Here is a 57,671-nt window from a genome sequence, read left to right as displayed (position 1 = left end):
TGAAGTAAGTAAATTTAAATTATTGAGTGAATAAGAAACTCAGTAATTAAACAAATGAAAAACGCTCGTTTAATTTAACGAGCGTTTTATTTTGCAATTAGAATGTTTTTAAGAAATCAGGAATCTTGAAATCCATGGCTGACGGATTGCTTTCATTTGATGATTTTTCCTTATTTGAAGAAGAGGCAGCTGCCTGGGAAATTTCTTCTGCAATGTCAAAACCTGTGGCAACTACTGTGATTTTTATTTCATCTCCAAGAGACTCATCTATGTTTGCACCGAATATTATATTTACCTCTGGATCTGAAGCTTCTTCTATGAGCTTTGCAGCTTCGTTTATTTCATGAATTCCCATGCTCAAACCGCCGGTGATGTTTAAAATTACTCCTCTTGCTCCATTTATGGATGTTTCAAGAAGAGGGCTTTGAATAGCCTGTTTTACAGCAGTGAGAGCCTTGTGTTCGCCGCTTGCCTGTCCTATGCCCATATGTGCCAGACCCTGATCAGACATGATTGTCTTTACATCGGCAAAGTCAAGATTCACAATTGCCGGTATTGCTATAAGGTCTGAAATTCCCTGAATACCTTGTCTTAAAACGTCATCTGCCAGAGAAAAGGCCTCCAGCATGGTTGTTTTCTTGTCTGTTGTTTCCAAAAGCTTGTCGTTTGGAATAACTACAAGGGTATCTATGTTTTCTTTAAGTTTTTTCAAACCCTGTTCTGCGTTTTTCATTCTTTTTCTGCCTTCAAACATAAAAGGCTTTGTTACGACTGCAACTGTAAGTATTCCTTGTTCTTTTGCTATCTTTGCAATGCATGGAGCTGCACCTGTTCCGGTTCCGCCGCCCATGCCGGCTGTTATGAACAGCATGTCTGCACCTGCAACTAATTTTGCTATTTCCTTTTCATTTTCCAGAGCTGATTTTTCACCGATTTCCGGTTTTGCTCCTGCACCCAGACCACTTGTCAGATTTTTTCCTATTTGAAATTTTATATCTGCTTTTGAGTTGGCCAATGCCTGCTTGTCCGTGTTTACGCTTACAAAAGTGACACCTTTGACACCTGCTTCTATCATTCTGTTTACGGCGTTGTTTCCGCCGCCGCCAACTCCAATTATTTTAATGTTCGCAAGTTTTTCTGATGTATCTTCAAATTCAAACATAAGTCCTCCTGTAGAGATTTCTCTCTATGCCAAAAATATTAATGTATTATTACTATGGTATTTTACAATGCTTTTTAAAATTTTGCACGCTTTATCTTATAATATCGTCAAATATTATAAAAAAGTTATATTGAACAATATAACTTTTTAAAATTAAGCAAAAAAAATAAACCAACAGAAAATGAATTGGCTTTGTTATATTGACTTTTAGAAATTCACATGTTATATTATTGGTTGATATAAAAATATACAATTATAACAAGATAACATAAATATAGCACAAAATCATCGTTTTGTCAATAGTTTTTTAAAAAATTTTTAGGGGTGTTTTATGGAATTTAATGTTGCAGCGCTTTCATCTTCAATAGTACAAAAACAAGCAATCAACGAAATAATCATGTGCAATGATTTTACAGTGGAGTACGGTCTTGTGCTTACATTGGAACAGGCAGCCGAGCTTGTGGAAACTCGTTTCACATCATTGTCTGCAAACGGACGAATTGAATTGGGAGGAGGCGTTATAGATAAAATTATAAAAGAATTTTGCGATTCACCGTATATCACTGGGTATAACTATGCTGAAACTCTGCAAGAACTGCTTAAACTGTTTTATTTTTATAAAAATGAAACTCTGGACTTATTAAGTGATGATGATCTTATTAAGTTTATGAAAGATTCATTCAATAATACCTGTTGTGGATCAATTGAGCTGCTTGCAGGACGTGAAATGAATAAAATGGCCAACAACCTTAGATATGGCTATGCTCCATCTTATTCGGAGCATACATGTGAAGCTTATGAGGAGGACGAAGATGAACAATATTGAAAAACTAATTCATATAAACAGACAAAAATTAAATGAAGAATTTTATTTCAGGTCATTGATTGAAGAAGCAGCAAGTCTAGGGATGATTGATGAAGAAGATGTAGAGAACGTTCAGTATCAATGTTTAGAACTCTTAAAACACAGGATTGAAAAATTAAATCAAGGGGAAAGCAGTTCTGTAAGGGTTGAAATTGCAGAAAAAATTATGACATCTAATTTATATACTGTCGGCATATGGCTTAAGACAATGGACAATGCAGATGAAGCAATAAAAGAAATAAAAAAAACAAACATATCACTCATTTATGAAAAAGGAAGAAAAAGGATTCATACTAAGCTTAATTCAGCCCGTCACATTCACATGATGGTTCTTAAAAACCTTCTTAAGACTGATAATTACACATATAATGCCACACTCAACGATGGAATAAATGGATTTTTTAAAATATACAATCCTGATTATGAAGCTCATGAAATACGCATAACAGCAGATTATCCACTATCAATTCCTGTCAACAATCTGGCAGGAATCGAGTTTGTGCTTAAGTATCTGGAAAATATATATTATGAAAATATGTTTTGTGCTTGTTTTTCAGCTGAAGATATAGAGCATGTTATGTTTGGATATTCTGAGGACTACAAACATTTAGTGATTAACATATACGAAATTGTACTAATTGTTGCAATAGGTTGTAAAATTGCAGGAAAAAAGGCTTTTGACTTAAATATAATGCCGGTTCACAGAAAAATTACAGCAGATAAATTGTTCTTAAAATCAGAAGAAGAAATAGAGAAAATTGTTATAAATGCAAGTGAAGAACTTGAAGAGGAACTTAACATAAACAACATTTACATGAAACAATATATAAAGAACAGTCTTCCTAAAGTAATATCTTCTATAATCAATACAGTAAAACTAAGCACTTATGAACATGTGTTTATATCAAAAAAATTTCAGGAATTGAACAGAAAATTCAAATTTGACTATGGAATTAAAATGGAGGATGAGTTGTACAGGAGTACGGTTCAAGAAATTACCCAGTGTCGTTACTCAAGTGATAAATTGCTTATTATAAAAAGAAAAATTAAATCAATGGCCGATATGGAAGATTTGCTGCTGGAAGATGAGCTGTCCGAAAATGAAATAAATGCTGTGTTACAAGGGCTTGACATGATTGAAACCGCAGCTTTGGCAAGGCGTCATGATTTTAGAGAGGAGAACAAATCTGATTTTAGCATTGAAGAATTGAAATTAAGGAATTGTCTGGAAAACTATATAACCATGCAGGAAGAAAATCAAAAAAGACTCTTATTGAAAACTATGGATCTCATGGAAGATTAGCAAAAGTTTACATAAATCTACAATTTATGATTAAATTGTTTGAAAAAGGGTAAATAAATTCAAAACAATAAAATAAATAATGTGTCAAAAAATAAAGTTTTATATTGAAAGGAGAGGAACGAATGTCTGTTATAAAGAAAAGTATTGTTATTGATCGCCCTGCTGAAAAAGTTTACAAACTTGGTACAGATCCGACTAAATGGCATGAGTGGTATGTCGGACTTTCGAAACCGGAGGAAATGCTGGGAAATGGTGAAACAGGGACTAAAATGACTCTAAAATACAAAATTCTTGGCGTTGATCTTCCCATATCTTGCGAAATAGTTGAAAATACTGAAAAAGGTGATTGTTATGTGTGGAAGGGAATAATTAAGGGCGCAATTAATTCCACACAGATTTGGACATATGTTCCTGAAGAAGAAAGCACTGAGGTAATGATAGATATTGAATATGAAGTTCCTGGTAATATACTGGGGAAATTAGCAGATATTCTTGTTGTAGAAAAAATTCAGGACAGCGCAATGGAAGAAACATTGAAACAACTTAAGGCAATTTGCGAAGCTTAATTACCAATTGTATGATAAAATAATAAACCAGTACGTCATTTTTTATAAACTTTTATAGAAGATGACGTTTTTTTGTCAATAAAAGTAACCAAGCTGCCTGAAGTGAATATTATGTTATCAGAAACCGTATAGGGTTTACTATTAGAGGAGTATGATTAATATGGCAATTATTTTGCAACAGCAACAATGTGAAAATACAGCGGATTATTCCGGAACCAATATACCTGTGACAGTTGAACTTTCTGATAATTCAGTACTGGAACCTGAAGAGGGCCAACTTCAGAGATTTTGTTATATAGTGACACAAGTAGATGAACCAATCGGTTTAAGCCACTGGGTTCTTGGTATATGTCCGACAATCACTGAAGAAGAAATTGTTGATGTAACGGTTACTATTAATGGAGAAGATCAAGATATTGATGATAATGTAGAAATTACCGATAATGATCCAACAACCGGCTGTGCAGGTCTTAAATTTGATTTTGGACTGGAAGAAGCCGGAGATGTAATGGAAGTTTGTTTTTCACTGACAACACCATATCCTGTTGGGCCAAATGTTGTATGTATTAAAGGCGGAGCTGATCCGGAAGATTTTGAAAATTCACTTACTATTTGCGGTCCTGTATGCCAGGAAGCTGAAGTATGCGACACCACAGTATTTCAGACCATAGAAGTATGCGTTCCTGTTACTGTTACACCGGACGCAAACGTTGGACCAATTAATGTGACATGCTGCGGACCGGCAACTGTGTCTGATGAAGAATGCCCTGCCGGCGAACCATCATGTACTTTCTATGTAACTCAAAACTTATGTGTTGAAGTTCCTGTTATATTCAGTGCTACCGGAGATCCGGGAACATCGACTGTTCTGGCATGCGGCGAACCTAACCAGGATGGCTGCGACTGCGGTACCGTAGGTGCTGCCGAGAAGGCTAAGGTATCTGCACAAAATGTATCCAAAAAATTATGTATTAGAAAAAAGAACAAAAAATAGTTTGTTAAATAGCTAATATTCAAATTATTAATACGTCATTGGCAAAAATGGAGTATGTGAGGCATACTCATAAAACTGATGACAACTAACATAAATGGACTGCCAGAAAAGACAGCCATTTATGTTTTTTATTTACACATGTAACCAAGCCTGTTAAATGGCCATATTATAATGTAAAATAAATTTTAAGGAGCATTTATATGTTTGAAAAAAATATTCCAAAGTGCGCAAACAACTTGAATCCTCAATGCGGTGATAATGGCTGTGATGTAACTGCATTTCAGGAAATGGACGTTTGCGTGCCTGTTACTATTGAACCATACGTTAACATAGGTGAAACTACAGTTGAATGCATTGATGACCCTTACCTGACTCCTGTTCCGTGCGGTACATGGAATAAAAACGGCACATGCAAATTTACACTGGTACAAAAACTTTGTGTAATGGTTCCTGTGGAGTTCAGAGCAGCTGCAAGAAGCGGTCCTACATCTGTAATATGCGGAAATGCTTCAGATGAAGACTGTCCGACTTATGTCTGTGATGAGGAAGGAGAAACAGAAGAAAATCAAAAATACAATTTTTACATCAAGGGTAAAGGAGTATAAAAATTTGGACTATGAACAAGCAACCCGTTATGTTCTGTAAAAGATAACGGGTTGTTTTCTTTGTATAGTTTGCCAAAATTGAAAAACTTATTAAAAAAGTAAAAGTTTTTAGTATATTGAATTTTCCGTTGAATATTTATGATAAATAAGTTATAATGGACAAGATTTATGTTAATTAAATAACAAACTAACATATGTCGGAAACACAACTTATATTGAGGGGAGCGATATCTTTGTCTAATAATGAAAAAAAGGGTTTCCTTGACAAAGAAACCACACGACGCGAGTTTTTAAAATTATCCGGTAAAGGAATAGGCGGAACATTTATTTCTTTATCATTGTTAAATCTTCTTGGATGTACAAACACCAATGTTGAAGAAGTTGCAGCATTTCCGCTGGCTCAGGGAGTACTGATTGCTGACAGAGCAAGATGTACAGGCTGTCTCAGATGTGAAACAAACTGTTCATTGGTAAATGACGGAAAAGCTATGCCTTACATATCAAGAATTAAGGTAAGCAGAAACTACAACTTCGGTACTGACGGACCAAAGCTTGCATATGCGTATGAAGACGGAGCTTTTGGAAATAAACTCATGTCACCAGAAACATGCAGACAGTGTGCTGAGCCATATTGCGGAAAAGCATGTCCTGTTGGAGCAATAACTACCAACGAAATAGGAGCAAGAGTTGTTGATGAAGCAAAGTGTGTTGGATGCGGAACTTGTACAAAAGCATGTCCTTGGACTATGCCTACTGTAGATCCGGAAACAAACAAGTCTACAAAATGTGTTAACTGCGGAACATGCGCTGCAAATTGTCCTACAGGAGCATTAAGAATAGTTCCTTGGGAAGAAGTAAAATATGCAATGCGCAAACTTGGTTACAGAGCTTAATCAGTATTAAAATAACATTAGGATGGAGGAATTTATATGTCTACAGGCGGTTGGGCAGGTAAAATAATAAGAGTAAATTTAACAAACGGAAAAATAAGTTCAGAAGATACTAGCAAGTATCAGGATTTTATAGGCGGAATGGGAATTGGATACAAAGTGTTGTTCGATGAAGTTCCTGCAGGTACAAAACCATATGATGAAGCAAATAAAATTGTTGTCGGAACAGGTCCATTATGCGGAAGCGGCGTTCCAATGAGCTCTAGAACAAACATTACATCATTGTATCCTGGAACTGACATGAACCTTGTAACAGACAGCCACATGGGCGGAAACTTTGCAGCGTTCTTGAAATATGCAGGATGGGATGCAATAATAATAGAAGGTGCTTCAAGCAAACCGGTTTGGCTGAAAATAGAAGATGACAAAGTGAGCCTTGAAGATGCTTCCTCATTATGGGGAACAGGTATTTACAATACAACTGCAGTAATAGGCTCAAAAATGGGCAAGGAATCTTGTGTTGCTGCAATCGGACAGGCAGGAGAAAATCTGGTTAACCTTGCAGTTGTAATGAACGGTTCATCTCACTCTGCTGGTGGTCACGGAGCAGTATTCGGATCGAAGAAACTTAAAGCAATCGGTGTTAAGGGAACAGGTTCAGTAAAAATAGGCAAAGACAAAAAAGAATTAATGGATTTGGATGCCTATGTTATGAAAGAAATTGTAGGTGCAAACAACCAGCACGTTGTTCCAAGCACTCCACAGCCTTGGTCAGAATTTGTATATGAAAACAGCCGTTGGACTGCAAGAGAAGGACTTACATGGGGAGCTTCTGAAGGCAATATAGATACAGGAATTGCCGCACCTGGCGATGTAAACAAAGTTGGATACAGAACAATGAAAGCAATAAAGGATTTAGGTCCTGTTGCAGCAAAATATACAGTAAGAATGGGCGGCTGCCAGTCATGCCCAATCAGATGCCATGCTCAAATGAACATACCTCAGCTTGAACAATACGGCGTATCTCCTTATGCAGCAAATACATGCATGGGATGGTTCTCACCTGCCGGTGTAATGTTTAAGGGTACTAAGGACCAGAAAGAAGAAGGCGATGGCAACATGATCACCAGAGCACTTGGCTCACAATTGGCTGATGACTATGGTGTATGGTGCAACTACGGTAGTATAGGAAGAGACTTCCAATATGCATATGAATCAGGAATACTGAAAAATGTGCTGCCTGAAGATGAATACAACAGCATTCCTTGGAATTTATTAGAAGCAGGAGACCCTGCATTCCTGAAAGAATTCTATAGAAGAATTACATTTAAGGAAGGCGAGTTCAGTCATTTAGGTGATGGAACATATCATATAGCAAAGAGATGGAACTTTGGAGCTGATTACTGGGATACTAAGAAGTACAGCATGTGGTCACCTTTAGGATTTCCTAAACACCATGCAAGTGATGAATCTTACCAGGTAGGAGCTATAATAAACTGTATGTTCAACAGAGATGCTCAGAGCCATTCACACCAAAACTTTATAAGTTCAGGACTTCCTGTTGATGTATTAAAGAAAATTGCAGAAAAATTATGGGGTTCAGGCGATGCAATTGATCCACCTGCAAATTATACTCCAATGAACCAATATAAAGCTAAATTTGCAAAATATGGTGTTATCAGAAACTGCCTCCATGACTCATTGACATTGTGCAACTGGATGTGGCCATTGACAGCTTCTCCGCTAAAAGAAAGAGATTACATGGGAGACACATCATTGGAATCTAAATATTTCTCAGTTGTAACAGGAATAGACACAACAGAGGAAGAATTGGATTTAATGGGAGAAAGAGTATTTACACTGCATAGAGCATTGACTGTAAAAGAAATGGGCACAACTGACATGAGAGGAAAACACGATTTAATGGTTAACTGGATATTTGACATTGATCCAGACAAGAAACCATTTACTGAAGGAACTGTAAAAATGGATCGTGATGACATGCAGTTAGCATTAACAATGTTCTATAAAGAAATGGGCTGGGATGAAAAAACAGGTGCTCCAACAAGAGCAACTTTGGAAAGATTAAACATGAAAGATGTTGCAGACGAACTTGCTAAATTAGGTTTGTTGCCGGCTTAATTTTTAAAAAGGAGGAATTAAATTGTCAAAGGAAAAAGTTAATGACGAAATTCTTCAAGAAAATTTAGAATTTACGGCAAAGTATATCAGAGAAAATTCATATAATGGAAAATTCATAAAATATGATGATTTTTTTACAGAGCCTATTAGTTTAAAAGAAGAAGAGAAAGAGATTTTCTTTGAAAAATTATTCAGCAATGAAGAATACAGCGATATATCAGAACTTAAGGGCAAAGAAAACAGATATTTCTATTCAAAAAAGGAAATGACTGAAAATTATGCCAAATTGCTGTACCGAATTGAAGAAAAAGATATACTGAATATGGTTGCCGACCGAATTAGAACTGATTCAAAAAGATATCCGAAAACAACAAATTCAAATGTTTTTCTCAATGAACCATATAATTTGAAGAAAGATGAATTAGCTGAGCTGTACAAGCAGCTCAGCAATTTGGATGATTATAAGGATATAAAACAATCTGTAGCTTCAAACGGCGTAGTATGCGTATATTCAGACAAATTTTTATCACAGGGCTATGCAGATGCTTTAACAGAATTACAAGAGGTTACTAGAGTAGAAAGTCAGTAAGGGAGTCAGTAATGAAAGAAACTATGGTTTTACAAAAAGTTAATATATGTGAGGAAGAACCTGTTGAATTTTTGCTAAACGGAAAAAATTTAGTAACTTTCATGTGCACTCTTGAAGAACTTAAGGAATTGGCAATAGGACATTTGTACAGCCGCGGTATTATAAAAAGTGCTGACGAAATTTCTTCCCTTGGTGCATGCAAGGATATGAAAATGATTTTCGGTACTACAGACAGGGAGGTTGACTTTGACGGCATAGAACTTAACACGGTTCTTCAAAGCGGTTGCGGAAGCGGAGTTAAATTCAACAATTCCATTGCAAAGTTACCAAGAATTAATTCTGATTTTCACATATCCTTGAATACCATTAAGGAAAGAGCTGTTGAAATGTTCTCCCAGGCGTATATGTACAAACAGTACGGGGGAATGCACTGCGCTGCTGTTTCTGACGGCAACGAAATTATTGCGCTTTGTGAAGATGTAGGAAGACATAATGCTGTTGACAAAGTCATAGGAAAGGCATTATTATCAAATATAGATTTCAGCCAATCAATGATAATTACAACAGGCAGAATTTCCACAGATATGGTTTTAAAGGCAGCAAATATAGCATGCCCGTTAATAGCATCAAGGAGCATACCTACCACATCTGCTCTGGAACTGGCCAATAAATTAGGCATTACAGTCATAGGCAGGGTGGTTTCAAGCAAACCGGTGATTTACATGTATGAGGAAAGAATAGCCATTTAAAAAGGAGGACATTAAAATGTTTGGAAGATTAGGAGCAGGAGAGCTTATTTTAATACTTGCAATTGCGCTTGTTATTTTCGGACCGGCAAAGTTGCCGGAAATAGGCAAATCCTTAGGAGAAGCAATTAACAATTTTAAAGGTTATCAGAACAAAGTAGCTAAAGAATTAGAAGTTGACCTTAAAGACGAAAAAAAGGAAAGCTAATTTAGTACTGATACCCACTGACAAAAAAGCCCCAGGGCTTTTTTGTTTTATATGGAATTAATAAAACAGGCGGACAAAATCCGCCCTGGTTTGTAAAAAAAATAGTCTTTCAATAGTCTGAGTCACATAGAATGTGACTTTTATTATGTATATATGATTCTAAAGCAGTGTATGTTCTAAAAATATTTTTAGACCTATTATTATAAGAATTGCTCCTCCAAGTATTTCTGCTTTTTGTTTGAACATTTCTCCGAATTTTTTTCCAAGATTAGATCCAAGTATTGAGGTTGCAAATGTTATTGTTCCAATGAACAAAGCTGCATATGTAATGTTAACATTCATAACGGCAAATCCAATGCCTACGGCCAGGGCATCTATGCTTGTTGCAATTGCCTGAACAAACAGAATTTTAGATGTAAGGTATTTAGAGCCTGTAAGACATGCTTCCGGAAATTTAAGTTCCTCGATTGCTTCCTTAATCATTTTGCCGCCTATGAAGCCAAGCAAAATGAGAGCAATCCAATGATCCAAAAATGAAATTTGCCTGCTGAATGCGGAACCTACTATGAAACCTATTACAGGCATGAATGCCTGAAACAATCCAAATGCCAAAGCAGTCCATATTATTTGTTTTTTATGTATGTTTCCAAAGCACATTCCATTAGAAATTGAAACTGCGCAGGCATCCATAGACAAGCCTATTGATGTAAAAAGCAAAGTAAAGTAACCCATATTTTCTCCTTCAAAATTAAAGACTCATGCATGCCAAGCGGATGCATGAGTCTCGTTTTTTAATGCAAGCCAGATCTTAGATCATTATGTTGACTTGCAACACTTTAGTGCAAACTACTCCCTCATGAAGTTTAAATAATTATAGCATGTGTATTTTTTGATTTCAAGGTTATTATGTAATTTTTAACAAAATTTATTATAAAATATTGTTGACATAGAAAGAGAAGAGTTATATATTTAAAATTGACATATGTCAAATACATTAACGATTGACATGTGATGTATAATTAATATGAGATTGTTATACAATTATAACCAACACTAAATAATTACTAGGAGTTAAAAATGAGCGAAAATTGTAATTCAAACTGCAGTTCATGCAGCCAGGAATGCGAAAGCAGAAAAGAAGATAAAACAGACTTTATGGAAAAACCTCACAAGATGAGCAACGTTAAAAAAGTAATAGGTGTTGTCAGCGGTAAAGGAGGAGTGGGAAAATCTCTTGTTACTTCAATGCTTGCAGTTACTATGCAAAGGCGTGGGCACAGAGTTGGTATTTTAGATGCGGACATAACAGGTCCTTCAATACCAAAATCTTTTGGCATTACTGAAAAAGCAAAAGGCAATGGATATGGTATTCTGCCATGCAAAAGCAAGACAGGAGTTGAGATTATGTCTATAAATCTGTTGCTTGAAGATGATACTGATCCAGTAGTTTGGAGAGGACCAGTTATTGCAGGCACTGTAAAACAATTCTGGACAGAAGTAATATGGAATGACATTGATTATTTGTTTGTCGATATGCCTCCTGGAACCGGAGATGTTCCTTTGACTGTATTTCAGTCCATACCCATTGATGGTATAGTTATTGTAACTTCACCTCAGGAACTTGTTTCAATGATAGTGGAAAAGGCTGTTAAGATGGCTGAAATGATGAACATACCTATAATAGGCATAGTTGAAAACATGTCTTATTTCAAATGTCCTGACTGCAATAAGGAATATAAAATTTTTGGAGACAGCAATATTGATAATGTTGCAAAAAGCCACAACTTAAAAATTATTGCAAAACTTCCTATTGATCCAAAGATAGCAGCATCCTGTGACAGAGGAATGGTAGAACTGTTAGATGACAGTTTATTTGGAAATATAGCTGAAATTTTATAATGTTAAATAATTAATTAATTGAATATAATTTCATAATGGTTTAGTATATAATAGACATAAAATTTATTATATAAAGAGGTGTAAATATGCCGAGACCCAGAAAATGGAGAAAAGTTTGCTGCCTTCCTGACAGCAACCGGTTTGGGCCTTTAGATGTACCCATAGAGGGTGACTTTTTCGTAACAATGACAGTTGATGAATATGAAACAATACGGTTAATCGATATGGAAGGCTTATCTCAGGAGGAGTGTGCCGGACAAATGAAAGTTGCCCGTACAACTGTTCAGGGGATCTACAGCGAAGCAAGAAAGAAGCTTGCGGAATCTCTTGTAAATGGAAAAGTATTGAGAATTGAAGGCGGAGATTACAAACTGTGCGACGGAGATGGAGAAATATGTGTTGATTGTCGCTGTCCAAGAAGAAGTTACAACGGTTTATTATAAAACTATCTTTAAATACTTAGAAGTCAGACAAGCTGTGTTAAACTGCTATCTGGCTTTTTTTTTTACAAAACCCGCAATTTATTATTGCATTCAAAAAGCCGTTCTGATATAATACAAAGATAAATGAATATATTACTGTGATTGGAAGCAGTAGGTTTGTACATATTTTCAGAGAACTGCCGTTTGGTGCAAGGCAGAAATATGAAGACTGAACTCGTCCATGAGTTTTTGAAGCGAATCAAGTAGTTTCAAACGGTTATTGCCGTTAATATAAGAGTGAGGCATTTTGCCTAATTTGGGTGGTACCGCGGAGAGTCTTCGTCCCAGCAAGGGAGAGGCTTTTTTTTATGCCCTAACCCTGATTTTTCGACCGTAGGGAGAAAAAATCAGCGGTAGGTCAAACGCAATGAGTTCCCGATTTATGCGAACGATAGTGAGCTGATAAATTGGTGAACGAAACTGTGATATGCCCTAACCCTGATTTTTCGACCGTAGGGAGAAAAAATCAGCGGTAGGGCAAACGTAAATAATATCAAAATTATTAATGGAGGAATAAAATGAAATCATACAATCCACAAGCCGTAGAGAAAAAATGGCAGGAAATATGGGAAAAGAATGAGACGTTCAAAGCACATGACAATTCTGATAAGAAGAAATTTTATGGTCTGGTAGAATTTCCGTATCCGTCAGGGGTAGGTCTGCATGTAGGCCATATTCGTGCATACACTTCTCTTGAAGTTATTTCAAGAAAAAGGAGACTGGAAGGTTACAACGTATTGTTTCCCATAGGCTGGGATGCATTCGGCCTTCCAACAGAAAATTATGCTATGCAGACAGGCAAGCATCCTAGAAAAGTAACAGATGACAACATAAAGGTTTTTACATCTCAATTAAAGGCAGCGGGATATTCTTTTGACTGGTCAAGAACTGTTGATACAACAGATCCTGAATATTACAAATGGACTCAGTGGATTTTTGTTCAGCTGTTCAAACACAATCTTGCATTCAAGGACAAAACATATGTAAACTTCTGTAACAAATGTAAAGTTGTTCTTGCAAATGAAGAATCACAAAATGGTGTATGCGACAGATGCGGAAGCGAAGTTGTACAGATGGAAAAAGATGTATGGTTCCTGAAAATCAGGGAATATGCCGATAAACTGCTTGAAGGACTCAATGAAGTTGATTTTCTCCCAAGAATAAGACTTGAGCAGGAAAACTGGATTGGTCGTTCTTATGGTGCTGAAGTAGACTTCAAATTAAAAGATACAGATGACAATTTAAGAGTGTTCACCACAAGACCGGATACATTGTACGGAGTTACATTCATGGTTATTGCTCCGGAGCATCCTTTCCTTGAAAAATATGAATCCAGAATATCAAATATAGATGAAATACACGATTATCAGGATCAGTCAAGAAAGAAGACTGAATTTGAAAGAGTGCAGCTTGCCAAAGACAAGACTGGTGTTGAAATAAAAGGACTTAAAGCAATAAATCCTGTTTCCGGTGAAGAAGTTCCGGTATGGGTTGCAGATTATGTAATGATGGGCTACGGAACAGGAGCAATAATGGCAGTTCCTGCTCACGACTCAAGAGACTGGGAATTTGCAAAGAAGTTCAATATTCCTATAATTGAGGTCATTGCAGGCGGAAATGTTCAGGAAGAAGCCTTTACAGATGTTGAAGAAGGAACTATGGTTAATTCTGGCATTTTGAACGGCCTTCAGGTGAAAGATGCTATTGCTAAAATGATAGATTATCTCCAGGATAACAAGCTTGGAGAAAGAAAAACAAACTATAAGATGAAAGACTGGGCATTTAACAGGCAAAGATACTGGGGAGAGCCTATTCCAATAATACACTGCCCTCACTGCGGAATGGTTCCTGTTCCTGAAGATGAGCTTCCTGTTAGACTTCCGGATGTTGAAAATTATCAGCCTACGGACACAGGTGAATCTCCTCTTGCAAATATTGCAGAATGGGTTAATGTGAAATGTCCTGTATGCGGCGGCGATGCTAAGAGAGAAACAGACACTATGCCTCAATGGGCAGGTTCATCATGGTATTTCTTGAGATATATGGACCCAAGAAATCATGAAGCAATTGCATCAAAGGAAAATTTTAATTACTGGGGACCTATTGACTGGTACAACGGTGGTATGGAGCATGTTACAAGACACTTGATCTATTCAAGATTCTGGCACAGATTCCTGTACGATATAGGTGCAGTTCCATTCCCTGAACCATATGCTAAACGTACAGCACAGGGTTTGATACTTGGTTCTGACGGAGAAAAAATGTCAAAATCAAGAGGAAATGTTGTTAACCCTAATGACATTATCGATGAATTCGGAGCAGACACTTTAAGAACATACATCATGTTCATTGGTGATTATGAAAAATATGCTATTTGGAATGATTCAAGCGTTAAAGGATGTAAGAGATTCTTAGACCGTACATGGAAACTGCAGGATATGATTGTTGAAGGTGAAGGATACTCAGAAAAGCATATGACTTTAATGCACAAAACAATCAAAAAAGTAAGCGAAGACTATGAAGCAATGAAGTTCAACACTGCAATTGCTGCCATGATGAGTTTTGTAAACGAAGTGTTCAACGACGGTTTCGTTACGAGAGATGAACTTAAATCATTTGTAACATTGTTAAACCCGGTTGCACCTCACGCAACGGAAGAAATATGGCAGGAACAAAACTTCGGAGGAATGCTTAACGAAGCAGAGTGGCCAGTTTGGGATGAAAATAAAACAGTTGATGATGTCATAGAGCTTCCTGTTCAGATAAGCGGTAAGGTTAGAGGAAAAATTACTTTATCTAAAGACGCTGATGTTGAAACAGCAAGAAAGCTTGCAAATGAAGATGAAAATATCAATAAGTATATGGAAGGAAAATCCATTGTTAAAGAAATTTATGTTGCAGGAAAAATCTACAACATAGTTGTAAAATAATTTAAATGCGGCGTTAATATAAGTAACGCCGCATTAATTTTTATTTTATAAAATTGTTGTATTGTTATAAGGAGTGTTTTAATATATAATATTTAAAAAAATGCATCGGGGGTAAAAATTGAACAACATTGAAGAAATCAAATTCGAATCAAAAGAAGAATTATATGAGTACATGAATATGTCATTGGAAGGACTTATTTCTGAAGAACCTGACTGGCTTGCAAATCTGTCTAATGCTGCAGCTTTATTGTGGATGCTCATGGATGATATAAACTGGGCGGGATTTTATGTTTATAAAAATGGAGAACTTGTTCTTGGACCATTCCAAGGAAAGCCTGCGTGCACGCACATTCAGATTGGAAAGGGAGTGTGCGGAACAGCAGCTGAACAAAGAAAAACTCAGCTAGTGAAAAATGTTCATGAATTTCCTGGACACATTGCATGCGATTCTCAGTCAAATTCGGAAATAGTAATACCACTTTTAATAGAAAATAAGATTGTTGGAGTTCTTGACATCGACAGCCCGAAACTTGGCAGATTTGACCAGACAGATAAAGAGTATCTTGAACAGTTTGCTGAGATAGTAGAAAGATATGTGAAGTTACCGGAAGTCTTTATTTAAGCATTAGAACATTTAACACCCCTTTTCATATAATAAAATGAAAAGGGGTGAATTTATGAGTTCTATTAATGAAAACAATAGAATGGATTACAGCAAATATCCTTACTTCAACGGATATTTAGATTATTACAATAATGTTGCAATGCAGGGAGGATGCCGCTGCAAAAAATCATATTTCAGGATACTTAACGCCTATGCTGATAAACCCATTGACATACAGGTCAATGAAATACTTATGGCTGAAGATTTGAAAATCGGCGGACTCACAAAATACGTTAAGTTTGAACCGGGAACATACCATGTGAAAATTTACGATGCTCTTGATTCTAAAAACTTAATTTTTGAAACAAATCTGAAAATGGGCAGGAATTTGGCATATACAGGGGTAGTAACAAGGGATGATGATGATCCTGAGGATATAAGCATATTGATGGTTCCTGAGGAAAAGGAAAATTCAATAAAGGGAAAAATGTCATCGGTGAGACTCACAAACATAGCTTTAAACGCACCGGAAATGGAACTTGTTGCCCAGGACGGTACAGTTCTTTTCTCTCATGTTGCTTATGGAGATGCTTCTGGCAATATAGCAATTCCTTCAGGAATCTATACGTTGTACTTAAGAAACATAAATACTAAAAACAATGTACTTAAATTACCTTATGTGGATTTCGCCCCAAGGATGCATTACAATTTATTTATTGCTGAAAAAGAAGAGAGTAAAGATATTCAGCTTATAATACCTGAAGACGGAGTCAATTATCTTGAACTTTGTTAAAAAAACAAGCGCATGCTTGTTTTTTTAGCTTAGGTACCATATCAAAAATAGTTGTTGCTAATATTTGAATGTGATATAATGTAATAATGCATGATATTACAATTGAGGTGGAAAATGAAAACAATAGGAATCATAGGAGGAATGGGTCCTCTGGCAACTGTGCACTTGTATGAAAGAATAGTTTTAAGAACGAAAGCCTTGAGAGACCAGGATCACATTCGTGTTTTAATTGACAGCAACACAAATATACCGGACAGAACAAAAGCAATCATATCAGACGGAGAGGATCCGACCGTTGAACTTATTAAGTCTGCAAAAATACTTGAAAGCAGCGGAGCAGACTTTTTAATAATGCCCTGCAATACAGCACATTATTTCATCAATACAATACAGGAAGGCGTAAATATTCCTTTTATAAATATGGTTGAAGAAACTGTAAAGTACACTGCTGAAAAATATGGCAGTGATACGGTGGTTGGAATTCTGGCAACTGACGGTACAATAAAATCAAAAATTTATGAAAATTATTATGCAAGACTCGGTATAAAGACAGTTATTCCTGGTAAATCACAGGCTGATGTCATGAAGTTTATTTATGATGTAATTAAAAAAGGAAACTACAATGAAGGAACGGCTCTTATGTTCAATGCAGTTAAAGAGCTGAAGGAAATGGGAGCAACATCATTTTTGCTGGGCTGTACAGAACTTTCATCTGCACAGTACCTGTACAAGTTTGAAGGAAACTTTATAAATCCTATAGAAGTACTGACAGAAAAATCAATTGAGTTTGCCGGAGGGCAGCTTAACTAACACCGGAGGAATATATGAAACACTTAACATCGAGACAAGCAGATTTAATGCTGTTTTTTGTGGCGTTTTTTTGGGGGACAGGCTTTACAGTAACAAAGATTGCTCTGGACTTTTTCACAACATCACAGCTTCTTTTCATAAGATTTGCAATTGCATCGGCAGCTTCTCTGGTAATATTCAATAAAAACCTGAGAAAAACAACTGCATCAGATTTAAAGGCCGGAATAGTCATGGGACTTTTTCTTGCCTTGGGATACATTCTTCAGACATTCGGTCTTGAAGGAACAACAGCAGGTAATTCAGCTTTTCTGACAGGAACCGGTGTAGTGATGATTCCGTTTTTCTTTTGGATGGTGACAAAAAAGAAACCTGGAAAAAACAATGTTATTGCAGCTGTCTTGATGTTTGTTGGAATAATATTTTTGACTGTGGATTTTGACAATTTCGGTAAATTCAACAAGTGGGACTTCCTTACATTTTTATGTGCCATATCATTTGCATGGCAGGTGGTTGCAACAGGCATAGCATCTCAGGACAAGGATCCGGTCATTTTGTCAACTTTGCAGCTTTTAACAAGTACAGTAATATTTTTCATAATGATGATTTTTGAAAACAAAACAATAACATTGAACTTAAGCGGATCATTAAGCATGCTTTATCTTGGACTGGTATCTACAATGCTTTGCTTCCTCATGCAGACAGTAGGACAAAAATATACATCAACAACACATGCTGCAATTATTCTCAGTCTGGAATCTGTAATTGGAAGTGTTTTTGGAGTGATTTTTCTAGGAGAAAAATATTCCATAATGACAATTATAGCATTCATGTTTATATTTGTGGCAATAATAACTGCTGAAACAGGATTTGCATGGCTGTTTAAGAGTCCTCCAAAGGCTGAATAAAATTTAAGTTAAAAAATAATATCTCTTGAACAATACGAACATTTATTGTATAATCATATAAAACATTCGTACGGAGTTGACATGAAAAAATATAAAAGAAATCAAAGAATCGGCGCATTAATGAAAATTTTCGCCGAAAAACCAAACTACATATTTTCGTACAATTACTTTTCTGAAGTTTTTAATGCTGCAAAGTCCACAATCAGCGAAGATGTGGCTATTGTAAAAGAACTGGTAAATGAACTGGATTACGGAAGAATTGAAACAATTTCAGGAGCATCCGGAGGGGCTGTCTTCATACCTGTAATGGGAATTGAGGAAAAGACAGATATATTGTCGGAATTGTGCATGCTTTTTTCGCAAAAAAACAGAATTCTTCCAGGCGGATTTATTTACATGACTGATTTGTTCAACAATCCAAACATTGTTACAAATATAGCAAAGATCATTGCTTCAGAATTTTCAAACATAAAAATTGATTATATAATTACCGTAGAAACAAAAGGAATACCTGTTGCTGTTATGTCAGGCCAAAAGCTTAATGTTCCGGTTGCAGTTATAAGAAGGAACAACAAAGTTACGGAAGGAGCAACAGTAAGCATAAATTATGTGTCCGGCTCATCAAACAATATTCAGACAATGTCATTGTCCAGAAGGTCTCTTAAGGAAAATTCCAGAGTGCTTATTGTGGATGATTTCATGAAGGGCGGAGGAACATGCAAGGGCATGGCAGACATGATGAGGGAGTTTAATGCTGAGGTTGTGGGAACTGCAGTTGTAATAGAAACTAAGGAACCTGAAAAAAAACTTGTCGATAATTATTTGTCACTTTTGGTGTTAAATAAGATTAATGAGAAGGAAGGTTTAATAGAAATAGTACCTAATTATAAATTGTTAAAATAATTTCATAATTTTTTATACAAAAATGAAAATGTTTTTTTGCATTTCTCAAATAAGTATAGTATAATGAATATGAAATTATACAGACATAAACTTTTGGGGGAAGGTGGTGACGACATGAAAATATCAGACGTCAGAGTAAGAAAAATTAACTCAGAGGGCAAGATGAAGGCAATCGTTTCCGTAACTTTTGATGATTGCTTCGTGGTACATGACATCAAAATTATTGAAGGGCAGGAAGGATTGTTCATAGCAATGCCGAGCAGGAAAATGCCCGATGGAGAGTTTAAAGATATAGCTCATCCAATTAATTCAGAAACCAGGAATCTTGTGGCAGAGGCAGTATTTAAAGCGTATGAAGAAAAACGTTTGGAAGAAGGAGACAATGCTGAAGAAGCAGCTCTTCTGTAACGTAAAACTGATGATTTCATCAACAGTTTTGGGTCTTGTTGAAGGCCCTTTTTTATTGGTTGTAATATAACGATTTTGTTCGATTTATTCAACATTTATTTGTGCTTCCATATTATAAAGCTGAAAAACTTTTTTTGACTTAATTAATTATATGATATATAATATCTCAGTATTACAAATAAGGAGAAATAATATGAATATGTCTATTATTTTAGCAGCCGGTGAAGGTACCAGAATGAAATCAGACATTCCTAAAACACTGCATAAGGTTTGCGGGAAAGAAATGATAAGGTACATAATAGAAGCTGCAGAAAATTCACAAATAGAAAAAAACATTGTCGTCTTGGGACATGGAAAAGAAAAAGTTGGAAACAATATAAAAGATATGGATGTAATAACCGTTGAACAGCCCATAGGTGAAGGTTCTCCATATGGAACAGGCTATGCCGTAATGGTTGCAAAAGAGCATATTAACGATGATGACACTGTAGTTATTCTTTGCGCAGACGGTCCTCTCATTAGAAAAGAAACACTGATTTCTTTCATAGGCTATCACAATGAAAGTGATTGTGCTGTGTCTGTAATGACGGCAATCATGGACAATCCGAAAGGACTTGGAAGAATAGTAAGAAATGAAGACTCGTCCATTGACAAAATTGTTGAGGAAAAAGATGCAGCAGAAGACATTAAAAAAATCAAGGAAATCAATACGGGAATATATTGCTTCAAGGGAAATCTTTTAAAGAATGCCCTGGAAAAAATAGATACAAATAATTCTCAGAATGAATACTACCTTACAGATACAATCAAGGTGCTTAACAGCGAAGGATATAAAATAGGCGGCTGGGTGCTTGAGGATTCAACAGACATAAGAGCAGTAAACGACAGAGTGCAGTTATCTGAAGTGACAAAAATAATGCAGGACAGAATAAATAAACGCCACATGCTAAGCGGAGTTACAATAATTGATCCTGAGAATACATATATTGAAGATTCAGTTGAAATAGGAAGAGACACTGTGATTTATCCGGGAACATTCCTTGAAGGCAGCACAAGAGTCGGAACAAACTGTGTCATAGGTCCAAACACAAGAATAATCAGTTCAACCGTAAAAAACAATGTGACAATAGAAAGCTCAAAAGTAATAGAAGCAAGCATTGATGATGGAACTACAGTAGGTCCGTTTGCATATTTAAGACCAGGCACAGAGCTTGGCAAAAATGTAAAAATCGGTGATTTTGTGGAAGTTAAAAAATCTATAATTGGAGACAATTCAAAATCATCTCATTTGTCTTACATAGGAGACGCTGAAGTTGGAAAAGATGTAAACATCGGCTGTGGTGTTGTGTTTGTAAATTATGACGGAAAGAAAAAACACAAGACAACCGTTGGGGACGGAGCATTCATAGGAAGCAATTCGAATCTTGTGGCGCCGGTCAATGTGGAGCAGGGAGGATATGTAGCCTGCGGTTCCACAATAACAGACGACGTACAGGAAGGAGACCTTGCCATTGCCAGAGCAAGGCAGGTCAACAAAAAAGGTTTAGGGAAAAACAGATATTAAGAGGTAAATATGTACATTATAGCAGGACTTGGCAATCCAGGCAAAGAATATGCAGGCACAAGGCATAATGTGGGCTATGATACAATTGATTATTTGGCTGAAAAGCACAATGTAAGCTTAAATAAACTCAAATTCAACTCTGTATATGGTGAAACAAACATAGACGGAGAAAAAGTCATGCTCGTAAAGCCTGTTACTTACATGAACAGAAGCGGAATTGCCATCAAAGAAATATTAAGTTTTTATAAAATACCATCTGAAAATTTAATCGTTATTTACGATGATATAGACATTCCGGCCGGCTCCTTAAGGATCAGGCCAAACGGAAGTCCCGGAACACACAATGGAATGAAGTCAATAATCGAACATGTGGGTAACGGAAATTTCCCGCGTGTCAGAGTTGGCATTGGCAGAAATCCTGACATGGATCTGGCTGACTATGTTCTTCAAAAATTCAGTGCAGCTGACAGGGATAAAATAAATCCCATAATAGAGAAGGCGGCTGAAGCAGTTGTTGAAATAATCACTGGCGGCACAGACAGCGCCATGCAGAAATACAATATAAACAATCGATAGACAATCGATTTGCAATTGATTAGTAGGCTCAGCACTATTTTTCAACTTGCTCAATCTATTGTAGAGGTAAGTATGAACAAGGTTTTATTTGAACAATTCCAAAAAACAGAAAAGTATAATAAAGTTATACAAAATTATCAAAGAGGCAGGAGTCAGCTCGTTCAAAGCATCAACGAAGATGGAACTGCCTACTTGGCATGCAATCTTCTGGATACAACAGCAAGCAAAATTCTTATAATTACAAGCAGCGAGACTAAATCCAGAAAATATGAAGAAGCAGTAAAATCATATATTGCAGATGGTGAAAGACTTCAGCCGAAAGAATTTCTGCTATACAATGTTGATGCTCTAAGTAAAGATGCGGAATACAAAAGAGCTGAAGTTCTCGACAAAATTCTAAGTTCGAAAAAGGCAATAATAACTGCATCCGTCAATTCTGTCTTAACAAGGGTTATGCCTAAAGATAGGTTTAAGGAAAGTATTATAGAATTAAAATACGGCAAATCTTATGACTTAAACGAGCTTCGCAGCAGCTTAATAAAGCTTAAATATGAAAGAGTTGATGCAGTTGAAGGCGTAGGTCAGTTTTCTGTAAGAGGAGGCATAATTGATGTCTTTTCTCCTTCTGAAACAAATCCGTGCAGAATTGAATTTTTTGATGATGAAGTTGATTCCATAAGATTGGTTGATTTAAAAACTCAGCGCTCTATCAAAAATTTAAAATCTGTGAGAATAATTCCATGCGGAGATTTGATTTTTCAGAAAGAAGAAATAAAAAAGATTTTGTCCGAAATTGATTTGGATTATCAAAACAGGCTGAGTAAGGTTCACAGCCTTCCCAATTCAAAGGATGTTGAAAAAAAGCTAAAAAGCCTTTACAACATTTACCAGGATAAACTCATGGGAGGAATAGGCATAGAAAATTCTGATTTGCTTGTTCCATTCATAAAAGACAGCTTTGTAAGTGTCCTGGATTACTTCGACGATGATTTTATTCTCATTGTAGATGAGCCTGAAAGAGTTTTCGAGGAAGAAAAAGCGTTAAATGAAAGTTTTCAGCTTAAGTACAGCGAACTTTTTGAAAAGGGGGAAATATTCTCCAAGCAAAGCAATGTTTATTTAAGCGACAGGGAATTGATATCAAAAATAACCAGCAGACCTTTTATTTCAATAAATGGCAAAAACAAAACATTTGAAGCAGATGAAACGCTTCAGTTCATGTTCAAGGAACCGTCATCATATTACGGAAAGCTTGAAGACTTGTCAAAAGATTTGAACCGATTGAAGTACAAGGGCTATAAAATTGCAATAATCTTAAGCAGCACTGAAAGCTGCTTGAAACTTCACAACTTATTAAACGACTATGAATGCAGCACAGTTCTTTCCAAAGACACAAATATTGCAGCCGAAAGCGGACAAGTGGTGATTGTGCCAGGAGAACTAAAAAAGGGTTTTGAATATTACGACAACAAAATACTTGTGCTTACAGAAAATGAAATATTTGGTTCGTTCAGAAAAAAGACACACAAGACAAAGAAACAAAAAGGATCAAAACTAGACGTCTTCACAGATTTAAAGGTTGGAGACTATGTAGTACACGAGCACCACGGTATCGGTCAGTATGTGGGCATAGAAAAAATTGAAGTTCAAAACATCAAGAAAGACTATCTTTGCATAAAATACAAAGGTGAAGATAAGCTTTTTGTGCCTGTTGACCAGATGTCCCTCATTCAAAAATACATCGGTTCAGATTCAGAAAAACCGAAATTGAACAAGATGGGAAGTGCTGACTGGGGTAAGACCAAGGAGCGTTCAAAAGCTGCCATTGAAAACATGGCAGGAGAACTGGTCAAACTATATGCCCAGAGAAAAGTTGTAAAGGGATTTGCATTTTCACCGGACACTGAATGGCAGAAAGAATTTGAATACAAATTTCCTTTTGAAGAAACTGATGATCAGTTAAGATGCATTAAGGAAATAAAAAAGGATATGGAACGCCCTATTTCCATGGACAGACTTCTTTGCGGAGACGTTGGATTCGGCAAGACAGAGGTAGCCATGAGGGCTGCATTTAAGGCTGTTATGGAATCAAAACAGGTTGCAATACTTGTTCCTACAACCATACTTGCACAGCAGCACTACACAAACATAGTGGAGCGCTTCAGAGGATATCCTGTTAAGATTGAAATGCTAAGCCGTTTCAGAACACCATACCAGCAGGCGAAAATAGTAAGTGATTTAAACAAGGGTCTTGTGGATGTGGTGGTTGGAACTCACAAACTTCTTTCAAAGGACCTTAAATTTAAGGACTTGGGGCTATTAATAATAGATGAGGAACAAAGGTTTGGTGTTAAGCACAAAGAACAGATAAAACAGCTAAAAACCAACATAGATGTTTTAACCCTATCAGCAACTCCAATACCGAGAACCCTGCACATGTCCATGATAGGCGTAAGGGATATGAGCATTATATCAGAACCTCCAGGAGACAGGCTCCCTATACAGACATATGTAATTGAACACAACGACGGCATAATAAAAGATGCCATTGAAAAAGAACTTTCAAGAGGCGGTCAGGTATATTATGTTCACAACAAGGTAATAGACATTGAATCTACAGCCTCAAGACTGCAAAGGCTGATTCCGGAGGCACGTATAGCAGTTGCCCACGGTCAAATGAACGAAAGGCATCTTGAAAACATAATGCTTGGTTTCGTTCAAAAGGAATATGACATACTTGTATGCACCACAATCATAGAAACAGGCATGGACATTCCAAATGTAAACACACTTATAATTGACAATGCAGATCACCTGGGATTGTCCCAGCTTTACCAGCTAAGAGGCAGAATAGGTAGATCAAATAAGATATCCTTTGCGTACTTAACTTACGAAAAGGACAAAATGCTTTCTGAGGTTGCAGACAAAAGGCTCAAAGCGATCAAGGAGTTCACGGAGTTTGGCTCAGGTTTTAAAATTGCAATGCGAGACCTTGAAATAAGAGGATGCGGAAACATACTTGGTGCAGAACAACACGGACACATGCTTGCCATAGGTTACGACTTGTATGTTAAGTTCCTTGAAAGGGCAGTAAAAGAACTCCAGGGTAAAATGGAACTGGATGAAGATTTTGAAACTTCTGTTGATTTAAGCGTGGATGGCTATATTCCATCAACTTACATTGAAAACGAAGAACAAAAGATTGAAATTTATAAAAAGATTGCAGCAACTTCCGGAAAAGATGACATTTATGACATCACAGAGGAAATTATTGACCGCTTCGGAAATCCTCCAAAGCAGGTTGATAATCTGCTTAAAATATCATATATAAAATCATTGTGCAAGAAGCTTCACGTTAAGGGTATTACACAGTCAGGAAACACTGTTAACATTGAAATGAATTCAGGCAATGATTTAAATCAGGAATTGATAGGCTACTTAATTGAAAATTATAACGCAAAAATAAAATTTGACGTATCAAAGGTGCCTATGATTAAATATAAATTAGATTCCTCAGAACAAATGAAAATACTTGAGGAACTTGAAAGATTTTTTGAAATATTAAATAATTACAAAACAGGTTTAAATGCCTGCCAAGGAGGAAAAAATGAACAAAATTAGAAAGTCACTGGGCCTTGCATTAACATTATGTGTTGCATTAGCTTTAACAGCATGCTCAGATACAAGTGGTGAAACTACTGACACAATCAATCAGGAAGGTGTTGTTGCTACAGTAAATGACAAGACAATAACACAGGAAGAATTTGACGAAACACTGCAGTCATACAAGATGATGGTTGAATCTCAGTACGGCGAAGGCGCATGGGACACTGAAATTTCTGCAGGACAAACAATGGGAAGCTATTATGAAAACTCTCTTTTAGATAATATGATACTGGAAATGCTTATGGTTGAAGCAGCAGGAAAAGAAGGAATCACAATGACAGATGAAGACCTTCAGACACAAATGGATGAATTCAAGGCGTATTTTGATACAGAAGAAGAATACAAGACATTTTTAGAAGAAAAAGCAATGTCTGAAGACTACTTAAAGGAATCACTGAAGAAGGAATTCTTAATTAATCATTTCCTTGCAATTAAAATAGAAAATTTACAGCCAACAGATGATGAACTTAAGACAATTTTCGACGACCTGAAGATGAATCAGCAAGTAAGAGCAAGACACATTTTAGTAAATACTGAAGATGAAGCTAAGGCAGTAATCGACAGACTCAACAAAGGTGAAAAGTTTGAAGACCTTGCTAAGGAACTTTCAGTTGACACTTCAAGCGGAGCTAACGGAGGAGATTTGGATTACTTCTCATACACTGATATGGTACAGCCATTCTCAGATGCTGCATTTTCAATGGAAATCGGCGACATAAGCGAACCTGTTAAATCTGACTTTGGATACCACATCATTGAAGTGACTGACAAGACTGTTGATGACTCAGTGACATTGGAAACAAAGAAAGATGAACTTACAGAATATTACAAATCATACAAATATGAGGACTTGCTTGAAGATTTAAAAAGCAATGCAAACATTGTGAAAAAACAGTAAGAAGTAAATAATAGTAAATAAATGTTGCTATTACTAAAATGTTCTTATATAATATTAAATGATATTTCCAATAATATCCGGAAATAAAAAAGGATAAAATCTATTAAAGTGCAAATAATAGAAAATATTAAAAGAAATGTCATATAAATATAAAATTATGCAATTGGAGGAACATTAGCATGAAAGCAACTGGAATTGTCAGAAGAATTGATGATTTGGGCAGAGTAGTAATCCCAAAGGAAATAAGAAGAACGTTAAGAATAAGAGAAGGGGATCCTTTAGAAATATTTACTGATAGAGAAGGTGAAATTATTTTAAAAAAATATTCACCAATTGGAGAGTTAACGGAATTTGCCGGAGAATACGTGGAGTCTTTGTTTGAAACCACAAGACACATTGCTGTAATAACCGACCGAGACGGAGTGATAGCTGTATCAGGAAGCTCAAAAAAAGATTATACTGAAAAAAGATTAAGTCCAGAGCTTGAAAAAATTATTGAAAGCAGAGAAACTTATATAACAAATGGCAATTCTAAGCCTATAAGAATAACTGCAAATGAATTTAACCCTGACAACTACACTAGTCAGATTATATCTCCAATTCTTGTTCATGGTGACCCTATAGGAGCTGTAATGCTTCTTTCAAAAGAAAAAGCAGCAAAGATGACTGAAATAGAAGAAAAATTGATTAAGACTGCATGCATCTTCTTATCGAGACAAATGGAAAGTTAAAATATTATTATATGGAAGTTTTCGCTTAGAAAACTTCTTTTTTTATTTTTCATACACATAATTATGGTTAAATTTATCCCGAGATGGTATAAATAAAATATAACTGTTAAGTGAGGTGCAATATGAAAATAAGATTTTTAGGAGCAGTGCGGGGGGTAACGGGTTCATCCCATTTGATTCAGGCCAATGACAAGAAAATTCTTTTGGATTGCGGGATGTACCAGGGAAAAGATGAAGACTTGAATTATGAAGAATTTGAATTCAATCCATCTGAAATAGATTATCTTCTTTTAAGCCACAGCCACATTGATCACAGCGGAAGAATACCTCTTTTGGTCAAGAAAGGATTCAGAGGTAAAATTTATTGTTCTAAGCCTGCTTATGACCTTTGTGGTATAATGCTAATGGATTCAGCCCATATTCAGGAAAGTGAAGCTGAATGGAAAAATGTAAAGGCAAGGCGTTCAGGCAGGGCGCTTGTAGAGCCAATGTATACCCAGGAAGACGCGGAATTAAGTTTAAAATATTTCTATCCGGTTCTTTACGACCAGATAATAAACATAGATGAAAACATTACAGTAAGATTCAAGGACGCAGGCCATATACTTGGATCAGCTATTACAGAAGTTTGGATAAATGAAGAAGGAACTACAACAAAGCTTGTTTATTCAGGTGACCTGGGAATGAAGGATAAAGCTCTTTTAAGAGATCCTTCAATTATAGAAAGTGCAGACTACCTGATTATTGAATCCACATATGGAAACAGACTGCACGAAAACCTTGAAACAAGGACAGAAGGTCTTGTTAATATCATACTTGATACTGTTGAAAGAGGAGGGTCTGTAATAATTCCTTCATTTGCAGTGGGGAGAACTCAGGAAATAATTTATGAGCTCAATAAATTTCTTGAATGCCATGCTGATGAAAAATCAAACAACAGAAAAAAATTCATGGATATTCCTGTATATATAGACAGTCCCCTGGCAACAAAAGCAACAGAAATATTCAAACAAAATGCCAATGTATTTGATGATGAAGCAAGACGGTGTATTCTTGAAGGAGATAATCCTCTTGAATTTGAAAATCTGCATTTCACGCAAAGTGTGGAAGAGTCAAAGATTCTCAATGCATCAAAAGAACCTAAAATAATAATTTCAGCCAGTGGCATGTGCGAAGCAGGAAGAATAAAACATCACCTTAAGCATCACCTTTGGAAAAAAGAGTCAAGCATTGTGTTTGTGGGATACCAGGCTGAAGGTACATTGGGAAGAAAATTAATCGACGGTGAAAAGTATGTTAAGGTACTCGGAGAAGAAATAAGAGTAAATGCACAAATTCATAATGTGCAGGGATTTTCCGGACACGCTGATAAAAATGCATTATTGGAGTGGCTCAGAGGTTTTAGTGATAAACCAAAGAAAGTATTTCTTGTACACGGTGAAGCTGAATCAAAATTATCATTTGCGGAAGAAATTGAAAAAACATTGAAATTAAGCTGTATAATTCCGGAATATAACAAGGTGTATGAAACCAAGAAGCAACAAGTTATAAAAGAAATAGCTGTTGAGGAAGTAGAAGAAACAAGACCAAGGTCAATAGATGTAAGTCAAATAGAAGACTTGAAGAAAGAAATTGAAAAAATTAAAGAAATTTTTGAAAAGACTATGGCAAATACAAAAGATTATATTGAAGATGATAATTTAAATGCCAAAAAGTACAAAGATATCAGCAACAACATACTTGCTCTTGAAAATGAAATATTGAATTTATCAATGGCGAGCACAAAGTAAATCGTTTCGATAAAAGGGGTGAATGGGTACAAACGCACAACCATTTATCCCTTTAAAATGCAGTACCAGAAAACGTTTATAATTATTTTTTAAATAAATGTTGGAAATTAGTTGTTCTTAAAAATATAGCTGATCTTGTGTTTATGGCACAAAAAATGCATATATTCATATGGAGTATAATTATTTGATGCATTGTTCTTATGCATCCTTTTGTAATTATAAAAACAGAAAGGAAGGACAATTAATGAAAAAGTTATTGACAGGCAACGAAGCCATAGCACTTGGAGCATATGAAGCAGGTGTTCATTACGCAGCTGCATATCCTGGAACACCAAGTACTGAAATATTGGAAAATATTGCTCCATATAAGGAAATAACAGCAGAATGGGCACCAAATGAAAAGGTAGCAGTAGAATCTGCCATTGGTGCGTGCTTTGCAGGAGCAAGAACTCTGACGGCCATGAAACATGTAGGCCTTAACGTTGCTGCAGATCCGTTTTTCTCAATTGGATATACAGGAGTTAATGGAGGTATGGTACTAGTAAGTGCTGATGACCCGGGACTTCACTCTTCACAAAATGAACAGGATAACAGATATTATGCAAGAATGGCAAAGGTAGCAATGGTGGAACCAAGCAACAGCCAGGAATGCAAGGACATGGTAAAAACAGCTCTTGAAATAAGCGAAAAATATGACACTTTGGTTATGATCCGTATGACAACAAGGGTATGCCACAGCAAGTCCATAGTTGAAACAGGTGAAAGAACAGAAGTTCCAATAAGAGAATACAAAAAAGACGCTCAAAAATATTTGATAGCACCGGCTGTTGCAAAACAGCTTCACATTAAAGTTGAACAAAGACTTAAAGAGCTTGAGAAGTTCTCCAATGAAACGGAATTAAACTTCATTGAATGGAACGATAAAAAAATAGGAGTGGTATCAGCGGGCGTGGCATATCAGTATGCAAGAGAAGTGTTCGGTGATTCTGCTTCATATTTAAAAATTGGTTTTTCATTCCCTCTTCCTATGGAAAAAATCAAAAAATTTGCAGAAGAAGTTGAAACTCTTTATGTTGTTGAGGAACTGGAACCTTTCATGGAAGAACAAATCAGGGCTGCAGGAATCAATTGCATAGGAAAAGATAAAATTCCTAACACATGGGAACTTAATCCGGACATTGTAGAAGAAACATTGTTTGGTACAAAAAGAGAAACAATTGACTACGACAAGACAGTTGCTGTGGGAAGACCCCCAACTCTTTGCGCAGGATGTCCTCACAGAGCTTTTTATTATGAATTGTCAAAGAGAAAGAATGTAATGATTACTGGAGACATCGGCTGTTACACATTAGGCGGGGCTGAGCCTCTTAATGCAATGGACACAGTTATATGCATGGGAGCCAGCGTAAGCATGGCACATGGAGCAAAGAAGATGTTTGAAAAAGCTAATGTTGAAAAACGCCTTGTAGCAACAATAGGAGACTCCACATTCTTCCATTCGGGAATGACAAGCCTTCTTGATGTTGTTTACAACAAAAGCAACACAATAACATGCATACTTGATAATAGAATAACTGCAATGACAGGACACCAGGAAAATCAGGGAACCGGATTTACTCTTCAGGGAGAAACGGCTAAAATAACTGACATAGAAAAAGTTGTAAGCGCTCTTGGTATAGATCACATAAAGACAGTTAATCCTTTGAACAATGCTGAAATGAAAGCTGCACTTGATTGGGCTTTTGCACTTGACGAGCCGTCTGTAATTATTTCAAGATATCCATGTGCACTTAAAAAATACTCTGAAGCTGACATAGAAGAGTTCGGACCTATCAGTGGTGTATGCGAAGTTGACCACGAAAAATGCATAGGCTGCAAAAAGTGTGTAAGCACAGGCTGCCCTGCAATTTATTTCAATAAGTCAATTAAGAAGTCAAACATAAACAAAGTTCAGTGCGTAGGCTGCAAGTTGTGTATGCAGGTATGTCCTGTAAAAGCTATCAGTAAGGTTGGTGATAAATAATGGATACTAAAAATATTTTATTAGTAGGCGTTGGAGGTCAGGGAACAATACTTGTGAGCAAAATTTTATCTACAGGACTCATGGATGCAGGTTATGATGTTAAAATGTCAGAAATACACGGTATGGCTCAAAGAGGAGGAAGCGTTTCAACCCAGGTAAGATATGGCGAAAAAATATATTCTCCCATTATAGGCAGTGGCCAGGCAGATATCCTTGTTTCATTTGAAACAATGGAAACCATGAGATGGCTGGAATTTTTAAAACCTGACGGAGTTGTTGTTGTAAATGATTATGAAATACCTTCAGCTCCCATACTTACCGGAAAAGCAGATTATCCTCAGGGCATAATTGAAATGGTAAGTGATAAAGCCAGAACAAAAGTTGTAAATGCTGCAGATATTTCTGAAAAATTGGGAAACATGAAAGTAATGAATGTTGTTCTTTTAGGGGCTCTTGTAAAAATGATGAACCTCACAGACATAGACTGGGAAAAGGCAGTGAGAGCTTCTGTAAAGGAAAAGTTTGCAGATCTCAATGTAAAGGCATTTAACGCAGGCATGGAAGCAGTAAGTTAAAAACAAAAAGATGAAGAAAGGCAGAATTATATGAGCTACAAAATATTGGCTATAAACCCGGGTTCAACTTCCACGAAAATAGCGTTGTACGAAGATGAAAAGGAAATTTTTACTAACACTATTAATCATCCTGTAGAATTAATAGATAAATTTGAAAATGTTGAAGACCAGCTGAACATGAGAAGGGAACTGGTTATGTCAAACCTCAGGGAAAAAGGATTTGACATAAAGGATTTATCATGTGTTGTTGCCAGAGGGGGAATGCTTCCTCCGGTAAAATCGGGAGCATACATAATAAATGATCTCATGATTGACAGGGTTGAAAACAGACCTGTCATGGAACATGCTTCAAATTTGGCAGCTCCAATTGCCTATGGCATTGCAAAGAAAGCAGGAGTTACTTCTTATATCTATGATTCTGTAATGACTGATGAATTTACGGATATTGCGAGAATATCAGGAATGCCCGATATTCCAAGAACCAGTTCAAGCCACGTTTTAAACACAAGGGCCATGGCTATTAAGGCGGCCAAGAAACTTGGAAAAAGATATGATGAATTAAACATTATTGTGGCTCATCTTGGCGGCGGCATATCCATAAATCTTCATAGCGGCGGACAAATAATAGATCTTGTTTCTGACGACGAAGGTCCGTTTTCACCTGAAAGGGCAGGAAGGGTTCCATGCAGGGAGCTTATAAACCTGTGCTACTCCGGTAAATATGACAAAAAAACAATGCAGCGAAAATTAAGGGGAAACGGCGGACTTAAGGCTTACCTAAACACTCTGGATGCAAGGGACGTTGAAAAAATGATTGCAGAAGGGAATCAGGAAGCAAAAACAATTTACGAAGCCATGGCTTATCAGATTGCCAAGGGAATAGGAGAGCTGGCTACGGTTGTAGAAGGTAAAGTTGATCTCATAATACTTACAGGAGGCATTGCCCATTCAAAGATGCTTACTTCATGGATTGAAAAACGCGTGGCTTTCATAGCGCATGTTGAAATAATGCCGGGAGAAAATGAAATGGAAGCTTTGGCTTTCGGTGCCTTGAGAGTGTTAAGAGGAGAAGAAACAGCAAGAGAATATACAGAATAAATAAGACCCGCAATTGCGGGTCTGTTTTTTTGCCTGACTGGAATATATTGTTTTGTTCATATTAAAGCGTACAAATGACATAAACACATATGGATAGTTCGTGACAATACGAAATATAAAATACAATATTTTAAAAAATGAACACAAAACCAGTTGACAAACATTTTTATATTTGTTATCATGTACTTGAATTTAAATGTTGAATTTTGTATAACAAAAAAGGATGGTCACATATGAACTTTGATGTTAAAAGAGTATTTGTAGAAAAAAAACTTGGATTTAACACAGAAGCTATAAACCTGCTGAATAATTTCAGAGAAAACTTACAGCTGGAAAATTTGAAGAATTTATGGATATTAAACAGATATGATGTGTCCCACATTAGCAGCGAGGATTTTGAAAAAGCTGTAACTAATGTTTTTTCAGAACCAAACCAGGACTATGTTTACTTAGATAAAATTGATATGTCAGATAATAAAATATTTGCAGTGGAATTTTTACCTGGACAATATGACCAAAGGGCAGATTCAGCGGCACAGTGCATTCAGATAATTACCGGAAAAGAAAAACCTCCTGTGAAATACGCCAGAGTAATAGTCCTTGCAGGACAACTCTCACATGAGGATGTTCAAAAAATAAAAGAATACTACATCAACCCTGTTGATTCAAGAGAAGCTGAGCTTGAAAAGCCATTGACACTGGACGAAGAGTATCCAGAACCACAGGATGTTGTGATTGTAGAGAATTTCACATACAAATCTAAGGAAGAAATAGAAGATTACCGAAAACAAATGGGTCTTGCTATGAGCACCGAGGATTTGCTTTTTTGTCAGGAGTATTTTAAAAATAACGAAAAAAGAAACCCTACTCTTACTGAAATAAAGGTTATTGACACATACTGGTCTGATCACTGCAGACACACAACTTTCTCCACCGTAATAAACAATGTAAGTTATGATGATGGCAATATTGCAGGCGAAATAAAGAAGACATTCGAAGAATACTTAAATTCCAGAAAATATGTGTACCAGGACAGGAAAAAGGACATATGCCTCATGGACCTGGCCACAATAGGAGCCAAGGAACTGAAGAAAAAAGGACTTTTAAATGACCTTGAGGAATCGGATGAAATAAATGCGTGCAGCATTGTAATAAATGCAGACATAGACGGTAAAAATGAAGAATGGCTGCTTATGTTTAAGAATGAAACACACAACCATCCTACAGAAATTGAGCCTTTCGGAGGAGCAGCAACATGTCTTGGAGGAGCCATAAGAGACCCTCTTTCAGGAAGAGCCTACGTATATCAGGCAATGCGCGTTACAGGAAGCGCAGATCCAAGACAAAAGCTAAAGGACACTCTACCCGGAAAACTTCCTCAAAGAAAAATTTCAACAGAAGCTGCTGCCGGCTACAGCTCTTATGGAAATCAAATAGGCCTTTCAACCGGACATGTTTCTGAAATATATCATCCTGATTATGTTGCTAAAAGAATGGAAATTGGAGCTGTAATTGCAGCAGCCCCCAGAGTCAACGTAATCAGAGAAGTTCCGCAGAAAGGCGATGTTGTTATTCTTCTTGGAGGAAAAACCGGAAGAGACGGCTGCGGCGGAGCAACAGGCTCTTCAAAGGAACACACTCAGGAGTCAATTCTCGCATGCGGCTCTGAAGTGCAGAAGGGAAATGCTCCTACAGAAAGAAAGATTCAAAGGCTCTTCAGAAACCCTGAAGTGAGCAAACTCATAAAAAGATGCAATGACTTTGGTGCCGGCGGAGTTTCCGTTGCCATAGGAGAACTGGCTGAAGGACTTGACATAAGACTTGATATGGTTCCCAAAAAATATGAAGGACTTGACGGCACTGAACTGGCCATATCAGAATCTCAGGAGAGAATGGCTGTTGTTGTGAGAAAAGAAGATGCTAAAAGGTTTATAGACCTTTCTAATGAGGAAAACCTGGAAGCAACAGAGGTTGCCGTTGTAACTGATGACAGAAGATTAAAAATGACTTGGAGAGGCAAGGAAATTTTAAACATAAGCAGGGATTTCCTTGACACAAACGGCGTTAAGCAAAATGTTGATGCTTTCATAAAAGAACCTCAGGCATTTGATACTAAAAATGTTACAGAAGATGTGAAAGCAAGATGGCTTCAAAACCTTACGGATTTGAACGTGGCATGCCAGAAGGGTCTTGTGGAACGTTTTGACTCAACTGTGGGAGCAGCAACAGTATTGATGCCATTTGGAGGAAAAACACAGCTTACACCTTCTGAAGGAATGGCTGCTAAAATTCCGGTGCTAAATGGTATAACAAACACATGCTCTCTCATGGCTCACGGATTCGATCCATATCTTTCAAAGAAGAGCCCTTATCACGGTGCAATGTATGCGGTGATTCACTCCGTTGCTAAAATAGTTGCAATGGGCGGAGATTATAAAAATGTTAGATTAACTCTGCAGGAATATTTTGAAAAGCTGGGTAAGGAACCTGAAAGATGGGGCAAAACATTAAGCGCTCTTCTTGGGGCTTTTAAGGTTCAACATGAACTTGACATCCCGGCCATCGGAGGTAAGGACAGCATGTCCGGAACATTCATGGATTTAAATGTTCCTCCAACACTTGTTAGCTTTGCAGTATGCGTATCAGACGTACGAAACACTGTATCTGCTGATTTCAAAAAACCGGGCAGCAGAGTAGTGCTTGTGAAAATCAAGAAGGATGAAAACAACATTCCGGATTTTGATGACATTAAAAACAAATATTCAAAAATACATGATGAAATTTTAAAAGGAAGCGTATTAAGCGCCCATACAGTCGGATATGGCGGAATAGCAGCTGCAATTTCAAAGATGACTTTCGGTAATGAAATAGGATTTAAAGCTAATGAAGGATATGATGTGAATGATTGTTTCACAGCAGATTATGGCAGCATTATTCTTGAAGTAAAAGAAGATGCGGAAATAATGACTGAAGCTGTGGTGCTGGGAAATACCACTAACAGCAATGAAATAAAATTAAACAACATTTCCATAAACCTGGATGAAATGAAAAATACATGGATAGAGCCATTAAACAGCATTTATCCCATTAAATGCGACGTTTCCGGGTCAATAAAACACTATTCATATACTGGCGGAAACATTGTTAAGTCTTCTATATCATTAGCAAAACCTAAAGTATTCATTCCGGCATTTCCCGGGACAAACTGCGAATTCGACACAAAACGAGCTTTTGAAAGAGCAGGGGCACAGGCAGAAATATTTGTTTTCAGGAATTTAACAACACAGGACATCAAATATTCAATTGAGCAGATGAACAAAATGATCAGAAATTCACAGATCATTGCATTCCCCGGAGGCTTCAGTGCCGGAGACGAACCTGAAGGTTCAGGAAAGTTCATTGCAGCCGTATTTAAAAATGAAATATTGAAGGATGCTGTCATGGATCTGTTAAAGAACAGAGACGGACTGATTATTGGAATTTGCAACGGCTTCCAGGCACTTATAAAGCTGGGACTTGTGCCATTCGGCGAAATTGTTGACATGAAGGATGATTATCCTACTCTCACTTACAACAAAATTGCCCGACATATATCAACATTTGCAAAAACAAAAATTGTTTCAAATCTTTCACCTTGGCTTAACGGATGCAGTGTGGGAGATACTCACTACATGCCTCTGTCACACGGAGAAGGAAGATTTGTGGCTAACGAAGAATGGATACGTAGACTTAAAGAAAACGGACAAATTGCAACCCAGTATGTTGACGAGAACAACAACCCCACATATGACGGACTGTACAATCCAAACGGCTCGATTGATGCAATAGAAGGAATAACAAGTCCTGACGGAAGAATTTTCGGCAAGATGGGTCATTCGGAAAGACGTGACAAAGACACATATTTAAATATACCGGGCAACAATAATCAGATGATTTTCGAATCAGGCGTAAAATATTACAAATAACAGGAGGAACAATGAAAGTAGCTATTATAATGGGAAGCGATTCAGATTTTCAGGTAGTGGAAAAAGGATACAACATACTGAAAGATTTCGGAGTGGAAGTTGACGTGAGGGTTATTTCAGCTCACAGAACTCCGGATGAGGCAATTAATTTTGCTAAAAATGCAGAACAAAACGGATATGAGCTTTTAATAGGAGCAGCAGGAAAAGCTGCTCATCTGCCGGGAGTTCTGGCAGGATGTACTCCTCTTCCGGTAATAGGAGTTCCAATACGTTCAACAGAACTTGACGGTTTGGACGCACTTCTTGCCATAGTGCAGATGCCTCCCGGAGTTCCTGTTGCAACAGTTGCCATAAACGGTGCAGACAATGCAGCTTTGTTGGCAGTACAGATTCTTTCAATAAAATACGAAGACTTAAGAATGAAGTTCAAGGAATACAAAAAACAAATGGCAGAAAAAGTCATTGAGAAAGATAAAAAATTAAGCGAAAAATTAGCAAACAACTAAAAACAAATTTAATAAAATTTTAAAAATAATCGGAGGATACCATGGAAAAATTAGAAATGATTTATGAAGGAAAAGCAAAGAAAGTTTTCAAGACTGACAACGAGAAACAATACATTGTTGAATACAAGGATGATGCTACAGCATTTAACGGAATAAAAAAGGGAACTATAGTAGGAAAAGGCGTTGTAAACAATAAAATGTCTGCCGCATTGTTTGCTCTGTTAGAAGAAGAAGGAATTCCAACTCATCAGATAGAACTTTTAAGCGACAGGGAATCACTTGTTAAAGCAGTTAAAATACTTCCTCTTGAAGTAATAGTAAGAAATGTAGCTGCCGGATCTCTGGCAAAAAGACTCGGACTTGAAGAAGGCGTTGAAATGAAAAAGACAGTTCTTGAATTTTCTTACAAGAACGATGAGCTGGGCGATCCCATGATTAATGACTACCACATTCAGGCAATGGAATATGCAACAGATGAGCAGCTTGATACAGTAAAAAGCTATGCATTAAAAGTAAATGAAGTATTGAAAAAATTCTTCCTTGAAATCAACATTAAACTCATAGATTTCAAACTTGAGTTTGGATTGTACGAAGATAAGGTAATTCTTGCAGACGAAATTTCTCCTGACACATGCAGACTCTGGGATGCAGATACAAACAAGAAACTTGATAAGGACAGATTCAGAAGAGATTTAGGCGGCGTTGAGGAAGTATATCAGGAAGTTCTTGAAAGAATAAGCAAAAAGAAATAACAGTACAAGGAGACAATATGCAGGATATAATATTAGATGACAAGCTGCATGAGGAATGCGGAGTGGTGGGAGTATTTTCAGGCAATCCTGATATAACATCACAATTGATTTATTACGGATTGTTTGCGCTGCAGCACCGTGGACAGGAAAGTGCCGGCATTGCAATCAATACCGGAGGAAAAATTCAATTTCACAAAAATATGGGGCTTGTTTCTGACGTCATGACCAGCGATGTTATTCAAAGGTTATCAGGCGGAATTGCCATAGGTCACGTTAGATACTCCACATCAGGAGGAAGTGAAATTGAAAATGCTCAGCCTCTAGTTGTAAGGTATAAAAATGGAACGCTGGCTCTTGCACACAACGGAAATCTTGTAAATGCTGATAGTCTTAGAAATATTCTTGAAGACAGCGGAGTTATTTTTCAAACTTCCATAGACACTGAAGTTGTGGCAAACATGATTGCAAGAAATGCAAACGGAGATGTTTTGAAGTCAATCAAAAATGTGATGGAAATCATAAAGGGAGCATTTGCCTTTGTAATAGCTACTGAAAAACAGCTTATAGGCGTGAGGGACCACTTTGGCCTAAGACCTCTTTGTCTTGGACAAAGACCTGACGGCGGATACCTGCTTGCTTCTGAAAGCTGCGCCATAAATGCCATGGGCGGAGAGTTCATAAGAGACATTGAGCCTGGAGAAATAATAATCATAGATGAAAACGGAATCGAAAGCATAAAAAGCAGCAAGTACGCACAACAAAAATCATGTATTTTCGAATATGTTTATTTTGCAAGACCTGACAGCACCATCGACGGGGTGAATGTATACCAGTCAAGGTACAACGCAGGAAGAATTCTTGCTCAGGAAGCTCCCGTGAAGGCAGATCTTGTATTCTGCGTTCCTGACTCTGGAACTCCAGCTGCCATAGGATATGGCAATGAGCTTGGAATACCTTACGGACTTGGCCTCATTAAAAACAGATACGCAAAAAGAACATTCATTGAACCAAGCCAGGAACTTCGTGAAGAAGGAGTTAAAACTAAGTTAAGTGTTAACAAGGAGCTTGTGAAGGACAAGGTTGTTGTAATGATTGACGACAGCATTGTAAGGGGAACAACAACAAGACAGCTTGCCCAGATGGTAAGGGATGCAGGAGCAAAGGAAGTACATGTGAGAATTGCTTCTCCACCTGTCACTCATTCATGCTTCTTCGGTATAGATACACCGTTCAGAAGCTACCTTATAGGAGCAAACAAGTCAGTTGACGAGATGAAGGACTATATAAAAGCTGACAGCCTTCATTTTTTAAGCATGGAAGGACTTATTAAATCAACAGGTTCTGACAGAGGATTCTGCCTGGCATGTTTGAACGGTGATTATCCAATGGAAGTTCCAAAATTCGATTAGAGGAGATTGTTATGTCTGATAAATTAACATATAAAGATTCCGGTGTAGATATACACGCAGGATATGAAACTGTTAGGCTCATAAAAGATTACGTGAAGAAAACATACACTAAGGGAGTTATGTCTGACATAGGCGGTTTCGGAGGAATGTTCGGCATTGATAAAAATGAATATGAAGAACCGGTGCTTGTTTCAGGAACTGACGGCGTTGGTACAAAGCTCATGATCGCATTCAAGACTGATGTCCATGATACAATTGGAGAAGATGCTGTTGCTATGTGCGTGAACGATGTTATTTGTCAGGGAGCAAAACCATTGTTTTTCCTTGACTATATAGCAACAGGAAAACTGGACCCAAGAAAGGCAGCAGACATTGTAAAAGGTGTTGCAAACGGCTGTATCAAGGCCGGCGCTGCCCTCATCGGAGGAGAAACTGCTGAAATGCCTGGTTTGTACGGTGAAGGCGAATATGATATAGCAGGTTTTTGTGTGGGAATAGTTGACAGGAAAAAAATTATAGATGGATCAAAAATTGTAGAAGGGGATGTGCTCATAGGAATTCCTTCAAGCGGATTCCATTCAAACGGATATTCACTTGTAAGAAAAGTGTTCTTCGACCACAAAAACTACAATGCAGATGATTATGTTGAAGAGCTTGGATGCACTCTTGGAGAAGCTCTTTTGACTCCTACAAAAATATATCCGAAACTCATATTGGATCTTATATCAAAGTTTGAAATAAAGGGAATGTCCAACATAACCGGAGGCGGTTTCTATGAGAATATTCCAAGAATGTTCCCGGAAGGCATAACAGCAGACATTGAAACAAAAAACATAAATGTTCTTCCTGTATTCAAACTTCTTCAAAGAGAAGGGAATGTTGACATTGATGAAATGTATTCAACATTTAATATGGGAATAGGAATGGTTCTTGCTGTATCAAAAGACACAAAAGATGATGTTATGGAATATTTGAAAAATCAGGGAGAAGAGCCTGTTGTCATAGGTTACACATCAAGAAGGGAAGGCGGACTGAAAATATGCCACAACTAAAAATAGGTGTATTGATATCAGGTTCCGGAACTAATCTTCAGTCTCTCATTGACAATGTTGAAAACGGGCAAATTGACGGAAAAATAACTGTGGTTATTTCTAATAAAATTGATGCCTACGGACTTGAAAGAGCAAGAAAGCACAACATTAAATCAGTGTTTGTAGATCAGAAAAATTATCAGGATTCAGAGATTTACAATGAAGCAGTTATAAAGGAGCTTAAAAGCAACGGAGTCGAGCTTGTTGTGCTTGCCGGATATCTGAAAATTTTATCCCGTAATTTCATAGAAACATACAGAAACAGAATTATCAACATTCATCCATCCCTCATACCGTCATTTTGCGGCAAGGGTTACTATGGGCTTAAGGTACACGAGGCGGCTGTAAACTACGGTGTCAAAATAAGCGGGGCAACAGTTCATTTCGTTGACGAAGAAGCTGATTCCGGTCCCATAATAATTCAGGAGACAGTAAAGGTAGACTTTAAAGACACTCCTGAAAAGCTTCAGAAAAAAGTGCTTAAAATAGAACATAAAATACTGCCACAGGCTGTGAAGCTTTTTTGCGAAGGAAGGCTTGACGTTGTAGGAAGAAAGGTTGAAATAAATTAAGAATTAAGTAATTAAAATTAAGAATTAAGAGTTAAGAATGAAGAATTAAGATTTAAGAATGAAGAATTAATAGTTTAAATAAGAATTTATAAACATTATGCTAAAGCAGTTCAAAGTTATTTTATACGAATGATAATAATAAGGAGTTGGTTATTAAATGAGAGCTTTAATAAGTGTGTCAGATAAAAATGGAATAGTTGAATTTGCAAAAAAACTTCAGGAACTTGGAGTCCAGATAATTTCAACGGGAGGAACACACAAGACTCTTGAACAAGCAGGGGTTAAAGTTACAGGAATTTCTGAAGTCACTGGTTTTCCGGAATGTCTTGACGGAAGGGTGAAAACATTGCATCCAAACATCCATGCAGGACTTCTTGCAATGCGCTCCAATCCGGAACACATGAAGCAGCTGGAAGAACTTAAAATAGAAACAATCGACATTGTTGTAGTAAATCTGTATCCTTTCAAGGAAACAATTTTAAAAGAAGGCGTAACAAGGGAAGTTGCCATAGAAAACATAGACATAGGCGGACCTACAATGCTTCGCTCTGCTGCCAAAAACTATCAGGATGTGGCAGTTGTGGTTGACCCAAGGGACTACGACCTAGTAATTGATGAACTTAAGTCAGGCAATGGTATCTCTCTTGACACAAAATTTTATTTATGTTCAAAGGTTTTTGCACACACTGCCCATTATGACACATTGATTGCAGCATATATGAAAAGAGAACGTCAAGACAACAATCTACCTGAAACATTCACCATGACTTTTGAAAAGGTTCAGGAAATGCGCTACGGCGAAAACCCTCATCAGAAGGCTGCCTTCTACAAGGAAGTGGTTAATACTGACGGACTTCTTTCATCAGCTGTGCAGCTTCACGGAAAAGAGCTGTCATTTAACAACATCAATGATACAAATGGAGCTCTTGAGCTTTTAAAAGAATTTGAAGAACCAACTGTTGTTGCCTGCAAACATGCAAATCCATGCGGTGTAGGCACCGGTGAAAATGTTTATGAAGCATATGTTAAGGCATACAATTCGGATCCTACTTCCATTTTTGGCGGAATTGTTGTAATGAACAGGGAACTGGATGAAAAAACAGCCGAAGAAATCAACAAAATATTTGTTGAAATAGTTGTTGCCCCTTCTTACAGCGAGAAAGCACTTGAAATACTTAAATCTAAGAAAAACATAAGATTGCTTGCAATTGAAAACATAACTACAAAACAAGATGAAAATTCCTATGACCTAAAAAAGGTTGCCGGAGGAATCCTTGTTCAGACAATTGATTCAAAGCTTCTGTCTGGAGAACTTAAGACTGTAACAAAGAAACAGCCTACTGAACAGGAAATGAAAGATCTCATCATGGCATGGAAAATTGTTAAGCATACTAAATCAAATGCCATTACAATAGTTAAAAACGGACAGTCCATAGGCATCGGACCTGGACAGGTCAACCGTATATGGGCATGCAAACAGGCAATCGAACATGCAGTGGAATTTTTGGGAGAAGACAGCCTCAAGGGAGCAACACTTGCTTCAGATGCATACTTTCCGTTTTCAGACTGCGTAGAAGCAGCTGCAGAGGCAGGTATTACAGCAATAATCCAGCCGGGAGGCTCCATAAGAGACAATGATTCCATAGAAGCATGCGACAATCACAACATGTCAATGCTTTTCACAGACATGAGACACTTTAAACACTAAAAAATTCAATTAAGAATGAAGAGTTAAGAGTTAAGAATTAACTCTTAATTTATATAATGGAGGTTTTTATGAAAATTCTTGTTGTAGGCAGCGGAGCAAGAGAACACACCATATGCTGGAAGCTTAAACAAAGCAAAAGAGTATCAAAGCTTTATTGTGCTCCCGGTAATGCAGGTATAGGGCAGATAGCTGAAATTGCAGACATAAAGGCTGAAAACCTGGAAGAATTAACAAAATTTTCAGCTGACAACAAAATAGATTTAGTTGTTGTGGGACCGGAAGGACCATTGGTCAACGGTCTTGTAGACATGCTTACGGAAAAAGGAATTAAAGCCTTCGGACCGGTAAAAAAAGGAGCAAGGCTTGAAGGAAGCAAGTCATATTCCAAGGACTTCATGAAAAAATACAACATACCAACTGCAAAGTACGAGGTTTTTGAAAATTCTCATCAGGCTCTTGAAGCATTGAAAAACTTTGACGTTCCAGTGGTAGTAAAAGCAGACGGACTTGCTGCAGGCAAGGGAGTTCTTATATGTGAAACAAAACAAGATGCTGAAGAAGCAATTAAAAGCATAATGAATGACAAGCAGTTCGGAGAAGCTGGCGATACTGTTGTAATTGAAGAATTTCTTGACGGAACAGAAACCTCTCTTCTTTGTTTTGTTGACGGCAAAAGAATTGTTCCAATGGAAAGTGCAAGAGATTACAAAAAAGCTTATGACAACGACAAAGGTCTTAACACAGGAGGGATGGGAAACTTTTCTCCAAACCCCATCTACACGGACGAGCTGAACCACTATATACAAAAAAATATAATAGACAGAACACTTCAGGGCTTCCATGGGGAAGACATGAATTTTAAGGGTGTGCTGTTCATAGGTTTGATGATTAAAAACAATCAGGCAAAAGTTCTGGAATACAACACACGCTTTGGAGATCCTGAAACTGAATCTGTTATTCCAAGGCTTAAATCAGATCTTGTTGATATTATGGAAAAGTGTATTGAAGGAAATTTGTCTGCTGATGATTTGCAGTGGAAAAATGAAAAAAGCGTTACAGTAATCCTTGCTTCAGGTGGATATCCTGAAAATTATGAAAAGGGCAAAGAAATAACAGGACTCGAAGATGTTGACAGTGATATCATAGTTTTCCATGGAGGAACAAAGCTTGTGGGAGGGAAAATACTAACAGACGGCGGAAGAGTCATGGCAGTTACAGCACTAGGCAATACCCTTGATGAAGCTAGAGAAAAAGTGTATAAAAATATACCTAAAATACATTTTGAAAAAATGGAATACAGGACTGACATTGCTAAATTGTAAAGAAAATTACTAGAGCTGTAATCATCCTTAGGTTGATTACAAAGTAACTTTTGACGTTGTCATTCTGAGGGCGCAGCCAGAAGAATCTCATGTTCTCAATTAAAGATGAGATCCTTCACTAACGTTCAGGATGACAGCGTCGAAGTTTCTATAGTCTGAGGATGATTTATCATCCTTTTTTTTATTTTTAATCATTATGACAGCCTGGGCGAATATATTTATAATATATATTTATTTGGAGGTTGCCATGCGCATACATACGGTTCAAAAGGGTGAGGCATTATGGAAAATTGCCGACTTTTATAAAACTGACATAGAAGATATCATGGAAGCAAACGGTCTTGTCAATCCAGAGATTCTATTGGTAGGACAGCCGCTTTTGATTCCTGAAGACATAAGGGAACATACAGTGATATCAGGTGATACAATATGGAAAATTGCCGAGAGCTATGGTGTTCCTGTTCAGGAGCTTTTGTGGGAAAACCGGATAATGACACCTGATACCATATATCCTGGGCTGGTTTTGAAAATTCCTGAAAAAGAAAAGCCGGTAATAGATGTGAACGCGTTTACTTATATTTTAGGAGATGATGCCATACCTGTTGTTCAGGGAGCAGGAGATAGTCTTACTTATTTAAGTCCTTTTGCTTATCTCATCAATGAGGACGGAAGCCTTGTAGAAATAGATGATGAACCTGCCATAGGGGAAGCAATAGCCAAAGGAGTTGTTCCCATGATGTCCATTGTTAACTTCACAAGAAATGTCAAGGGAGAAAATATAGCTAAAATAATATTGAACAATCCGGAAATAGTGGAAACTGTGCAGAACAATATTTTAAACACCATGAGGGATAAAGGATACAGAGGACTTAATATAGATTTTGAATATGTTTTTCCAGAAGACAGGGAAGCTTACAACAGATTTCTTGAAAGCACCGTAAACAAGCTTCATGAAGAAGGATATTTTGTATCAACAGCTTTGGCTCCAAAAACAAGCGCAGAACAAAGGGGCCTGTTGTATGAAGCCCATGATTATGCAGAACACGGCAGACTGGCTGATTTTGTTGTGCTCATGACTTATGAGTGGGGATGGAGAGGTGGTCCTCCAAGAGCAATTTCTCCTATAAATGAAATAGAGAAGGTGCTGGATTATGCTGTTACTACAATTCCAAGAGAAAAAATACTCATGGGTTTTCAAATATACGCAAGGGATTGGAAGCTTCCTTTTGTTCAAGGTCAGGAAGCAGAAACCATAAGTGTTGAGGAAGCAATGAACAGGGCATATAGACACATGTCTGAAATCAAATATGATTTTGTAAGCCAGTCACCGTACTTTCGCTACACAGACGATGAAGGAAATGCTCATGAGGTATGGTTTGAAGATGCAAGAAGCGCCCGTGCAAAATTTGATGTTGTGAAGGAATATGGCCTCAGAGGCTTAAGCTACTGGGGACTTGGTTATCCATTCACTCAAAACTGGGTGCTTCTTGATGATACTTTTGATGTAAGAAAGCTCTAGATTTTTACAGATAGATTTTTTGTACTCCATTTAGGCAGTCTCATAACGTTGATTATGGGAACCAGGTAAAGAAATACTGCATATGGAATTGCTCCTGCATCAACGGACAATGTTGCAAGGGGCACCGCTATGGCAATGCTCCAGGGAAAAAGCTCGGCTGTTAAAATTACAGTGTTTTCAATGTCTATTGACAGATGCTCTTTAGTCAGACCCTTTTTTTCGTAAATTTTGTTCATGAGCTGTTCTGTAAGCAGTATGGGAAGCGTCTGATTGCAGCAAAATGCGCAAGTGGCAAGGCTTGTGAACAACGTTGTAAGGTATACTCCTATTTTTTCGCTCATTTTTACCAGAAATCCCTGTATGTCGTTAAGCATGCCGGTTCCTTCGAAAATACCAGAATAAGAAGAAGCTATAAGAACAATGAATGAAACACTCACCATGGATAACAGCCCCCCTCCGGATATTATTTTTGCCAGTGAGCTTTCCGGATTCAGGTGAAATCCAAACAGCATGGTGCGCAGCAGTTCATAAAGCTTAATATCCTGCACAGTAAGGCAGATTATAAATGCTGTTATGATGCTTACAAGCATTGATATTTTTACATTCTTTTTCATTATTGCAAGAAAAAATATGACGAGAGCAGGAATTACAGTTACAAAGCTTAAATTGAAATAAGATGCAATTTCATTCAGCAGTTCTGTGTTTTTTGTGTTGAGAGGGTATTTTCCTGACAAAAAAATGTAAAAACAAACAGTCATCACAAAGGGAATCAGCCCAGTAATAAACATGTTTTTAACGTTTGTGTACAAATCTGTGTCTGTGACCACAGCTACAAGATTGGCACTTGAAGAAGTGGGAGAGCACCTGTCTCCAAAAAATGCTCCAGACACAATTGCTCCTGCAGCAGCATATGTGTTAACTCCTCCGCTTTTTGCAAGGACTATGAGAACAACCCCAATTGTTCCGCATGTTCCAAAGCTTGTTCCAAGGGCAAAGGAAACCACACACGTAAGAAGAAATGCAAACAATATGAAAAAGTCAGGATTCATAATTTTTGTTCCGTAGTACACAAAAAATGAAATGGTTCCGGAAGCTCTCCACAATGCGGTTATCATGCCTATAAGAGCGAAAATCGGCATGAGTGAGAGGGCTTTTTTCATTCCCTTAATATTCATTGCTGCAATGTTTTTAAGGCTGTGGCCTCTTTTGTACGCAACCATAGAAAAAGCAGCCATTCCTATAAGAAGCGGATAAATAGTTGATATGCCTTTTGAAATGCTTAAAACAAGTGAAAGGGTAAATATGATAACAGCAATTAAAAAGTCCATGATATTCTCCTATATTTAATATATATATTATATAATCAATTTTAGAAATTACAATATCATATAAAAAAATAAGACTGTCAGTCCAGCATACTGACAGTCTTATTTTACAATTATATTAGGAGATTTCCTGTTATAAGATATTAGCTTATTTTAGGTATTGTCATTCATATGATTATTATAATATTCAGTTGTGAAGAAATTATGTAGAGAGTACATCTTCATAATTTCTTCATTAATCCAGGTTAATATTAAATAAAAAACTATAAGAGGATGTAATTATGGGATGCTGCGGAGGACCAAGACCAAATAAAATTTATTCTTTCAAGGAATATTTCATTACAACTATTGTTATTATTGCCATAGTTTTATTAATTTATTATCTAAAAAAATAATTCTAAAATTTAAATCAAAAAAAATTCAAGAGGTGGATAATGGGTATAAAAAAAGAGAAGATTAAAGTATATGATATGACCTGTTCTTCCTGCGAAGCAAGAGTTGAAAATGCAGCCTTAAAAACGGAAGGCGTACTGAAAGCAAAAGCAAGCTTCACAGAGCAGTATCTGGACATAGAGTATGATGATGAAAAAGTAAAAGTAAAAAAAGTTAAAGAAGAGATACTTAATGCAGGATATTCAACAGAAAAATCAGATCTTAAGTTTTTTGGAATATTAATAATTGCAGCAGCAGTTGCAATGCTTGGATTCAACACAAGCGGATTTAACATGGAAGGATTTCTCCAAAATGCATCATACGGTGTTTTGTTCCTTGCAGGTGTGCTAACATCTATTCACTGCGTAGGAATGTGCGGCGGAATAATGCTTACTCAAAGCATTTCAGCAGAAAGCAGCAATAAGTTTGAAGCCATTAAACCAACACTTTTATATAATTTGGGAAGGGTCATTTCTTACACAATTCTTGGAGCTATAATAGGAGCAGCAGGTTCAGCTTTTTCTCTTTCAATAAAATCTAAAGCAGCTGTGCAGATAATTGCAGGGGCATTTATGATTATGATGGGATTTAATATGGCAGGTTTTGGAATGTTTAGAAAATTTCAGTTGCACATGCCAAAATCTTTTTGTAAGATAAAAAGTAAGCATTCATCTCCATTTGTTGTGGGACTGCTTAACGGACTCATGCCATGTGGACCGCTGCAGACTATGCAGATATTTGCACTGGGTACATCAAGCCCTGTAAAGGGAGCTTTGGCCATGTTTGCATTTTCTTTGGGTACAGTTCCATTGATGCTTGCATTTGGAGGTTTGTCAGGACTTCTGAGCAAGGGATACACAAAGAGGCTTCTAAAAATGAGCGGAGTTCTTGTAATTGTGCTCGGACTGATTATGGGAAACAGAGGGTTTGCCATAATTGGAATTTCTCCGGCAAATGTATTTGCCTTTGATAAAGTAGAATCATCAGGCGAAAACACAAATCCAAATGTTGCCAAGGCTGTCATGGAAGATGGTGCACAGGTAATAAGGATGACGGTAAACAACAAAGGATTTGTTCCAAATGCATTTTATGTGCAAAAGGGAATACCTGTAAAATGGATTATTGACGGCAAGGAATTAAACACATGCAACAATGCCATAATAGTTCCTTCCATGGACTTGCAAAAAGTTGTTAAAAGCGGTGAAAACATCATAGAATTCACTCCATCAGATAAGGATATCAGTTTCAGCTGCTGGATGGGAATGATAGGTGGAGTAATAAGGGTTGTGGATAAGCTTGATACAGTTGATACAACAGTTGAAGACCCATCTCTTCCACCACCTGCGGTTTCTCCTGACTGCTGCAAGCGTCCACTGAATGAAGAAGAGCAGGTAGATGTAAGCAAAGAGAGTATCTACGGAGATGATATAACAAAGGTGCCAACGGAAATGCTCATAGGAAAATCTGAAGAAAACAGCCTTAAAATTGAAGGCATTGGTTATGAACTAAAACCACTTATTTCGGTTGTGAAAAGCAATGAAACAATAGAGACTGAATTTAATCTGGATGAATTTGACGATAAGATTGGAGAGTTTTTAGTGGTTGATGGAAGTACTGGCGAAACAGTTGCTTCATTTGATGGAACATCTGGTTCAGGCAAGGTTAAGTTTACATCTGGTGAAGACGGAATTTATGGTATAATAAAAGACGGAGCCGTACTTGGTGTAATTAAGACAGTTGAGGATCTTGAGAGTGCAGATCTTGAAGAAATTAGAAACAGCATGATTCTGCAGTAAAATAATTTATATGGAGAGAAAATGAACAGCATTTTAATAATTGAAGATGATGAAAGAGTAGCTGATGTAATAAGAGCATACCTGGAAAGGGCAGGCTACAAAGTGTTTTGGACAGCAAAAGGTATTGACGGTATAGACATTGCCAGAAAAAACAAAATAGAACTGATTATTCTTGACCTTATGCTTCCCGACATGAGTGGGGAAGAAGTGTGCAAAATAATACGACTGGAGTCTGACGTGCACATTTTCATGCTAACGGCAAAGGGAACACTGGACAACAAAATCGAAGGCTTAAACATAGGTGCTGACGAGTACCTTGTTAAACCTTTCAGCCCAAGAGAACTTACTGCCAGGGTCAATTCGCTGTTCAGAAGACTTCACAAGGACACTGGAACATCTGAAGCTGTTTATGACGATAAAAACTTATCAATAAATTATGAAAAACGTACAGTAATGTTAAAAGGAACAGAAGTTTCACTCACACCTAACGAATTTGACATTTTGTACACTCTGGCTGTAAGCAAGGGAAAGGTTATGTCAAGGGAACAGCTCATAGATAAAATATTTGGCTATGATTTTGACGGATATGACAGAACTGTTGATGTGCACATTAAGAACATAAGAAAGAAAATAGAGGAAGACACAAAAAATCCCAAGTATATAATTACTGTCACAAAGGCAGGTTATAAATTCGGCGGTGATCAAAATGCATTCAATTAGGAGAAAAATAGGAGTATTGCTTACTGTTTCATCAGCAGCAGCAATACTTCTTATTATGATTTTTGTAAATTTAACCATGAACAGCATTTTTGAGGAATACATGCTGGAAGTTCAAAACAAAAGGTATGAAACAATCACAACGTACCTGGAGGAAGAATACGAAAAAGAGGGCCAATGGTCCGAAAATACAGGCATAGAGCTCATGCACAACGCCTACATGAGCAATTACAATCTGACGCTGTACGACAAGGACAACAAGGCAATATGGGGAATGAATCCCAATGACATAAGGAATAAAGTAAACCTGGGACAAATGATGGTTCAGGACCAGGGAGTATACACAACTAAAAAATTCGAACTCCATTATAAAAATGAAGTTGTGGGATATGTTGAAGTGGGACAATACTCGCCTTTGCTGATGACAGAAGAGGATATTCAGTTCAAAGCATCAATCAATAAAAGTATTGTTGCAAGCGGAGCTATGACAGTCATTATAATTACAATACTAAGCTTGTATTTTTCAAAGCAGTTTTCTGCTCCAATCAAGGAAGTAGCAAGCATGTCTGTAAAATTATCAAAGGGTGAATTTGAAGCCAAGACAAATAGCACCAGCGATGTGAAAGAAATTGAAGACTTAAGAAGCAGCGTCAACATTCTGGCTGAAAAGCTGAACAAACAGGATATGTTGAGAAAACGTCTGGTTTCTGATATTTCCCACGAGATACGAACTCCTTTAAATGTCTTGCAGAACAATCTTGAAGCTATGATTGATGGAGTGTTCCCTGTAACTTCAGAAAGGCTCTCCGGATTAAATGATGAAATAGTAAGGTTTGGAAAACTTTTGAACAACCTTGACTTGTTGAAGGATTTTGAAGCAGAAAGCATGAAACTAAGTTTTCATGCACTTAAACTTGACCAACTGCTTGAAAATTTAGTAAGTGAACTAATTATGGAAGCTGACAGCAAAAATATAACTCTTTCTTTTTCAAAGGAAAATGAAAAAAGCTACATTGTATCAGGAGATGAAGACAATTTAAAGCAGGTATTCTTCAATCTCATCCACAATGCCATAAAGTTTACTGGAAGCATGGGAGAAGTTTCTGTAAATCTATACAGCAGGAACAAAAAAATATATGTTGAAGTTAAAGACAACGGCATGGGAATTTCAAGGGAGGACATTCCTTATATTTTTGAGAGATTTTACAGGGCTGATAAAAGCAGGCACAAAATAGAAGGCAACGGAGTAGGGCTTACAATTGTAAAAAACATTCTTGATCTTCATACAGCTTCAATTGAAGTTATGAGCAGTGAGAACAAAGGAACGTTGTTCACAGTTATTTTTGATGACAAAGAAGAATAATATTGATAAATTGAAAAATATGGTTTAAGATTGTGCCATAAGGTACAATATCAAACCATAACAAAGGTTAATATTCCAAAACTATTTAATTCTGGAATGATATTGTTCCATTATTAAATGGTTTTTTGATTTTTTGCTATGAATTATATTGAATTTTGAACATGAAATGGTTGGCACGATATATGCTATATTAAGATAGGAGACATTATGGAAACTAAAAAAATAAAACTTACAGCTTCTGAAGACAGGCCGCATTTGACATATGAAGCATTAAGCGTTCTTCACAAATATGATGTTGGCTTAATTTGGATGGAAGTGTATGCTTATGTGGCATACATAAAACTCATGCCTGTAGAAGATGATGTATGGGAAAAAATTAAGGATGAGCTCAACAGTTTAAAGGGATGGGACAGTCTGGAGGAAATTGAACTGTTTCCATTCGAGGAAAAAAACACTGAGTTAAAAAAAGTTCTTGATGTAATACCACACGGTGTGACACTGCTTAGCAGGACAGGAGATATCAAGTATGTAAACGATTACGCCGCTGAAAAAATTTTTATGACAGCAGGCAAGGACATAACAGGAGTAAATATACGCAAGTACATGGATTATGACAAACTCATTTCTTTCTTTAATAAAAAGGGAAAGAACGTTATGGCAAAGGACACCATGGAAATAGGAACTCAGTTATATCAAGTTAACTTGCAGCCAATCATCAATGAAGAAAACGTTTTAAGCAGTTATCTTATCTCTTTTTATGAAATGGACAACACAAGTTTCAGCAGGTATGACAATCCCATAACATTTGACGACATAGTTGCTGAAAGCAACAAGATGCTCCAAGTAATTAACCAAGGGAAACTTTATTCTAAATCTGACTCGCCGGTCTTAATAACCGGAGAAAGCGGTACAGGAAAAGAACTTTTTGCCAGAGCCATTCACAATGAAAGCAGAAGAAAATCAAAACCTTTTATTGCCATCAACTGTGCAGCCATACCAGATCAGCTTTTGGAAAGCGAGCTGTTTGGATATGAAGGAGGAACATTCACGGGAGGCAGAAAGGAAGGCAAGGCAGGAATATTTGAAATTGCCGGTGGAGGAACAGTATTCCTCGATGAAATAGGCGACATGGCACCGCACCTTCAGGCAAAGCTTTTACGGGTTCTCCAAGAAAAAAAGGTACGAAGGGTTGGAGGAGCAAACGAAGTTAATTTTGACGTAAGGCTGATTTCAGCAACAAATCAAAATATCGATCACATGGTTAAGAACAAGGAATTCAGGCTTGATCTCCTGTTCAGGATAAATATTTTCAACATAAATATTCCTCCTCTCAGGGAAAGAAAAGAAGATTTGCCCATTTTATTTGAGCATTTTGCAGGAATCCATTCAAGAAGGTACCATAAATACATAAAAGGAATTGAGCAGAATGCCATGAGGAAGCTTTTAAATTACAATTGGCCCGGAAATGTAAGAGAATTTCAAAATGTACTTGAAAGAGCTGCTGCACTTTCAACTTCAGAAGAAATTACTTCAAAGGACATAATGCTGAACTATGACATTGTTCCGGAAGAAGAAACATCAGGTACATCTCTTAAGGACTGCATTGAAAGTCTTGAAAAAAGAAAAATAACTGAAAGTCTCAAAGTGAACAAAAGCATCAGAGAAGCAGCTAAAAACCTTGAAGTAACACATACGTTATTAATCAACAGGATGAAGAAATACAATATCGATAGAAATAATTTATAAATTAGGAGGATTCAAATGAATAAGGAAAAGTTAAGCAAGATGAAATTTTCTACAAGAGCTGTGCATGCAGGCTACAGGAAAAATGAATACGGAGCATTGGCTACACCTATTTATCAGACATCAACCTTTATATTTGACTCAGCAGAGCAGGGAGGAAGAAGATTTGCTTTGGAAGAAGACGGATATATTTATACTCGTCTTGGCAATCCAACAAGCTCACAGGTTGAAGACAAACTGGCAAGTCTTGAAAATGCTGAGGCTGCTGTTGCCATGGGTTCAGGCATGGGAGCCATAACTTCTGTAATCTGGGCTATAGTAAAGGGCGGAGATCACATAGTAGCAGCTAAGACACTGTACGGCTGCACATTTGCATTTTTAAATCACGGTCTTCCTAAATTTGGAATTGAAGTAACATTTGTAGATACTTCTGATCCTGAAAATGTAAGAAAAGCAATGAAAGAAAACACAAAGGTGGTATATCTTGAAAGTCCTGCAAATCCAAACATGCTCATATCAGACATAGAGGAAATTTCAAAAATTGCTCATGAAAAAGAAGGCTGCATGGTTGTTGTTGACAACACATACTGCACACCATACATTCAAAGACCTATTGATCTAGGTGCAGATGTTGTTGTTCATTCTGCAACAAAATATTTAAACGGACACGGAGATGTAATAGCAGGCTTTGCTGCAGGAACTCAGGAATTCATAAACCAGGTTAGATTTGTTGGAATAAAAGATATGACAGGTTCAGTAATAAGCCCATTTGATTCATACCTTATAAACAGAGGAATGAAGACTCTTGAAATCAGAATGGAAAAACACTGCCAGAACGCACAGAAGGTTGCAGAGTTTCTTGAAGATCATCCTGCTGTTGTATCAATTGCTTATCCTGGACTTAAAAGCTTCCCTCAGTATGAACTTGCAAAAAAACAAATGTCACTGCCGGGAGCAATGATTGCATTTGAAGTAAAGGGAGGGCTTGAAGCCGGAAGAATTCTCATGAATTCTGTTGAACTTTGTTCGCTTGCTGTAAGCCTTGGAGATACTGAAACATTAATACAGCATCCTGCTTCCATGACACATTCTCCATACACTCCTGAAGAAAGAGCTGCATCCGGAATTTCCGAAGGTTTAGTCAGACTTTCTGTAGGGCTTGAAGATGCTGGGGATATAATTGATGATTTAAAACAGGCTCTTGACAAATTACTGTAAAAAAGTTGCTCCGTAAACTCCGCTAGGGGGACCTCTGTCCCCCGACCGCGTTAAAACGCATACGCGTTTTAACTGAGCACCCCCCTTAAGGTTAAGGACGTCCGACATGCATTCCGCGTTTTTATATACTATGAAAGAGAACTTCATAGTATGTAAAAAAATTTTCAAACAAATGAATTTTTATTAAGCATTAAAAATAGGCTCACGAGTGGCTTTCAGCTGCCGGAGCCGTTTTTTTTTTGTTAATAATGCGTCGTTGTAGTGAATAAATTAATTAATATAAGTTGACATTTGGCGTCTTTCTATATAAAATTAAATAGATGAGTTATCTCCGAGTTTACGTATCTAAAGCTTTTGCCATGAGACGTAAACCGACAGGGTTTATTTGGAAACGAATGAGCCTCCCATTGGAAAGGAGAATGCCAAAGCATTTCTCTTTTCGTATACTATTATATGAAAGGGGTTTTTTTATTTATGAAGAAAACTAAAACAAAACAAATTTTAGCGCTTTTGCTTTCATTGACACTTGTATTTTCAATGACTGCATGTGCTAAAACAGAAAAGCCTGAGACGGAACAACCATCACAGGAAACACCGGCAGAAGAACCTGCAGCGCCAGCTGAAGAAAGAAGCTTCATACTTGCTACTACAACAAGCACACAGGATTCAGGACTTTTAGATTATCTGCTGCCAATTTTCAAAGAAAAAACAGGCATAACAGTCAACGTTGTGGCTAAGGGAACAGGTGCTGCACTTGAGCTTGCCAAAAACGGCGACGCAGACGGTGTGCTGGTACATGCCAAAGCTCAGGAAGAGGCATTTATTGCCGAAGGTTTTGCAAAAGAAAGATTTGATGTAATGTACAATGACTTCATCATTGTAGGACCAGAATCTGACCCTGCAAAACTTCTTGCAAATGCTCCTAATGATCCTATTAAGGCTTTTGAACTTCTTGCTGAAACAAAATCAACATTTATTTCAAGAGGAGACGAATCAGGCACTCATACAAAGGAAAAAGGTTACTGGAAAGAACTTAACATCACTCCTGAAGGAGAATGGTATGTTTCTGCAGGAACAGGAATGGGAGCAGTGCTTCAGATGGCTGATGAAAAGCAGGGCTACACTCTTACAGACAGGGCAACTTATCTTTCAATGAAGGACAAACTTGGTCTTGTTATAGTAACAGAAAAGAATGACAAAATGTACAACCAATATGGTGTTATGATGGTAAATCCTGAAAAATATCCTGTTAAAGAGACAGAAGTTCAGGAATTCATTGACTTCTTGCTTTCAAAAGAAGGACAGGACCTCATAGCAGGATTCGGCAAGGAAGAATTCGGCGAATCATTGTTTGTACCAAATGCAAAATAATAAAGGGTGAAATAATGTTTGAATTTATGAGAGAATTTTTAACTACATACAACGACTTGTTGCCCGTAATAGCACTTTCCTTGAAAGTGTCCGTTACATCAGCATTTATTGCTTCTATTCTGGGACTTACATCAGGTATATTTGTTGCACTTCATGAATTCAAATTGAAAAAGACTGTCATGAGGGTGGCTAACACCCTCATGAGTCTGCCTCCGGTACTCATCGGACTGCTGGTATACATGATGCTGTCAAGGAAAGGTCCTCTTGGAAGCTTTGGACTTTTGTTTTCACCTTCGGCCATGATAGTTTCACAATCGCTGCTTGTATTTCCAATAATATTCGGACTTACGGTTACATCAATTCAAGAGGCGGCAAAAGATATTGAGTTAACGTGTATATCTCTTGGTGCAGATAAAAAAAGCACATTTATGACAATTATAAGCGAATGCAGACTTCAGATTTTTTCAGTTATAACAGCGGGCTTCGGAAGGGCCATATCCGAGGTTGGAGCAGTAATGATGGTGGGAGGAAACATAAAGGATAAAACAAGGGTTATGACAACATACATTGCTCTTGAAACTGGCAAAGGTAATTTTGAAGAAGCGGTTGCCATAGGTTTTGTACTTCTTTTTATATCATTTTTGGTTAATACAATTTTATACAGGATGCAAAGGAGGGAATAATCGTGCATGTGAAAGTTGAAAATGCAGTTAAAGATTATGGCTCAAGCCGTGTCCTGGATATTGAAAGTATTGAATTCAAAAAAGGCATTTATGTTATTCTAGGTTCAAACGGCAGCGGAAAAAGCACCCTCATAAGCTGCATTGCAGGATTAAATGAATTAAATAGCGGAAACATTTTTTATGACGGGAAAAAAATGGACTTTGCAATAAGAAATTCCATATGCATACAGGTGCAAAAACCATATCTTTTCAATAAATCATCCTATGAAAATATAGTAAGCGGACTAAAGTTCAGAAAATCGTCCAGAGAAGAAATTGAAACAAGATATAATAAATACAAAGATTATTTTGAAATCGAAGAGCTCTTAAGTAAAAAATCATGGTGGCTGTCAGGAGGAGAAAGGGCAAAAATTGCACTTTTAAGGACTGCAGTGCTTGAAACGGAAATGACGCTCCTTGATGAACCAACAGCAGCCATGGATATAGAAAGTTCCATGAGAGCTGAAAATCTCATAAAGGATATGGCAAAAGACAACAGGACGGTAATATTGGTCACACACGACGTATATCAGGCAAAAAGAATTGCTAATCATGTCATATTTATGGATAAGGGCAGAATAATAGAAATGGGAAGCATGGAACATGTGCTTAACAATCCAACAAATAAACTGGTAAAACAAATTTTAAACATATGATCACGGAGGGTATCATGATAAGAACAGGTATTTTAACAATAAGTGACAAAGGATCCAGAGGAGAAAGAATTGACGGAACAGGACCAGCAATAAAGGAAAAAATTGAAGGCGATAAATATAAAGTTGAATATTACAAGGTTGTACCCGATGAAATAGATATAATAGCAAAAGAACTTATTTACATGTGCGATGAACTAAATCTTGATTTGATTCTCACAAACGGAGGAACAGGTTTTTCAAAAAGAGACGTTACTCCGGAAGCAACATTGATGGTTATAAAAAAGCATACTCCTGGCATATGTGAAGCCATGAGACAAATGTCTCTTTCTATAACACCAAAGGCAATGCTTTCAAGGGCAATTGCAGGAATAAGAGACAACACTCTCATAATAAATCTTCCGGGAAGTCCCAGGGGAGCAGTTGAAAATCTGGAATTTGTTCTTCCGGCCCTTCCTCACGGAATCGAAATATTAAACGGCACCGGGGGAGAATGCGCAAGATAGGAGGCAGCCATGGATTTGTTCAATGTTTTGACAGTTAAAGATACAAGAGAGTTAATAGATGAAAATTTCAGCCTGGAGCTTGAAGGAGAAATGGTTAATCTTCACGAGGCAGCAGGAAGAATATTAAAAAGTGATGTTATTGCTCCTGAAAATGTGCCTAACTTCAGAAGATCTACAGTAGACGGCTATGCGGTTTTTTCAAGAGATGTGTATGGAGCAAGTGAATCAATGCAGTCCATGCTGGACCTTAAGGGAG

At 37.1% G+C, this 57,671-nt stretch carries 51 protein-coding genes, 1 riboswitch and 1 other annotated feature (2 of these 53 running past the window's edge); of the genes, 48 read left to right on the top strand and 3 right to left on the bottom strand.

Going from position 1 to position 57,671, the window contains the following annotated elements; genetic code table 11:
• Positions 1-34, top strand: partial view of a methyl-accepting chemotaxis protein gene (locus tag LY60_RS05045; protein WP_145080847.1) — the final stretch only. 1,985 nt of this gene lie to the left of the window's left edge; 34 of the gene's 2,019 nt are visible here — the last part of the coding sequence; the start codon falls outside the window, past its left edge; its stop codon occupies positions 32-34.
• A 63-nt stretch (positions 35-97) separates the two neighbouring features.
• Here LY60_RS05045 and ftsZ read toward each other — a convergent pair whose 3' ends face one another.
• Complete coding sequence (gene ftsZ / locus LY60_RS05040) at positions 98-1,162, bottom strand: cell division protein FtsZ (RefSeq protein ID WP_145080844.1); 1,065 nt, start codon at positions 1,160-1,162, stop codon at positions 98-100.
• Positions 1,163-1,493: 331 nt separating this feature from the next.
• Here ftsZ and LY60_RS05035 point away from each other — a divergent pair, with 331 nt between their 5' ends.
• From LY60_RS05035 to tatA, 10 genes are all read left to right on the top strand, one after another.
• A complete protein-coding gene (locus LY60_RS05035) occupies positions 1,494-1,988 on the top strand; it encodes a DUF6323 family protein (RefSeq protein WP_145080841.1) in 495 nt (164 codons plus the stop codon).
• Positions 1,975-3,330, top strand: coding sequence for a DUF6179 domain-containing protein (locus LY60_RS05030; protein WP_145080838.1), 1,356 nt, complete (start codon positions 1,975-1,977; stop codon positions 3,328-3,330). The genes LY60_RS05035 and LY60_RS05030 overlap by 14 nt, the downstream gene beginning before the upstream one ends.
• Before the next feature lie 122 nt (positions 3,331-3,452).
• Positions 3,453-3,896, top strand: coding sequence for an SRPBCC family protein (locus LY60_RS05025; protein ID WP_145080836.1), 444 nt, complete (start codon positions 3,453-3,455; stop codon positions 3,894-3,896).
• A gap of 160 nt (positions 3,897-4,056) precedes the next feature.
• Positions 4,057-4,890: a hypothetical protein gene (locus LY60_RS05020; RefSeq protein WP_145080833.1), complete on the top strand. Its 834-nt coding sequence runs from the start codon at positions 4,057-4,059 to the stop codon at positions 4,888-4,890.
• 200 nt (positions 4,891-5,090) lie between these two features.
• Positions 5,091-5,495 carry a hypothetical protein gene (locus LY60_RS05015; RefSeq protein WP_145080830.1) on the top strand — a complete coding sequence of 135 codons (405 nt, stop codon included), beginning with the start codon at positions 5,091-5,093 and terminating at the stop codon, positions 5,493-5,495.
• Positions 5,496-5,728: 233 nt separating this feature from the next.
• Positions 5,729-6,388 (top strand): ferredoxin-like protein, encoded by a 660-nt coding sequence (locus tag LY60_RS05010; RefSeq protein WP_246145369.1) that lies wholly within the window; start codon positions 5,729-5,731, stop codon positions 6,386-6,388.
• 36 nt (positions 6,389-6,424) lie between these two features.
• Positions 6,425-8,527, top strand: coding sequence for an aldehyde ferredoxin oxidoreductase (locus tag LY60_RS05005; RefSeq protein WP_145080825.1), 2,103 nt, complete (start codon positions 6,425-6,427; stop codon positions 8,525-8,527).
• A gap of 22 nt (positions 8,528-8,549) precedes the next feature.
• The gene (locus LY60_RS05000) at positions 8,550-9,116 is read left to right on the top strand and encodes a hypothetical protein (protein ID WP_145080822.1); all 567 of its coding nucleotides are present in this window, start codon (positions 8,550-8,552) and stop codon (positions 9,114-9,116) included.
• Between the two features lie 11 nt (positions 9,117-9,127).
• Positions 9,128-9,865 carry a formate dehydrogenase accessory sulfurtransferase FdhD gene (gene fdhD / locus LY60_RS04995; protein ID WP_145080819.1) on the top strand — a complete coding sequence of 246 codons (738 nt, stop codon included), beginning with the start codon at positions 9,128-9,130 and terminating at the stop codon, positions 9,863-9,865.
• A gap of 16 nt (positions 9,866-9,881) precedes the next feature.
• Positions 9,882-10,070: a twin-arginine translocase TatA/TatE family subunit gene (gene tatA, locus LY60_RS04990; protein WP_145080815.1), complete on the top strand. Its 189-nt coding sequence runs from the start codon at positions 9,882-9,884 to the stop codon at positions 10,068-10,070.
• Between the two features lie 159 nt (positions 10,071-10,229).
• Here tatA and LY60_RS04985 read toward each other — a convergent pair whose 3' ends face one another.
• Positions 10,230-10,802: a manganese efflux pump MntP gene (locus tag LY60_RS04985; RefSeq protein ID WP_145080812.1), complete on the bottom strand. Its 573-nt coding sequence runs from the start codon at positions 10,800-10,802 to the stop codon at positions 10,230-10,232.
• A 345-nt stretch (positions 10,803-11,147) separates the two neighbouring features.
• On the opposite strand from LY60_RS04985, the gene LY60_RS04980 reads away from it, so the two are divergent.
• From LY60_RS04980 to LY60_RS04850, 27 genes are all read left to right on the top strand, one after another.
• Positions 11,148-11,969: an Mrp/NBP35 family ATP-binding protein gene (locus LY60_RS04980; RefSeq protein WP_145080809.1), complete on the top strand. Its 822-nt coding sequence runs from the start codon at positions 11,148-11,150 to the stop codon at positions 11,967-11,969.
• An 86-nt stretch (positions 11,970-12,055) separates the two neighbouring features.
• Positions 12,056-12,412 (top strand): DUF134 domain-containing protein, encoded by a 357-nt coding sequence (locus tag LY60_RS04975; protein WP_145080806.1) that lies wholly within the window; start codon positions 12,056-12,058, stop codon positions 12,410-12,412.
• Positions 12,413-12,540: 128 nt separating this feature from the next.
• Positions 12,541-12,741 (top strand) — a binding site (T-box leader).
• 228 nt (positions 12,742-12,969) lie between these two features.
• Positions 12,970-15,381: a leucine--tRNA ligase gene (gene leuS, locus LY60_RS04970; protein WP_145080803.1), complete on the top strand. Its 2,412-nt coding sequence runs from the start codon at positions 12,970-12,972 to the stop codon at positions 15,379-15,381.
• Between the two features lie 118 nt (positions 15,382-15,499).
• A complete protein-coding gene (locus LY60_RS04965) occupies positions 15,500-16,003 on the top strand; it encodes a GAF domain-containing protein (protein ID WP_145080800.1) in 504 nt (167 codons plus the stop codon).
• Between the two features lie 55 nt (positions 16,004-16,058).
• Positions 16,059-16,778 (top strand): DUF4397 domain-containing protein, encoded by a 720-nt coding sequence (locus LY60_RS04960; protein WP_170226105.1) that lies wholly within the window; start codon positions 16,059-16,061, stop codon positions 16,776-16,778.
• A 114-nt stretch (positions 16,779-16,892) separates the two neighbouring features.
• Positions 16,893-17,588: a cysteate racemase gene (gene cuyB / locus LY60_RS04955; protein WP_246145368.1), complete on the top strand. Its 696-nt coding sequence runs from the start codon at positions 16,893-16,895 to the stop codon at positions 17,586-17,588.
• Positions 17,589-17,602: 14 nt separating this feature from the next.
• Positions 17,603-18,493: a DMT family transporter gene (locus tag LY60_RS04950; protein WP_145080787.1), complete on the top strand. Its 891-nt coding sequence runs from the start codon at positions 17,603-17,605 to the stop codon at positions 18,491-18,493.
• A gap of 81 nt (positions 18,494-18,574) precedes the next feature.
• A complete protein-coding gene (gene purR, locus LY60_RS04945; protein WP_019227657.1) occupies positions 18,575-19,396 on the top strand; it encodes a pur operon repressor in 822 nt (273 codons plus the stop codon).
• A 114-nt stretch (positions 19,397-19,510) separates the two neighbouring features.
• On the top strand, positions 19,511-19,804 hold the full coding sequence (gene spoVG / locus LY60_RS04940; RefSeq protein WP_145080784.1) for a septation regulator SpoVG: 294 nt from the start codon (positions 19,511-19,513) through the stop codon (positions 19,802-19,804).
• A 193-nt stretch (positions 19,805-19,997) separates the two neighbouring features.
• Complete coding sequence (gene glmU, locus LY60_RS04935; RefSeq protein ID WP_145080781.1) at positions 19,998-21,368, top strand: bifunctional UDP-N-acetylglucosamine diphosphorylase/glucosamine-1-phosphate N-acetyltransferase GlmU; 1,371 nt, start codon at positions 19,998-20,000, stop codon at positions 21,366-21,368.
• 9 nt (positions 21,369-21,377) lie between these two features.
• Positions 21,378-21,944: an aminoacyl-tRNA hydrolase gene (pth, locus tag LY60_RS04930; RefSeq protein WP_145080778.1), complete on the top strand. Its 567-nt coding sequence runs from the start codon at positions 21,378-21,380 to the stop codon at positions 21,942-21,944.
• Between the two features lie 72 nt (positions 21,945-22,016).
• The gene (mfd, locus tag LY60_RS04925) at positions 22,017-25,565 is read left to right on the top strand and encodes a transcription-repair coupling factor (RefSeq protein ID WP_145080775.1); all 3,549 of its coding nucleotides are present in this window, start codon (positions 22,017-22,019) and stop codon (positions 25,563-25,565) included.
• Entirely contained in the window at positions 25,552-26,508 is a 957-nt protein-coding gene (locus LY60_RS04920; protein ID WP_170226104.1) for a peptidylprolyl isomerase, read from the top strand. Before mfd ends, LY60_RS04920 begins: the two co-directional genes overlap by 14 nt.
• A 179-nt stretch (positions 26,509-26,687) precedes the next feature.
• Positions 26,688-27,239 carry a stage V sporulation protein T gene (gene spoVT, locus LY60_RS04915; protein ID WP_019227651.1) on the top strand — a complete coding sequence of 184 codons (552 nt, stop codon included), beginning with the start codon at positions 26,688-26,690 and terminating at the stop codon, positions 27,237-27,239.
• Positions 27,240-27,361: 122 nt separating this feature from the next.
• Positions 27,362-29,029, top strand: a complete 1,668-nt coding sequence (locus LY60_RS04910) for an MBL fold metallo-hydrolase RNA specificity domain-containing protein (protein ID WP_145080769.1) — start codon at positions 27,362-27,364, stop codon at positions 29,027-29,029.
• A gap of 244 nt (positions 29,030-29,273) precedes the next feature.
• Positions 29,274-31,052 (top strand): indolepyruvate ferredoxin oxidoreductase subunit alpha, encoded by a 1,779-nt coding sequence (gene iorA, locus LY60_RS04905; protein ID WP_145080766.1) that lies wholly within the window; start codon positions 29,274-29,276, stop codon positions 31,050-31,052.
• Complete coding sequence (locus LY60_RS04900; protein ID WP_145080763.1) at positions 31,052-31,627, top strand: indolepyruvate oxidoreductase subunit beta; 576 nt, start codon at positions 31,052-31,054, stop codon at positions 31,625-31,627. The genes iorA and LY60_RS04900 overlap by 1 nt, the downstream gene beginning before the upstream one ends.
• 30 nt (positions 31,628-31,657) lie before the next feature.
• Entirely contained in the window at positions 31,658-32,725 is a 1,068-nt protein-coding gene (gene buk / locus LY60_RS04895; RefSeq protein WP_145080760.1) for a butyrate kinase, read from the top strand.
• A gap of 233 nt (positions 32,726-32,958) precedes the next feature.
• Entirely contained in the window at positions 32,959-36,690 is a 3,732-nt protein-coding gene (locus tag LY60_RS04890; RefSeq protein WP_145080757.1) for a phosphoribosylformylglycinamidine synthase, read from the top strand.
• An 11-nt stretch (positions 36,691-36,701) separates the two neighbouring features.
• Positions 36,702-37,196, top strand: coding sequence for a 5-(carboxyamino)imidazole ribonucleotide mutase (gene purE / locus LY60_RS04885; RefSeq protein ID WP_145080754.1), 495 nt, complete (start codon positions 36,702-36,704; stop codon positions 37,194-37,196).
• Between the two features lie 41 nt (positions 37,197-37,237).
• Positions 37,238-37,948, top strand: coding sequence for a phosphoribosylaminoimidazolesuccinocarboxamide synthase (gene purC / locus LY60_RS04880; RefSeq protein ID WP_145080750.1), 711 nt, complete (start codon positions 37,238-37,240; stop codon positions 37,946-37,948).
• Positions 37,949-37,965: 17 nt separating this feature from the next.
• A complete protein-coding gene (purF, locus tag LY60_RS04875) occupies positions 37,966-39,357 on the top strand; it encodes an amidophosphoribosyltransferase (protein ID WP_145080747.1) in 1,392 nt (463 codons plus the stop codon).
• Between the two features lie 11 nt (positions 39,358-39,368).
• On the top strand, positions 39,369-40,409 hold the full coding sequence (gene purM, locus LY60_RS04870; RefSeq protein ID WP_145080744.1) for a phosphoribosylformylglycinamidine cyclo-ligase: 1,041 nt from the start codon (positions 39,369-39,371) through the stop codon (positions 40,407-40,409).
• Positions 40,397-41,020, top strand: coding sequence for a phosphoribosylglycinamide formyltransferase (gene purN / locus LY60_RS04865; protein WP_145080741.1), 624 nt, complete (start codon positions 40,397-40,399; stop codon positions 41,018-41,020). The genes purM and purN overlap by 13 nt, the downstream gene beginning before the upstream one ends.
• A gap of 157 nt (positions 41,021-41,177) precedes the next feature.
• Positions 41,178-42,728, top strand: a complete 1,551-nt coding sequence (gene purH / locus LY60_RS04860) for a bifunctional phosphoribosylaminoimidazolecarboxamide formyltransferase/IMP cyclohydrolase (RefSeq protein WP_145080738.1) — start codon at positions 41,178-41,180, stop codon at positions 42,726-42,728.
• A gap of 68 nt (positions 42,729-42,796) precedes the next feature.
• Positions 42,797-44,050, top strand: a complete 1,254-nt coding sequence (gene purD, locus LY60_RS04855) for a phosphoribosylamine--glycine ligase (RefSeq protein WP_145080735.1) — start codon at positions 42,797-42,799, stop codon at positions 44,048-44,050.
• Positions 44,051-44,297: 247 nt separating this feature from the next.
• The gene (locus LY60_RS04850) at positions 44,298-45,569 is read left to right on the top strand and encodes a glycoside hydrolase family 18 protein (RefSeq protein ID WP_145080732.1); all 1,272 of its coding nucleotides are present in this window, start codon (positions 44,298-44,300) and stop codon (positions 45,567-45,569) included.
• Here the strand turns inward: LY60_RS04850 and LY60_RS04845 are convergent.
• On the bottom strand, positions 45,566-46,897 hold the full coding sequence (locus LY60_RS04845; RefSeq protein WP_145080729.1) for a Na+/H+ antiporter NhaC family protein: 1,332 nt from the start codon (positions 46,895-46,897) through the stop codon (positions 45,566-45,568). The two genes, LY60_RS04850 and LY60_RS04845, sit on opposite strands and share 4 nt — an antisense overlap.
• Before the next feature lie 431 nt (positions 46,898-47,328).
• On the opposite strand from LY60_RS04845, the gene LY60_RS04840 reads away from it, so the two are divergent.
• From LY60_RS04840 to LY60_RS04795, 10 genes are all read left to right on the top strand, one after another.
• Entirely contained in the window at positions 47,329-49,122 is a 1,794-nt protein-coding gene (locus tag LY60_RS04840) for an urease accessory protein UreH domain-containing protein (protein ID WP_145080726.1), read from the top strand.
• Positions 49,123-49,143: 21 nt separating this feature from the next.
• The gene (locus LY60_RS04835; RefSeq protein ID WP_145080723.1) at positions 49,144-49,842 is read left to right on the top strand and encodes a response regulator transcription factor; all 699 of its coding nucleotides are present in this window, start codon (positions 49,144-49,146) and stop codon (positions 49,840-49,842) included.
• Entirely contained in the window at positions 49,829-51,202 is a 1,374-nt protein-coding gene (locus LY60_RS04830; RefSeq protein WP_145080720.1) for a HAMP domain-containing sensor histidine kinase, read from the top strand. The genes LY60_RS04835 and LY60_RS04830 overlap by 14 nt, the downstream gene beginning before the upstream one ends.
• Positions 51,203-51,409: 207 nt before the next feature.
• Positions 51,410-52,948 (top strand): sigma-54 interaction domain-containing protein, encoded by a 1,539-nt coding sequence (locus tag LY60_RS04825; protein WP_145080717.1) that lies wholly within the window; start codon positions 51,410-51,412, stop codon positions 52,946-52,948.
• A gap of 15 nt (positions 52,949-52,963) precedes the next feature.
• Positions 52,964-54,163: a methionine gamma-lyase gene (gene megL, locus LY60_RS04820; RefSeq protein WP_019227850.1), complete on the top strand. Its 1,200-nt coding sequence runs from the start codon at positions 52,964-52,966 to the stop codon at positions 54,161-54,163.
• Positions 54,164-54,480: 317 nt separating this feature from the next.
• A riboswitch (molybdenum cofactor riboswitch) is annotated at positions 54,481-54,597 on the top strand.
• 40 nt (positions 54,598-54,637) lie between these two features.
• Positions 54,638-55,534, top strand: coding sequence for an ABC transporter substrate-binding protein (locus LY60_RS04815; RefSeq protein WP_145080714.1), 897 nt, complete (start codon positions 54,638-54,640; stop codon positions 55,532-55,534).
• A 14-nt stretch (positions 55,535-55,548) separates the two neighbouring features.
• Entirely contained in the window at positions 55,549-56,217 is a 669-nt protein-coding gene (locus tag LY60_RS04810) for an ABC transporter permease (RefSeq protein ID WP_246145367.1), read from the top strand.
• A 2-nt stretch (positions 56,218-56,219) separates the two neighbouring features.
• Positions 56,220-56,912, top strand: a complete 693-nt coding sequence (locus tag LY60_RS04805) for an ATP-binding cassette domain-containing protein (RefSeq protein WP_145080711.1) — start codon at positions 56,220-56,222, stop codon at positions 56,910-56,912.
• Between the two features lie 14 nt (positions 56,913-56,926).
• Positions 56,927-57,415, top strand: a complete 489-nt coding sequence (locus LY60_RS04800) for a MogA/MoaB family molybdenum cofactor biosynthesis protein (RefSeq protein WP_145080708.1) — start codon at positions 56,927-56,929, stop codon at positions 57,413-57,415.
• A 9-nt stretch (positions 57,416-57,424) separates the two neighbouring features.
• A protein-coding gene (locus LY60_RS04795) for a molybdopterin molybdotransferase MoeA (RefSeq protein ID WP_145080705.1) crosses the window boundary here: on the top strand, positions 57,425-57,671 show its 5' end (the start). Its footprint extends 980 nt past the window's final position; only the first 247 of its 1,227 coding nucleotides appear in the window; it begins with the start codon at positions 57,425-57,427; its stop codon lies beyond the right edge, outside the window.

Origin of the sequence: Sedimentibacter saalensis (assembly GCF_007830175.1) — a bacterium.
Taxonomy (GTDB): Bacteria; Bacillota; Clostridia; order Tissierellales; family Sedimentibacteraceae; genus Sedimentibacter; species Sedimentibacter saalensis.
Note: the sequence above shows the minus strand (reverse complement) of the source record. Positions and strands in the feature narration are given on the sequence as shown.

Excerpts from the sequence above, each read along its gene's own strand:
- spoVT (WP_019227651.1), top strand. The coding sequence starts at position 26,688 with ATGAAAGCAACTGGAATTGTCAGAAGAATTGATGATTTGGGCAGAGTA.
- LY60_RS04920 (WP_170226104.1), top strand. The coding sequence starts at position 25,552 with ATGAACAAAATTAGAAAGTCACTGGGCCTTGCATTAACATTATGTGTT.
- LY60_RS05025 (WP_145080836.1), top strand. The coding sequence starts at position 3,453 with ATGTCTGTTATAAAGAAAAGTATTGTTATTGATCGCCCTGCTGAAAAA.
- LY60_RS05035 (WP_145080841.1), top strand. The coding sequence starts at position 1,494 with ATGGAATTTAATGTTGCAGCGCTTTCATCTTCAATAGTACAAAAACAA.
- megL (WP_019227850.1), top strand. The coding sequence starts at position 52,964 with ATGAATAAGGAAAAGTTAAGCAAGATGAAATTTTCTACAAGAGCTGTG.
- LY60_RS04835 (WP_145080723.1), top strand. The coding sequence starts at position 49,144 with ATGAACAGCATTTTAATAATTGAAGATGATGAAAGAGTAGCTGATGTA.
- LY60_RS04900 (WP_145080763.1), top strand. The coding sequence starts at position 31,052 with ATGGATACTAAAAATATTTTATTAGTAGGCGTTGGAGGTCAGGGAACA.
- LY60_RS04815 (WP_145080714.1), top strand. The coding sequence starts at position 54,638 with ATGAAGAAAACTAAAACAAAACAAATTTTAGCGCTTTTGCTTTCATTG.
- LY60_RS04800 (WP_145080708.1), top strand. The coding sequence starts at position 56,927 with ATGATAAGAACAGGTATTTTAACAATAAGTGACAAAGGATCCAGAGGA.
- LY60_RS05005 (WP_145080825.1), top strand. The coding sequence starts at position 6,425 with ATGTCTACAGGCGGTTGGGCAGGTAAAATAATAAGAGTAAATTTAACA.
- LY60_RS04840 (WP_145080726.1), top strand. The coding sequence starts at position 47,329 with ATGGGTATAAAAAAAGAGAAGATTAAAGTATATGATATGACCTGTTCT.
- pth (WP_145080778.1), top strand. The coding sequence starts at position 21,378 with ATGTACATTATAGCAGGACTTGGCAATCCAGGCAAAGAATATGCAGGC.
- LY60_RS04910 (WP_145080769.1), top strand. The coding sequence starts at position 27,362 with ATGAAAATAAGATTTTTAGGAGCAGTGCGGGGGGTAACGGGTTCATCC.
- purN (WP_145080741.1), top strand. The coding sequence starts at position 40,397 with ATGCCACAACTAAAAATAGGTGTATTGATATCAGGTTCCGGAACTAAT.
- cuyB (WP_246145368.1), top strand. The coding sequence starts at position 16,893 with ATGAAAACAATAGGAATCATAGGAGGAATGGGTCCTCTGGCAACTGTG.
- LY60_RS04960 (WP_170226105.1), top strand. The coding sequence starts at position 16,059 with ATGAGTTCTATTAATGAAAACAATAGAATGGATTACAGCAAATATCCT.
- purD (WP_145080735.1), top strand. The coding sequence starts at position 42,797 with ATGAAAATTCTTGTTGTAGGCAGCGGAGCAAGAGAACACACCATATGC.
- LY60_RS04890 (WP_145080757.1), top strand. The coding sequence starts at position 32,959 with ATGAACTTTGATGTTAAAAGAGTATTTGTAGAAAAAAAACTTGGATTT.
- LY60_RS05030 (WP_145080838.1), top strand. The coding sequence starts at position 1,975 with ATGAACAATATTGAAAAACTAATTCATATAAACAGACAAAAATTAAAT.
- mfd (WP_145080775.1), top strand. The coding sequence starts at position 22,017 with ATGAACAAGGTTTTATTTGAACAATTCCAAAAAACAGAAAAGTATAAT.
- leuS (WP_145080803.1), top strand. The coding sequence starts at position 12,970 with ATGAAATCATACAATCCACAAGCCGTAGAGAAAAAATGGCAGGAAATA.
- LY60_RS05020 (WP_145080833.1), top strand. The coding sequence starts at position 4,057 with ATGGCAATTATTTTGCAACAGCAACAATGTGAAAATACAGCGGATTAT.
- LY60_RS04810 (WP_246145367.1), top strand. The coding sequence starts at position 55,549 with ATGTTTGAATTTATGAGAGAATTTTTAACTACATACAACGACTTGTTG.
- purM (WP_145080744.1), top strand. The coding sequence starts at position 39,369 with ATGTCTGATAAATTAACATATAAAGATTCCGGTGTAGATATACACGCA.
- LY60_RS04975 (WP_145080806.1), top strand. The coding sequence starts at position 12,056 with ATGCCGAGACCCAGAAAATGGAGAAAAGTTTGCTGCCTTCCTGACAGC.
- LY60_RS04845 (WP_145080729.1), bottom strand. The coding sequence starts at position 46,897 with ATGGACTTTTTAATTGCTGTTATCATATTTACCCTTTCACTTGTTTTA.
- purE (WP_145080754.1), top strand. The coding sequence starts at position 36,702 with ATGAAAGTAGCTATTATAATGGGAAGCGATTCAGATTTTCAGGTAGTG.
- purR (WP_019227657.1), top strand. The coding sequence starts at position 18,575 with ATGAAAAAATATAAAAGAAATCAAAGAATCGGCGCATTAATGAAAATT.
- spoVG (WP_145080784.1), top strand. The coding sequence starts at position 19,511 with ATGAAAATATCAGACGTCAGAGTAAGAAAAATTAACTCAGAGGGCAAG.
- LY60_RS04830 (WP_145080720.1), top strand. The coding sequence starts at position 49,829 with ATGCATTCAATTAGGAGAAAAATAGGAGTATTGCTTACTGTTTCATCA.
- LY60_RS05015 (WP_145080830.1), top strand. The coding sequence starts at position 5,091 with ATGTTTGAAAAAAATATTCCAAAGTGCGCAAACAACTTGAATCCTCAA.
- LY60_RS04985 (WP_145080812.1), bottom strand. The coding sequence starts at position 10,802 with ATGGGTTACTTTACTTTGCTTTTTACATCAATAGGCTTGTCTATGGAT.
- LY60_RS04825 (WP_145080717.1), top strand. The coding sequence starts at position 51,410 with ATGGAAACTAAAAAAATAAAACTTACAGCTTCTGAAGACAGGCCGCAT.
- purC (WP_145080750.1), top strand. The coding sequence starts at position 37,238 with ATGGAAAAATTAGAAATGATTTATGAAGGAAAAGCAAAGAAAGTTTTC.
- buk (WP_145080760.1), top strand. The coding sequence starts at position 31,658 with ATGAGCTACAAAATATTGGCTATAAACCCGGGTTCAACTTCCACGAAA.
- ftsZ (WP_145080844.1), bottom strand. The coding sequence starts at position 1,162 with ATGTTTGAATTTGAAGATACATCAGAAAAACTTGCGAACATTAAAATA.
- purF (WP_145080747.1), top strand. The coding sequence starts at position 37,966 with ATGCAGGATATAATATTAGATGACAAGCTGCATGAGGAATGCGGAGTG.
- glmU (WP_145080781.1), top strand. The coding sequence starts at position 19,998 with ATGAATATGTCTATTATTTTAGCAGCCGGTGAAGGTACCAGAATGAAA.
- LY60_RS04950 (WP_145080787.1), top strand. The coding sequence starts at position 17,603 with ATGAAACACTTAACATCGAGACAAGCAGATTTAATGCTGTTTTTTGTG.
- tatA (WP_145080815.1), top strand. The coding sequence starts at position 9,882 with ATGTTTGGAAGATTAGGAGCAGGAGAGCTTATTTTAATACTTGCAATT.
- LY60_RS04850 (WP_145080732.1), top strand. The coding sequence starts at position 44,298 with ATGCGCATACATACGGTTCAAAAGGGTGAGGCATTATGGAAAATTGCC.
- LY60_RS04980 (WP_145080809.1), top strand. The coding sequence starts at position 11,148 with ATGAGCGAAAATTGTAATTCAAACTGCAGTTCATGCAGCCAGGAATGC.
- purH (WP_145080738.1), top strand. The coding sequence starts at position 41,178 with ATGAGAGCTTTAATAAGTGTGTCAGATAAAAATGGAATAGTTGAATTT.
- fdhD (WP_145080819.1), top strand. The coding sequence starts at position 9,128 with ATGAAAGAAACTATGGTTTTACAAAAAGTTAATATATGTGAGGAAGAA.
- iorA (WP_145080766.1), top strand. The coding sequence starts at position 29,274 with ATGAAAAAGTTATTGACAGGCAACGAAGCCATAGCACTTGGAGCATAT.